The sequence below is a fragment of the Thermodesulfobacteriota bacterium genome (genome assembly GCA_034189135.1).
Taxonomy (GTDB): domain Bacteria; phylum Desulfobacterota; class Desulfobacteria; order Desulfobacterales; family JAUWMJ01; genus JAUWMJ01.
Genome location: JAXHVO010000059.1, coordinates 1 through 57,671, shown reverse-complemented (window position 1 = coordinate 57,671; position 57,671 = coordinate 1). Strand labels below are relative to the sequence as shown.

The 57,671-nt window shown below is 41.9% G+C and carries 59 protein-coding genes (1 of these 59 running past the window's edge); 6 read left to right on the top strand and 53 right to left on the bottom strand.

The genetic code is table 11. The features are described from left to right. The 6 genes from rfbC to SWH54_08145 all read left to right on the top strand — a co-directional run. Positions 1-217, top strand: the final stretch of a protein-coding gene (rfbC, locus tag SWH54_08170; protein ID MDY6791228.1) for a dTDP-4-dehydrorhamnose 3,5-epimerase. Its footprint begins 347 nt before the window's first position; only the last 217 of its 564 coding nucleotides appear in the window; the start codon falls outside the window, past its left edge; the stop codon is at positions 215-217. Then, positions 214-1,098, top strand: coding sequence for a dTDP-4-dehydrorhamnose reductase (gene rfbD, locus SWH54_08165; GenBank protein ID MDY6791227.1), 885 nt, complete (start codon positions 214-216; stop codon positions 1,096-1,098). The genes rfbC and rfbD overlap by 4 nt, the downstream gene beginning before the upstream one ends. A gap of 211 nt (positions 1,099-1,309) precedes the next feature. Beyond that, positions 1,310-2,536 carry a U32 family peptidase gene (locus tag SWH54_08160; GenBank protein MDY6791226.1) on the top strand — a complete coding sequence of 409 codons (1,227 nt, stop codon included), beginning with the start codon at positions 1,310-1,312 and terminating at the stop codon, positions 2,534-2,536. A gap of 310 nt (positions 2,537-2,846) precedes the next feature. Then, positions 2,847-3,299, top strand: coding sequence for a response regulator (locus tag SWH54_08155; protein ID MDY6791225.1), 453 nt, complete (start codon positions 2,847-2,849; stop codon positions 3,297-3,299). A gap of 3 nt (positions 3,300-3,302) precedes the next feature. After that, complete coding sequence (locus SWH54_08150) at positions 3,303-4,022, top strand: PilZ domain-containing protein (GenBank protein ID MDY6791224.1); 720 nt, start codon at positions 3,303-3,305, stop codon at positions 4,020-4,022. A 438-nt stretch (positions 4,023-4,460) separates the two neighbouring features. Next, positions 4,461-4,916, top strand: a complete 456-nt coding sequence (locus SWH54_08145; protein MDY6791223.1) for a hypothetical protein — start codon at positions 4,461-4,463, stop codon at positions 4,914-4,916. Positions 4,917-5,053: 137 nt separating this feature from the next. Here SWH54_08145 and SWH54_08140 read toward each other — a convergent pair whose 3' ends face one another. The 53 genes from SWH54_08140 to SWH54_07880 all read right to left on the bottom strand — a co-directional run bounded on the left by SWH54_08140 (position 5,054) and on the right by SWH54_07880 (position 57,346). After that, a complete protein-coding gene (locus SWH54_08140) occupies positions 5,054-5,908 on the bottom strand; it encodes an HDOD domain-containing protein (GenBank protein ID MDY6791222.1) in 855 nt (284 codons plus the stop codon). Between the two features lie 95 nt (positions 5,909-6,003). Next, entirely contained in the window at positions 6,004-7,242 is a 1,239-nt protein-coding gene (locus SWH54_08135; protein ID MDY6791221.1) for a methyl-accepting chemotaxis protein, read from the bottom strand. A 25-nt stretch (positions 7,243-7,267) separates the two neighbouring features. Further along, positions 7,268-8,086 (bottom strand): outer membrane protein transport protein, encoded by an 819-nt coding sequence (locus tag SWH54_08130; protein MDY6791220.1) that lies wholly within the window; start codon positions 8,084-8,086, stop codon positions 7,268-7,270. Between the two features lie 2 nt (positions 8,087-8,088). After that, entirely contained in the window at positions 8,089-8,526 is a 438-nt protein-coding gene (locus SWH54_08125; GenBank protein ID MDY6791219.1) for a hypothetical protein, read from the bottom strand. 128 nt (positions 8,527-8,654) lie between these two features. Beyond that, complete coding sequence (locus SWH54_08120; GenBank protein ID MDY6791218.1) at positions 8,655-9,755, bottom strand: GGDEF domain-containing protein; 1,101 nt, start codon at positions 9,753-9,755, stop codon at positions 8,655-8,657. A 14-nt stretch (positions 9,756-9,769) separates the two neighbouring features. Further along, on the bottom strand, positions 9,770-11,647 hold the full coding sequence (locus SWH54_08115) for a methyl-accepting chemotaxis protein (protein ID MDY6791217.1): 1,878 nt from the start codon (positions 11,645-11,647) through the stop codon (positions 9,770-9,772). A gap of 112 nt (positions 11,648-11,759) precedes the next feature. Further along, entirely contained in the window at positions 11,760-12,272 is a 513-nt protein-coding gene (locus SWH54_08110; GenBank protein MDY6791216.1) for a chemotaxis protein CheW, read from the bottom strand. Positions 12,273-13,156: 884 nt separating this feature from the next. After that, complete coding sequence (locus SWH54_08105) at positions 13,157-13,669, bottom strand: chemotaxis protein CheD (protein ID MDY6791215.1); 513 nt, start codon at positions 13,667-13,669, stop codon at positions 13,157-13,159. Further along, positions 13,666-14,127 (bottom strand): hypothetical protein, encoded by a 462-nt coding sequence (locus SWH54_08100; protein ID MDY6791214.1) that lies wholly within the window; start codon positions 14,125-14,127, stop codon positions 13,666-13,668. The genes SWH54_08105 and SWH54_08100 overlap by 4 nt, the downstream gene beginning before the upstream one ends. Positions 14,128-14,240: 113 nt before the next feature. Continuing rightward, on the bottom strand, positions 14,241-15,134 hold the full coding sequence (gene flgL / locus SWH54_08095; protein ID MDY6791213.1) for a flagellar hook-associated protein FlgL: 894 nt from the start codon (positions 15,132-15,134) through the stop codon (positions 14,241-14,243). A 160-nt stretch (positions 15,135-15,294) separates the two neighbouring features. Continuing rightward, positions 15,295-16,677 (bottom strand): flagellar hook-associated protein FlgK, encoded by a 1,383-nt coding sequence (flgK, locus tag SWH54_08090; protein MDY6791212.1) that lies wholly within the window; start codon positions 16,675-16,677, stop codon positions 15,295-15,297. 87 nt (positions 16,678-16,764) lie between these two features. Further along, positions 16,765-17,799 (bottom strand): chemotaxis response regulator protein-glutamate methylesterase, encoded by a 1,035-nt coding sequence (locus SWH54_08085; protein ID MDY6791211.1) that lies wholly within the window; start codon positions 17,797-17,799, stop codon positions 16,765-16,767. A 78-nt stretch (positions 17,800-17,877) separates the two neighbouring features. Next, positions 17,878-18,372, bottom strand: coding sequence for a chemotaxis protein CheX (locus SWH54_08080; protein ID MDY6791210.1), 495 nt, complete (start codon positions 18,370-18,372; stop codon positions 17,878-17,880). Beyond that, entirely contained in the window at positions 18,365-18,754 is a 390-nt protein-coding gene (locus tag SWH54_08075; protein MDY6791209.1) for a response regulator, read from the bottom strand. The genes SWH54_08080 and SWH54_08075 overlap by 8 nt, the downstream gene beginning before the upstream one ends. Positions 18,755-18,767: 13 nt before the next feature. Beyond that, positions 18,768-19,622: an HDOD domain-containing protein gene (locus SWH54_08070; protein MDY6791208.1), complete on the bottom strand. Its 855-nt coding sequence runs from the start codon at positions 19,620-19,622 to the stop codon at positions 18,768-18,770. A 5-nt stretch (positions 19,623-19,627) separates the two neighbouring features. Next, entirely contained in the window at positions 19,628-20,101 is a 474-nt protein-coding gene (locus SWH54_08065; GenBank protein MDY6791207.1) for a chemotaxis protein CheD, read from the bottom strand. A gap of 57 nt (positions 20,102-20,158) precedes the next feature. After that, on the bottom strand, positions 20,159-20,974 hold the full coding sequence (locus SWH54_08060) for a protein-glutamate O-methyltransferase (protein ID MDY6791206.1): 816 nt from the start codon (positions 20,972-20,974) through the stop codon (positions 20,159-20,161). A 176-nt stretch (positions 20,975-21,150) separates the two neighbouring features. Beyond that, the gene (locus SWH54_08055; GenBank protein ID MDY6791205.1) at positions 21,151-23,895 is read right to left on the bottom strand and encodes a chemotaxis protein CheA; all 2,745 of its coding nucleotides are present in this window, start codon (positions 23,893-23,895) and stop codon (positions 21,151-21,153) included. Between the two features lie 112 nt (positions 23,896-24,007). Then, positions 24,008-24,508, bottom strand: coding sequence for a flagellar protein FlgN (locus SWH54_08050; GenBank protein MDY6791204.1), 501 nt, complete (start codon positions 24,506-24,508; stop codon positions 24,008-24,010). 129 nt (positions 24,509-24,637) lie between these two features. After that, positions 24,638-24,946: a flagellar biosynthesis anti-sigma factor FlgM gene (flgM, locus tag SWH54_08045; GenBank protein MDY6791203.1), complete on the bottom strand. Its 309-nt coding sequence runs from the start codon at positions 24,944-24,946 to the stop codon at positions 24,638-24,640. Positions 24,947-25,113: 167 nt separating this feature from the next. After that, entirely contained in the window at positions 25,114-25,467 is a 354-nt protein-coding gene (locus SWH54_08040) for a rod-binding protein (protein ID MDY6791202.1), read from the bottom strand. Beyond that, positions 25,467-26,564, bottom strand: a complete 1,098-nt coding sequence (locus SWH54_08035; GenBank protein ID MDY6791201.1) for a flagellar basal body P-ring protein FlgI — start codon at positions 26,562-26,564, stop codon at positions 25,467-25,469. Before SWH54_08035 ends, SWH54_08040 begins: the two co-directional genes overlap by 1 nt. Positions 26,565-26,732: 168 nt before the next feature. Then, a complete protein-coding gene (locus tag SWH54_08030; protein MDY6791200.1) occupies positions 26,733-27,515 on the bottom strand; it encodes a flagellar basal body L-ring protein FlgH in 783 nt (260 codons plus the stop codon). A gap of 69 nt (positions 27,516-27,584) precedes the next feature. After that, a complete protein-coding gene (gene flgA / locus SWH54_08025; protein ID MDY6791199.1) occupies positions 27,585-28,595 on the bottom strand; it encodes a flagellar basal body P-ring formation chaperone FlgA in 1,011 nt (336 codons plus the stop codon). A 33-nt stretch (positions 28,596-28,628) separates the two neighbouring features. Further along, positions 28,629-29,417 (bottom strand): flagellar basal-body rod protein FlgG, encoded by a 789-nt coding sequence (gene flgG, locus SWH54_08020; GenBank protein MDY6791198.1) that lies wholly within the window; start codon positions 29,415-29,417, stop codon positions 28,629-28,631. A gap of 16 nt (positions 29,418-29,433) precedes the next feature. Further along, positions 29,434-30,186 carry a flagellar basal-body rod protein FlgF gene (gene flgF / locus SWH54_08015; protein ID MDY6791197.1) on the bottom strand — a complete coding sequence of 251 codons (753 nt, stop codon included), beginning with the start codon at positions 30,184-30,186 and terminating at the stop codon, positions 29,434-29,436. A 459-nt stretch (positions 30,187-30,645) separates the two neighbouring features. After that, positions 30,646-31,152: a hypothetical protein gene (locus SWH54_08010; GenBank protein MDY6791196.1), complete on the bottom strand. Its 507-nt coding sequence runs from the start codon at positions 31,150-31,152 to the stop codon at positions 30,646-30,648. A 19-nt stretch (positions 31,153-31,171) separates the two neighbouring features. After that, positions 31,172-31,447 carry a hypothetical protein gene (locus SWH54_08005; GenBank protein MDY6791195.1) on the bottom strand — a complete coding sequence of 92 codons (276 nt, stop codon included), beginning with the start codon at positions 31,445-31,447 and terminating at the stop codon, positions 31,172-31,174. Positions 31,448-31,586: 139 nt separating this feature from the next. Beyond that, positions 31,587-32,345, bottom strand: coding sequence for a FliA/WhiG family RNA polymerase sigma factor (locus SWH54_08000; protein MDY6791194.1), 759 nt, complete (start codon positions 32,343-32,345; stop codon positions 31,587-31,589). A 183-nt stretch (positions 32,346-32,528) separates the two neighbouring features. Further along, positions 32,529-33,428 carry a MinD/ParA family protein gene (locus SWH54_07995; protein ID MDY6791193.1) on the bottom strand — a complete coding sequence of 300 codons (900 nt, stop codon included), beginning with the start codon at positions 33,426-33,428 and terminating at the stop codon, positions 32,529-32,531. A gap of 128 nt (positions 33,429-33,556) precedes the next feature. Continuing rightward, complete coding sequence (locus SWH54_07990; protein ID MDY6791192.1) at positions 33,557-34,909, bottom strand: Ada metal-binding domain-containing protein; 1,353 nt, start codon at positions 34,907-34,909, stop codon at positions 33,557-33,559. Beyond that, the gene (gene flhA / locus SWH54_07985; protein ID MDY6791191.1) at positions 34,899-37,001 is read right to left on the bottom strand and encodes a flagellar biosynthesis protein FlhA; all 2,103 of its coding nucleotides are present in this window, start codon (positions 36,999-37,001) and stop codon (positions 34,899-34,901) included. Before flhA ends, SWH54_07990 begins: the two co-directional genes overlap by 11 nt. Positions 37,002-37,527: 526 nt before the next feature. Further along, entirely contained in the window at positions 37,528-38,604 is a 1,077-nt protein-coding gene (gene flhB, locus SWH54_07980) for a flagellar biosynthesis protein FlhB (protein ID MDY6791190.1), read from the bottom strand. 211 nt (positions 38,605-38,815) lie between these two features. After that, entirely contained in the window at positions 38,816-39,592 is a 777-nt protein-coding gene (gene fliR / locus SWH54_07975) for a flagellar biosynthetic protein FliR (GenBank protein MDY6791189.1), read from the bottom strand. Between the two features lie 9 nt (positions 39,593-39,601). After that, on the bottom strand, positions 39,602-39,871 hold the full coding sequence (fliQ, locus tag SWH54_07970; protein ID MDY6791188.1) for a flagellar biosynthesis protein FliQ: 270 nt from the start codon (positions 39,869-39,871) through the stop codon (positions 39,602-39,604). 241 nt (positions 39,872-40,112) lie between these two features. Beyond that, complete coding sequence (gene fliP / locus SWH54_07965) at positions 40,113-40,823, bottom strand: flagellar type III secretion system pore protein FliP (GenBank protein MDY6791187.1); 711 nt, start codon at positions 40,821-40,823, stop codon at positions 40,113-40,115. 79 nt (positions 40,824-40,902) lie between these two features. After that, entirely contained in the window at positions 40,903-41,283 is a 381-nt protein-coding gene (fliO, locus tag SWH54_07960; GenBank protein MDY6791186.1) for a flagellar biosynthetic protein FliO, read from the bottom strand. Then, positions 41,280-41,681, bottom strand: coding sequence for a flagellar motor switch protein FliN (gene fliN, locus SWH54_07955; protein MDY6791185.1), 402 nt, complete (start codon positions 41,679-41,681; stop codon positions 41,280-41,282). Before fliN ends, fliO begins: the two co-directional genes overlap by 4 nt. Before the next feature lie 2 nt (positions 41,682-41,683). Beyond that, complete coding sequence (gene fliM, locus SWH54_07950; protein ID MDY6791184.1) at positions 41,684-42,670, bottom strand: flagellar motor switch protein FliM; 987 nt, start codon at positions 42,668-42,670, stop codon at positions 41,684-41,686. A 14-nt stretch (positions 42,671-42,684) separates the two neighbouring features. After that, positions 42,685-43,143 (bottom strand): flagellar basal body-associated FliL family protein, encoded by a 459-nt coding sequence (locus SWH54_07945; protein MDY6791183.1) that lies wholly within the window; start codon positions 43,141-43,143, stop codon positions 42,685-42,687. A 443-nt stretch (positions 43,144-43,586) separates the two neighbouring features. Then, a complete protein-coding gene (locus SWH54_07940) occupies positions 43,587-44,837 on the bottom strand; it encodes a flagellar hook protein FlgE (GenBank protein MDY6791182.1) in 1,251 nt (416 codons plus the stop codon). A gap of 81 nt (positions 44,838-44,918) precedes the next feature. Further along, a complete protein-coding gene (locus SWH54_07935; protein MDY6791181.1) occupies positions 44,919-45,593 on the bottom strand; it encodes a flagellar hook capping FlgD N-terminal domain-containing protein in 675 nt (224 codons plus the stop codon). 32 nt (positions 45,594-45,625) lie between these two features. Continuing rightward, positions 45,626-47,233 carry a flagellar hook-length control protein FliK gene (locus tag SWH54_07930; GenBank protein MDY6791180.1) on the bottom strand — a complete coding sequence of 536 codons (1,608 nt, stop codon included), beginning with the start codon at positions 47,231-47,233 and terminating at the stop codon, positions 45,626-45,628. 279 nt (positions 47,234-47,512) lie between these two features. Next, a complete protein-coding gene (gene fliJ, locus SWH54_07925) occupies positions 47,513-47,962 on the bottom strand; it encodes a flagellar export protein FliJ (protein MDY6791179.1) in 450 nt (149 codons plus the stop codon). A gap of 78 nt (positions 47,963-48,040) precedes the next feature. Continuing rightward, positions 48,041-49,360 carry a flagellar protein export ATPase FliI gene (gene fliI, locus SWH54_07920; protein ID MDY6791178.1) on the bottom strand — a complete coding sequence of 440 codons (1,320 nt, stop codon included), beginning with the start codon at positions 49,358-49,360 and terminating at the stop codon, positions 48,041-48,043. A gap of 89 nt (positions 49,361-49,449) precedes the next feature. Further along, positions 49,450-50,166 carry a FliH/SctL family protein gene (locus SWH54_07915; GenBank protein ID MDY6791177.1) on the bottom strand — a complete coding sequence of 239 codons (717 nt, stop codon included), beginning with the start codon at positions 50,164-50,166 and terminating at the stop codon, positions 49,450-49,452. A 246-nt stretch (positions 50,167-50,412) separates the two neighbouring features. Further along, positions 50,413-51,393 (bottom strand): flagellar motor switch protein FliG, encoded by a 981-nt coding sequence (gene fliG / locus SWH54_07910; protein MDY6791176.1) that lies wholly within the window; start codon positions 51,391-51,393, stop codon positions 50,413-50,415. Positions 51,394-51,499: 106 nt separating this feature from the next. Next, on the bottom strand, positions 51,500-53,089 hold the full coding sequence (gene fliF, locus SWH54_07905; GenBank protein MDY6791175.1) for a flagellar basal-body MS-ring/collar protein FliF: 1,590 nt from the start codon (positions 53,087-53,089) through the stop codon (positions 51,500-51,502). A 14-nt stretch (positions 53,090-53,103) separates the two neighbouring features. Further along, positions 53,104-53,406: a flagellar hook-basal body complex protein FliE gene (fliE, locus tag SWH54_07900; protein ID MDY6791174.1), complete on the bottom strand. Its 303-nt coding sequence runs from the start codon at positions 53,404-53,406 to the stop codon at positions 53,104-53,106. A 2-nt stretch (positions 53,407-53,408) separates the two neighbouring features. Further along, positions 53,409-53,846, bottom strand: a complete 438-nt coding sequence (flgC, locus tag SWH54_07895) for a flagellar basal body rod protein FlgC (protein MDY6791173.1) — start codon at positions 53,844-53,846, stop codon at positions 53,409-53,411. A 2-nt stretch (positions 53,847-53,848) separates the two neighbouring features. Continuing rightward, positions 53,849-54,265: a flagellar basal body rod protein FlgB gene (gene flgB, locus SWH54_07890; GenBank protein MDY6791172.1), complete on the bottom strand. Its 417-nt coding sequence runs from the start codon at positions 54,263-54,265 to the stop codon at positions 53,849-53,851. A gap of 98 nt (positions 54,266-54,363) precedes the next feature. Continuing rightward, positions 54,364-55,731 (bottom strand): sigma-54 dependent transcriptional regulator, encoded by a 1,368-nt coding sequence (locus SWH54_07885; protein ID MDY6791171.1) that lies wholly within the window; start codon positions 55,729-55,731, stop codon positions 54,364-54,366. Between the two features lie 664 nt (positions 55,732-56,395). Then, positions 56,396-57,346 carry a sigma-54 dependent transcriptional regulator gene (locus SWH54_07880; protein ID MDY6791170.1) on the bottom strand — a complete coding sequence of 317 codons (951 nt, stop codon included), beginning with the start codon at positions 57,344-57,346 and terminating at the stop codon, positions 56,396-56,398. Positions 57,347-57,671 lie beyond the last annotated feature (325 nt).

Sequence of the window (57,671 nt, the reverse complement as noted above, 5' to 3'; positions counted from 1 at the left end):
CCACGGCTTCTGCGTGATCAGCAAAACCGCCCACTTTTTATATAAATGTTCTGAATTCTATGCTCCGGAAGATGAATGCGGTATTAATTGGGCGGATTCCGACATCGCTATAGCCTGGCCTGAGAAAAATCCAATTGTTTCTGATAAAGACAGACGCAACCTCAAGCTTTGCGACCTTCTCCCTAACCAGCTTCCCTCACAGGAGAACAGCAGATGAAGCTCCTCATTATCGGCTCAAACGGGCAACTCGGTTCAGAATTGGTGATCGAATGCAGAAGAAATAATTTTTTATACCTGGCTGTTGACCTTCCGGAATTTAATATCGCCGACCCGTCTTGCGTTGAAAAAATTCTTACTGAATTTAAGCCCTCAATGGTTATCAATGCGAGTGCCTACACAAATGTCGATCAGGCGGAAACCGAATCGGAAATGGCCTTTTCGGTAAACAGCATTGGACCTGCCAACCTTGCCGTATGTTGTAATAAAAAGCAAATACCGCTCATTCATGTCTCAACGGATTATGTTTTTGACGGCAGCAAAGGCCAACCTTACACCGAATCGGACCCTGTATCACCGCTTGGCATTTACGGAAAAAGTAAAGCAGAGGGTGAAAACAAACTGAGATCTATACTGAAGCAACATGTTATTCTGCGTACTTCCTGGCTGTATGGCGCTTACGGAAATAATTTTGTAAAAACAATGCTTCGGCTCGGCAATGAAAAAGGGGTCATAAAAGTTGTTTCCGATCAATACGGTTGTCCAACCTGTGCGGCGGATCTGGCTGAAGCTGCCGTGGATATTTCAAAACAAATTATACTAAACAATAAAACTGCCTGGGGAACTTACCACTATTGCGGCCTTGGCATCACCACATGGCACAAATTTGCCAAAACGATATTTGAAATTGCAGCTCAATACCAAAATTATAAAGTGCCCAGCGTAGAAGCGGTAACAACCGACCAGTACCCTGTCCGGACCAAACGACCGGCCTTTTCCGCCCTTGATTGCAGCCTGGTCAAACAACATTTTGGAATTAGTATAAAATCCTGGCAGGAAAGTCTTAAAAAAACCATCGAGCACATATTGATGGATTCGTAAAAAGTGGAACTCATCAGGCTTAATTTTTAAACAACGGCATCGCCATTTAAATATCGAATTTTGAACAAGGAATATCGAATTAACAAAGGTTATTCGTTATCATTTACTTCGACATTCGTAAATCATTGTTCGATATTCTGCGGTTCAAAATACATCAGCAAGGCTGATTTTTTCATAAACCAACAACTTTACGCGATAAAAAGCCATGTCTATGACTAAAAAAGTAGAGCTTCTATCACCTGCGGGCAACCCGGAAAAATTAGAAATCGCCATACATTATGGTGCGGATGCGGTTTATCTTGCCGGCAAGGAGTTCAGTTTGAGAAATTTTTCAGGAAATTTCAGCCACGATGAGCTTCAAAGTGCGGTAAGAGATGCCCATAAAGCGGGTGTCAGAGTTTATGTGGCTTGCAATATATATCCGAGGAATTTTGAGCAAGAAGCGGTCATCGATTTTCTGACATATATCGGCGAAATTGGTGCCGATGCGGTCATCATCTCCGATCCCGGAGTATTCATGGAGGCCGGCAACGTTATACCTGAAATTCCCATACATCTCAGCACCCAGGCCAACACCACCAGTTATAAAAGTGCAGTGTTCTGGGAAAAACTGGGCGTCAAAAGAGTAAATGTAGCACGGGAGCTTTCTTTAAAGGAGATAAATGAGATTGCCTCGCAAAGCTCGCTGGAAATAGAGGCTTTTGTTCACGGGGCCATGTGCATCTCTTATTCAGGCCGATGTCTTCTCAGCAGTTTTATGACAAATCGGGACAGCAACCGCGGGTTGTGCACGCACCCATGCAGGTGGAAATATGCCGTGGTGGAAGAATTAAGACCCGACAAATACTACCCCCTGGCTGAAGATGACCGTGGCAGTTATATCTTTAATTCAAGCGATTTATGCATGATTGAACACATCCCGCAAATTATCGAATCAGGCATAGATTCATTTAAGATAGAAGGCCGAATGAAATCAATCAACTATCTTGCATCAACTGTAAAAGTTTACCGGGAAGCCATTGACAGCTATTATGCATCACCTGAAGATTATGAAACCAAACCGAGATGGATGGATGAACTTGCCTCAATAAACAACCGTGGCTATTGCACCGGTTTTTATTTGGGAGACCCCGATCAGATATTGCCAAATTATGAAAAAAACAAACCTTTAGACAGCCACCTGTTTATTGGTAAAGTGATTAAAAAAGCAGGCCGGTCTCTGGCATATATCGAGGTTAGAAATAAAATGTTTAAAGGCACCGATGTCGAAGTCCTGGGGAGAAAAGGACCGGTGGTTAAGGACAAAATAATAGATATCATCGATATCAACGGACAATCATTGCCTTTTGCCCAGCCCGGAAGCAGGGTCACTGTCTTGTTGAATAACGAATATTTTCCCAATGATTTGATTAGAAAAATAAGCAATTTCTCTGCCTGATTTTCCAGCCAACCAAATATTTGAATCCATAAAAATACAAGATTTTATTGCAAATTAATGATAAATGGTATATAAATATGGTGGAAAAATAAACAAACAGGAGAATTAAATAAATTTTTGTCACCATTATCAACTCGTCTGCAAGGTAACTCGCGCAGGTGTTAAATGTTTGCCACTTACTTTAATTTGGGGAGGAAAATCTCATCATTATTCAACCCTCTCCGATGGATGAGCATATTACAAACAGCTTAATACTTGCAGACCCAATATCTCCATATAACCAGTAATCGTGATGCTAAACAAGGAGACAATGATGTCAGACGGCCTGGATGTGATTATAGTTGACGATGATCAAAGTGTGTGCAAAGTCATCGCCGGTATTATTGAGAAATTTTATACCTGGGGAAACATAGTCACTTTCAGCGATGTGGACAAAGCGATCCTATACTGTCTTAACAGAGAGATCGGCGTTGCTGTGTTTGTTGTTGATGTTTTCCTGGGCGGGAAAAGCGGCTTTTTATTTCTCGATTCCATAGAACAAAGATTTCCATCCGCCCACAAAGATGCCATCATTATCTCCGGAATGGCCAGCGATGATATTGTAAATATGTGTCTGGCATCTGATGTGAATTACCTTCTGGAAAAACCAATTAAACCTTATGCATTGCAACTTGCAGTCAGGGCCATCACGGGAAAATATCTCGATTTTGCCAAGAAGCTTTTACAGGATTCCACTTTTGCCGAAAGTATAGCAAGGTTATAGCTCATGGAAAAAATTGAAGGCCAACACATTGCCGATATTCTTACAACGATAAAAAAAGATAAAACACTTATCAAAATGCGGCTGACCGGCAAGAATTATGAATGTCTTACCATTATTACCAATGTATATCCCAATAAGAAAAATCGAACCTTTATGATCGACTCTCCCAAGGATTTCCAACCTGCTTCCGGCGGTTTAAACAACCTAAAAATGAATTTTAAATTTACCGGAAAAGATAATTTAAGCTATTCCTTTAAAACGTCCGGGGGAGAAATCCACCATGATGAAATAAAGGTCAATTTTCCTGATTTCATTAATCGGAAACAAAGAAGAAAAGATTTCAGGCTGGAGGTTCCTGCCGGAACCAAACTTCATGTCAGAATAAATTCAAAACTTCTTAAAATGAATGTGATTGATGTCAGTCTTGGCGGCACCCTTATTGCGCTTGTCGGTCATATGCCAGAAATTGAAGAAAAACATTTTTTAAAAGTCGGAGACTGCTTTGAAGATATCGAACTGTTATTTCCCCTGGAAGGAAAATTTTTTAAATCAAAAATTAAAAAAGCAACCATCGTAAGAGCGGTCAAAGGTTCACTTAAACCAAAAAACTGCTGTGCCCTACAGTTCGTTAGTATAGATAAAAATGAACAAAAATCCTTGACAAAATTTATATACAAATACCAGCAGCAGTTATTAAGAAAAAGAATTCGATTGAATTTGTGATGAAAGTAAAAGGCTCTGCCTTGCGAAAGCGGAAAGGGTATACCAAAAATAATTATTCAAGAATGATTGTTTTTTTTCTGATTTAATGAAAGTGGTTGGCAAATAGATGAGCCATGGGTAGGCAAATATTTCCTGCCGCTTATTACTATAAAAGCAGAAGATATAAACTTTTTAACCTGCTGCCCTTTACCTTTTGCCTGATAAATCATTTTTTTATCAATTATTACATTTTGTTATATCATTATCTCTTCCATGTAACACGGCCGATGCAAAATAAATATTTATTATCTTACCGCCTTGCATGCTTCTTGCATATTTCCAATATAGTTTTGTTTTATCCCAACATAGAGATAAAATGCGATATGTTACTGCTTTCTTCCTGTCATGTTTTCGTGACGGTTTAATTTTTTACCCTAAGAAACAAAAGGAACCCAAAAAATGAAAATCGAACACAATGAAAATATTCAAAAAAGTCTTTACGGTGGAAAAATTAGTAATAATATAAAAAATCAGGGAATTGACTTCGGGACAGTTTTGAAAAACGAGGTTGAAAAATCCGCCGAATTAAAATCAGGACCTCAACAGATGCCACCCATCAGTAGTATTACTCCAATACAATTAAATGCGTTATCTCCCGCACAAAATGCATCTATGATTGATCGGGTGGAGAATCTGCTAAATGTGCTGGAAGAGTATCAGCAAAAACTAAATGATCCGCATTTTTCTTTAAAAGAAATTGATTCCCTGGTTAAGCAAATGGAAAAAGAAAAGGAAAACCTGACGCCTGTGCTGGATTCGCTTTCCGACGATAACGGCCTGAAGAATATTTTAAACCAGGCACTGGTTACATCGTCACTTGAGACCATCAAATTCAACCGGGGTGACTATATTTAATATAGAAATGATAGCTGCGTAGAAAGTCAGGACCTTCTATAAAATGCTTAATTCCGTTTTAACAATAATTTAACGAGCGAAGCGGAATTATTATTCTGCATTGAGCGTTGGGTGTTCGTCTTTCAATAGGTTCGATGTTAATCTTCCAAAAAGAACTGGTATGCGGATTGAATATCGTCTTTAATTTCATCAAACCAGCTGTCAACGTCTCCCAGTTGCTTGTTAAGAAATTTTAAAGCCGCAGGGTGCATCACAGATAAATCAATATTGCCCTCAGAATCAGCATCATAACTGTTGACGATAATGTCCGCTAAATATATGATCAAGATCATTTTTTTGCTTTCCGAATCATTTCGCACATCATGGTGCCAGCGAATCACATCAATAAAGCTTTGGTGAAGCTCCCAGTTTGCTGCAAGGTGAGCGCCTATTCTTCCGTGGTCTATGGAAATCTCTTTCTTTTCAGCTTCATAAAAGGAAATGCTTTCTTTTTTGGCAGTATTCCACACTTTTTCAAACAGATCCTGAAAATATTGTGCCAGTATAACCTTTCCTATGTCGTGCAATAGCCCACCCACAAAACAACTGTCCGGTGATGCTATTTTTGTCTTTTCTGCAAGGCTTTTACTGACAACGGCAACCGCAAGTGAATGTTTCCAGAAGTCACTGATATCGAATCCTGCCAGAGACTTTTTCCCTGAAAACGATTTTATTACGCCCAGGGAAACAATGGCATTTCGTACCGTATTAAAACCAAGCAGCACGATCGCATTTCCTATATCATTTACTTCTTTTTGAATCCCATAGAATGCGGAATTTACCAGTTTTAATACTCTCAGGGACATGGCCTGATCTTTTTCTATAATATCGCTTATATCGGTGATGGGTGTATTCGGGTCCTGGAGCAGTTCATTGAGCTCAAAAACGATGGTGGGCAAAGTGGGAATGTCTTTGATTGAATCCAGTCTATTAAATATTTTGTTAGTTTCCATAATAAATCAGTAAATTTTTGTAACTACTTATCCTGTTTTCAAGCAAACACACAGCCCTAATCGAGTCAAAACTCGATTAGGGTCATGTTGTTTGATTAAAAATCCTGAAAATCAGCATCATCCAAAGGGATCACCTGATTCGGTTTCACTTCTTTTTTTTGAACAACAGCCATTTCCCCAGTGCCTGCTTTCATCTTTGCAGCGAAAGCGAGCCTCTGAGGTTTGGTTTTTGGTTGCATGAGCGCAGCGTCCTCGTCCTGCTCGTTATCTTTTCCATTCTCACTCTCTCCGACCAGAACTGACAGACTCCTGACAAACCCCTTCATTTCTTCAGCCTGGGCATTCATCTCTTCAGATGCGGAGGCCGTTTCTTCAGAATTGGCGGCATTTGTCTGTACAACCTTATCCATTTCAGCTACCGCTGTGTTCACCTGCTCAATACCCTGGGCCTGTTCATTAGATGCAGCGGCTATTTCACCTACCAGCTCACCTACCTTAGAAGCACTCTTTTCCACTTTGCTGAAGGTTTCGTTGGCCCTTTCCACTAATTTCGACCCATCACTTACTTTCTTGACGGTACCTTCAATAAGTTCTGCCGTGCTTTTGGCTGCATCCGCAGAACGTAGTGCAAGATTTCTTACCTCTTCCGCTACTACAGCAAAACCGGCCCCTGCTTCACCGGCACGGGCGGCCTCTACTGCTGCATTCAGTGCAAGCAGGTTTGTCTGGAAGGCTATCTCATCTATTGTCTTTACTACTTTCTGTGTCTCTTCACTTGCTTCGGAGATATTCTCCATAGAAGTGGTCAGTTTGCCCATGGCATCATTCGCTTCAACAACGACCTGATTGGCTTCCTGCATAAGCTTATCCGCCTGGCCGGCATTGTCAGCATTTTGCTTGGTCATGGACGACATCTCTTCAAGGGAAGAAGATGTTTCCTCTATGGATGCAGCCTGCTCTGAAGCACCTTCCGCCTGTGACTGGCTTGCAGACGAAATCTGTCCTGAAGCGGATGCCACCTGGTTAGATCCTTCGCTCAAGCCCTCGATAATACGTATCAGGGGAACAGACAGTTTCTTCGCAACGTAGATAAGGTTCGCAACCATAAGGCTAACACCTATGAGCGGCATAACTGCACTAATCAGCACATTATAAACGCCAAATCTTCCCCAGGTAAAAAGATCGATGCAGAGAATGATTATTCCAGGCATCAATCTTACCCAAAGCATAAAAGTTAGTGTCTTTTTATAAATCATGTACAAGACAGCCGCTACCATAAATGCACCTACTGAGATAACAGCAGAGGCTATTAAAATTTCATTTAAATTAAACATAACATTTCCTCCTCAATTTTTCATTCTAAAAATTTACAGTCAATCCCATATAGATTGCATCTATTGACACACCGGTTGAGCTTCCATCATATTCATTACCGATTAAGCTTACATCCGAATCCTGCGTATGGTCAAAGGAATGGAGATAGGCTGCATTAAAAGAAACATCTTCAGTGACATTATAACCCAGCCCGATAGTTGCCGACCATTCGATAATTGTGCATAATATAGACATTACCGTGTTATCAGGAATAGGTGATTTGCCGTATGTAACCCCACAACGAAGATCCAGGTTTTCCGTCGCTTCGTATTCGACGCCAAGTCTGAAAACATATTGATCGTCCCAGTCAAGGGGCAATTCATCGTTGAGTGCGGGAGGCAGCAATCCGCTATTACCTTGGGAAAATTCGAACTCAAGGCTTTGCATCGCTTTTTTCCAGTTTATCCATTCAACATCCGCCGCAACAAGTAATTTGGGGGTTGCCAGATAGGATATACCAACACCGGCTGATTGCGGCCATTTATAGGTTGCTTCCACATCATACTTTGCCGTACCGGCTCCCAGTGCAGATGCATCCACGTTTGCATCTCCTGACATATTTATCTTTGTCTCTGACTTGTATACGAAACCAATTTTTACGGCATCGTTAACCTTATAAAGAATACCTAAATTGCTGCAATAATCAGAACCCTCCATGCGCATGTCGGCAACCATAACATTACCTGCCAAAGCGCCCGAATGAACCTGATAAGGCATTTTCAACCTCATGCTCTGGTATCCGATGCCAAATGAAAGTCCCACAGAAAAATTTTCATTAACCTTGTATCCGACTGCAGGCAACATTTTCAAAAAAGATAAGTTTGACTCGTAACCTGATCCCCATAATTAGCATTAGTAAGCCGGTATTCTGATGCCAAACCACCCATCGGAAAAAGGCCGAAGCCCAGTTTAAATTTTTCATTTAAAGGTGTGGATAAGAAACTGACAGCAAGAAGGGGACAGAGAAGGTTTTGTCCGTCTTCATCATTAAGAGCGTTTTTAAAATCCGGATGAGGGGCAACAAGACCTATATCCAAATCGATAACACCCTCATCATGAGCAAAAATGGCTCCGGGGTTGTTGGCTATGGTATTACTGTCATCGGTAACCGCAATATTGGTTGCTCCCATACCCATAATCCTGGTACCCTGACCGTCTATCAGTGGTCCGTTAATCGCATAACCCTGTGCAGATAATCCTAAAACCAAACAGATTACAAAAATGGTCATTGATGACTTTTTCATGATTTTTCCTCTCTCTTCTCTTAGTGTTTAATCTTTGAGGCCACATCTTTTCTGTAATCTTCTTTATTCCTCTATTTTTTTATCGGTATATTTTCCTAAAACTTTAGTGTATTTTAACCTCTTTTTTATTATTTAATTTCTTTTTCAGATATGATCCGATTTTTCCCAGATTGCTTTGCAGCATAAAGGGCTTTATCTGCACGCTCTATCACAGTTTCCACTGTATCACCTTTTTTGTGAATACTGGCGCCAATGCTAAGAGTAATTGAAATGATGGTATCTTCTTTGCTCCCCTCTAAAGCATATCTGGCTTTTGCTATCTCTTTACAAATAATTTTACCCTTTTTTGCGGCATTTCTCAGTGAAGCCCCAGGCAGAACAACAACAAACTCTTCTCCACCGTAACGAGCCAAAAAGTCATCACTTCTTATAAATTCTTTGCACTTGCGGGCTGTGGCTACCAGCAAACGATCTCCGGTCTGGTGACCGAAATTATCATTAATTTTCTTAAAATCGTCTATATCTAAAAGCAGTAATGAAAAAGGTGCCTTTGTAACAGTGTTTCGCTCAACCAGCTTCCTGATATATATGTCAAAGGCTCTCCGGTTATAAATACCGGTCAGGCCGTCTTTTACAGATTCTTCCTTTGCCTTTTCAAGCTCAACATTAAGAGAATTTACCTTTTGGGACAATTTTTCCAGCTTCTCGCTATCATGTAAATCCTTTTTCCTTACAGTCCTTCTTATATTTTCAACTTGTATTATCAGCTCATTCTTTATTTTCCTTATATCGTCAAGCAAAGTTAGTTTTTCCAGCTTCTCGCTCTGCTGATAAATCTTTTCATTATAAACCTGGTTGTCGTGATCAGCCACTGCCATCGCTTTTGTCAGCAGATCAATAATTTCTTTAAACTCGTCCTCACGATCTTTCAAATATTCTTTCTGCTTTTTAATATAGGTAACTATGTTTTTTTTGTTTTTTTCAAAACCCGATTGCAGCTTTTTGGTCCTCTCATCAGATAAGAGTTTTTCGGCTAAACCATCTATCTTCCTTTTGAACTCTTCAGAGTCTATTTCCTTTAAATCCAGTGAAAAATCCTTAATAAATACCAGCAGCGCCCTTATTATAAGTAGATAAAAGTGCCGCTTTTCATCGCTGCTTTTCAGAATTTCCGACAGGTCTTCTCCGGCAGAATTACCACTCTTTTTCTTTATTAACGCCAATCCCATTTTAATCTTTAAATTTAGAAATCTTTAAATTCCGCATCATCCAAAGGAATGACCCGTTTGGGATTAACTTCCTTTGCCTGGTGATGCACAATCTTCTTTACTCCCTTGCCCGGTGTTTCAGCAGGAGCCTTTTGGGATATTTCTGGTCTTTTTCCTGCTCCATCGCCTGGAATCATTTTTCTCCACCCGAATGATCCTGCCCCATCTCCGGCTCCTTTTGCACTTCCGCCGACCATCGCTACGAGCTCATTCACCATACGCTTCATCTCTTCCGCCTGTGCATTCATCTGTTCCGAAGCTGACGCGGATTCCTCTGCTCCGGCGGCATTCGACTGGGTGACCTTGTCCATTTCGGTGACCGCTACATTGACCTGATCAATTCCCTGCGCCTGTTCGTTTGACGCTGCAGCAATCTCTCCGATCAATTCGGCAACCTTGGCGGAACTGGCAGCCACTTCAGCAAAAGCATCAGAAGTCGTATTTACCAGCTCGGATCCATTTTTTACTTTCTTAACCGTGTCTTCTATCAGTTCAGCAGTGTTCTTAGCGGCATCTGCAGAGCGCATGGCCAGATTTCGAACCTCTTCGGCCACCACAGCAAATCCGGCTCCGGCTTCACCGGCTCTGGCTGCTTCTACTGCTGCATTCAGTGCCAGAAGATTGGTCTGGAAGGCAATTTCATCAATGGTCTTTATAATGTTGGATGTCTCCCGGCTTGCGTTTGTGATATCGATCATGGAATCCTTAAGATTTGTCATCGATGTGCTGGCACGGCCTACCGTCTGGTTTGACTCCTGCATTAGAGCATCCGCCTGTTTTGAATTCTCGGCATTCTGCTTTGTCATGGAGGACATCTCTTCCAAGGATGCTGATGTTTCTTCAATGGAGGCCGCCTGCTCCGATGAGCCTTCCGCCAGAGACTGACTGGAAAATGAAACCTGCCCGGATGCGGATGCCACCTGCTCGGCGCTTTCATTCATCCCCTCTATGATTCGGCTGATCGGTTTTGTTATATTACATTTGGCAAACAAATAAGACCCGGCCAATACCACCGCCAAAGCAATCAGCGAAATTACACTTGTTAGCATAATGACCTGTCGGACATTTTTTTGAAATTCTCGTTTGGTTGAATCAACCTGTTTGTTCATATCAGCCATAACCGCTTTTATTTCGTTCTCCAATTCTCCCCTTTTGATATTCACTATTTTGTCGATATCATCGATATATACTCCGGTGCCCACCACCCAGTTCCATTCTTTAAAAAGCTTTACAAATGAAAGTTTGGGTTGCGGCTGGTCTGCACCGTACTTGGGCCAGTAATAATCCACGAATCCTTCACCCTGTTCACGACAGACTTTGACAAATTCCACAAATAGCCTTTTGCCGTTCGGGTCCTTGCTTTCAGAGAGATCTTTACCGTTCAGCTGCGGTTTATAAGGATGCATGACCATCTTCGGATGCATGTCGTTGATCCAGAAGTAATCCTTATTTTCGGGACCATAGCGAAGTGCGCCGATAAAACCCGCGATGCTCTCCTGTTGTTCAAGTATGATGGCCTTTTTAACCTGTTCAGTTAGTACACTTCCGCTGTCTAAGGATGTGGCATCTTTTAAGGCTTTCTTAAGGACACTCATAGTTGTCTGAACCTGTGACTTCAGGTATTCCTTTTCCCGCAACATGCGTTCCTCACGAAAGGCTTGTATTTGGCTTTTTCCGTCCGCCTTTATCCTTTCAATGTTATCAGTGCCTAGCCTTTCTATCTGGGCAACAGCCAGCTTCCCGTTTCGCATCAACTGCATAACTGAGACAAAACCTAAAATAACTGAAATCGAAATCAAGGCAACGGCGATAACCAAACTTGTTTTGGTACTTATTTTCATATTCTTAAACATTGTTATCACCTCTTCCTTGTTTGTTTGAGCAGATGAGTCGTTGAGCGGTTATGTCGTCTTATCCTTCAACAGTTCAGCCGCTCATTTACTCAACCGGTCAAAACGTTTTATTCTATGCTGCCTTTTCCAGAGCAGCAATTTCCTCATCGTTTAACACTTTATCAATATCAAGCAGAATCTTCACACCGCCTTCCATCTTGGCCATGCCAAGTATATATTCCGTATCAAGCTTTGCCCCGAATGACGGGGTTTCTTCTATATCATTACCACCGACATTCAATACCTCAGATACGGAATCTACCACCGCCCCTATTTGGACCGTTCCTGCCTGACTTTCGATTTCCACCACAATGATACAGGTCCTGTCATTGTATTCCATGGCTTCCATGCCGAATCGTAACCTCAGATCCATGACCGGTATCACCTTTCCCCTGAGGTTGATCACCCCTTTCACAAACTCAGGTGTTCGCGGCACCGTGGTAATCGGCATCATACCGATAATCTCTTTTATCTTAAGAATACCGATGCCATACTCCTCGTTCGCCAGGGTAAATGTCAGGTATTTACCTTCCTTGTCGGCCATTGCTCTTACCGCCTGATCCATTGTTTTTGTTGTTTCCGTCATTTTCTTATACCTCCCATATTGATGATTGATATATTTTTGCATTCATCGGTTTCAGGTTTTTGCCCTTTCATACTAGCATTGTCTTTTTATTTGTATCGGGATATTCTGTTAAAAACTTTAGTGAATAATGATAAACATCTGCAATCTTTGTGCCGTTCCAAATTCGATTATTGTATATAAAATAATTGATGGCTCGGTGAGTTTCTTATCAATGGTCTTTTTTATGAACCGTTTGAGCTTTAATGATTGTTAGTAGTTCGTCCGGAGGAGCGCCCATTTGCCCGTATCAGTCTTAACAATCATTTCGAGAAACCGGCGTTCGGCAGCTATCTCGCTTAGATTCAATTTGAACCAGCCCCAAAGGACAGAATCCCACGACAACGTTGATCGTCTCTGCCTGTATGGGTTTAACTGAGAAGATAGGGGGCGTGTACAGAGTGCCGGACTTATTTGTTAAGGCTGATACGGGCAAATGGGCGCTCCTCCGGACGAACTGAGTGGAGATTGAAATACTCTCCGATCCCACATCGATTGTTTTGTTTGTCACCCAGGTTTCCCGTTTTTAGACCTTACAACTTCCAAACTTACTTGGCACTAAAGTTGCATACTTATTAAATCAAACGGAATGAAGTTTCTCTCCTTTCCTTCATTCCCGCCTCCTTAAAACCCTGCCATCCCCCCGGCAGGGTTTTTATTTTTTTTTGCTTCAAAGTGAAAGTGCCAAATTATTGGCAAGACGTGTCAATTGATTGGCAAGTTTTATTGATATCTTTGAAAGCAAGGCGTGATTTAAGATGTCGTTGTTTGCTGCTGTCGGGTTTTGATCGAACGTAAGCAGCTTAATATGCTTTTGGGAGTGTGAGTGAATAATGCCCGATGTTAAACTATCTATTGCTCTTATAGGGATACCAGTCCGACTCTCTGAGTTTATCGACTTTAAATACGGCAACATCGTTTGTTGATGTATTAAAAACGATCTTTCTTCCTTTGCCTCCCCGAATATCTTCTGAGGTGACACGTATCCGCTCCCGGGCAAGAATTTTTTTTGCCGCCATGATATTCTCAAAACCGATGTCTTTGGCTGACACCTTACTGTTGTATGCCCCGCCCAATACCTGGGCTTCCAGATTTTTTATTTTGGAACCGCCATGGATCATCATGCGGATTAGGGTAATGGTAGCCACATTCCCGAATCTTGCAGTTGCCTGGGTTGAATCAGTTACAAAAGGAATTTGAAAATGATTCATCCCGCCGATTTTTTTTTTGCGGTCATAGAGGCACACGGAAACGCATGATCCAAGCACTGTGGATATAGAGGTGGGTTTTTCAGCCAGGAATATATATCCCGGTTCAAGGTAGTAATTTTCAGTTTCCTTGTTCTTAAAATTACGGATCACTTTTTTTCAATATGGATTTCCATGCTCTTCAACATTTCCCAGGCCTTTTCACGCTGAGAATCGTCCCTTGTCTTTCCGGTGACGGAAATAATGGCCTGTATTGTTTTTTCACTGAGCCCGGAATTTTTAAGCTTGATAATATCTTTCACTGTGGCAAATTTAATGGGTCTGATATCTTTGCCGTAAACAATGGTTTCGGCATTTTTTGTAAACGAGCCTTCTGTTATCAGCACCTGGATCGTTCCATCGCTGACTTTCGCCTTTTTTAGATTCACTATTTCTTCCACAGTAAACGCACATGTCTCTATGGTCTTTTCTTTAACCATTAATTGCACGGTTGTATCGCTGACCCCGGCTTTTTTCAGTTTTATAATATCTTCTCCGCTGATACACAGTCCCGCTTCAGCAAAAAGGGAGAAAAAAATTATAAGAAAAATCGGGTTGATTAATCTTTTCATTTTCTGTTTGCTATTTTTTTATTAAAAATAAAAAACAATCACGGAAACACGAAACTTGTTGAGCAGTTCTTCGGGCCTTAAAGAGTGCCACTGACTGACTTGAAGAGCTCCCTCTATTTAAGAAAATTAATAAGGCTCGGCTGAATCACCTCGGCTGCGGCCGCAAGGGCTGTTTCATATGCGGTTTCTTCGTTTTTTAAGGTGATAATCGCCTGAGCCATGTCTGCGTCTTCGGTGTTTGACAGCATATTCTTAACATTTAGTTTGAATACTTCCAGTTTGCTTTCGGTGAGCTCCAGACGCGTGTAATTGGCCGCACCGTCGGACCTTGCGCTTTCCACCTGAGAACTTGCATCAACAAGTGACTGGATCTGATTTGAAATATCTGCCTGGTTATAAACCGGATTCTCCAAAGCATCCTTAAGCTGCCTTAACACATCAAAAGTATCTGTTCCGTTATTAAAAACCTGCATCCCATCGGCATTTACCGCCAAATCCGTATTTTCTCCTATAATGATGCGAATCTCGCCCGCATCGCCATGGTAGGTTGCATTATATGCCGCATCACGGGTAAAGGGAACCGCCCCTGTTTCATGACCGGCAAACATATACCGGTCACCGAGTTTGGTGTTTGCCAGCTGCATGACCTGGTCATATATTGTTTTTACCTGTTCAGCAGCGATGGCTCTGTCACTCCTTGGTGAACTTCCTTCAGACTGAACAACAGCGATCTCCTTTGCTTGTCTGAGCATGTCATTTACCTCATCCAAAACAACTTCACTGTGCTCAACCCACATTTTTCCCTGAGTCAAATTCCTGTGATACTGCTCTATGGAAGAAATGGCTTTGCGATAATCCAGAATCTTTTCCATTCCTATGGGATCATCGGATGGTCTGTTAATGATTTTTTCGGTGGCCACCACTTCCTGCGCAGCTAATAGCCGATTGGCCTGCTTAAAGAGATTGGCAGACACAGTATCCGTCATCATTTTATTCGTTACTCGCATGGTATACCCCCATTGAAGCCAGGAAGCTGAGAGGCCGGCAATATAGGAAGCATTAAAGCCTCCGACCGCCTAAAATCCCAACCTTAAAACTTCTACCTGGCTTATAATATTTACTTTAGATTTTTTTTATTATTAATATCCTTTCAGCAACAAACAACTATTATACCATATTCATAACGGTATTCATCATTTCATCCACGGCAGTGATTAGCTTGGCTGCGGCATCGTAAGCGTGCTGAAATTTGACAAGGTTTACCATTTCTTCGTCAAGGCTGACACCGGAAATTGATTCTCGATAATTATCCAGATTTGCAACCATGGCTGTTTGATGATCGTAATTGGTCTGGGCGAACTGCACAGCGATTCCCACGTCACTGACCAAGGAATTATAAAAATCATCATAGGTGGCTGTCCCTCCACTCATGAGGAGACTGTTTTGCAGGTTGGCAATGGCTATGGCATTGCTGTTGTCTCCCGGTGCTCCTGTTCCTGATGCTGCGATCAGGTTGACGTTGTTGACGATATTTGTATCGATTGCAATATCCGAGGCCGATGTACCGGTAAAAAATGCCCCTCCGGCTATTCCGTTCAGATCAAATCCCAAACCATGAAGGTTGTTCACTTCGGCAATTATACTTGAAGCCACATTATCCAGCCTGGTTTTATAATCTTCAATGGCCACATCCCTGACTTCAAGCCAGCCTTTTAACTTTCCGCCGGAAATATCATTGGTGATGTCCACGTTGTTTCCGTCACGATCGACCCAGACAACATTCTGGTGACCGGAAGCATTGGTGACAGTTGATAAGCTTAAGGAGTATGGTGGTTGAACCAGGGGTTTTCCGTTACCGACTAAAACAGTAACCTGTCCATCGTTTCCTTCAAAAGTACTGATATCTATCATTGAAGAAAGTTCTTTGAGATATAAATCCCGCTTATCTCTCAGATCGTTTGCATTTTGTCCGCTTTTTTCAATATCGCTTATCTTGGCGTTAAGATCGGAAATTTGTCCGGCCATGGTGTTGATTTCGCTAACCGCTCCCTCAATGCTGCTGTCCATGTCGTTTTGCAGCTGGTTTAAATCGGACGATATTTTATTAAATGTCTCGGCCATGATCTCGCTTTTTGCCACAAGCATTTGCCTTTCTGTATGACCTTCCGGGTTATTGGTCAGGTCCTGCCAGGCATTGAAGAAATCTCCCATTGCCTGATTCAATCCGAATCCGGTGGTTTCATCAAAGACGATTTCCACTCTTTCAAGCGAGCTTGTTTGCGCTTCCCATTTTCCCAGGTTATAGCTTTCGGCATTGATTTGTGAGCCTAAAAATTGATCGTAAATCCTTTGAATATCCGAAGCCTTGACACCTGCCCCTATCTGACCGGGGCTACTGGTTAATCCCGGGTTTGTTGACAAATTCACCCGTTGGCGGGAATAGCCTGGCGTATTCACATTGGCGATATTATGCCCTGTGATACTTATCGCCTGTTGGTGGGCAAGAAGCGCTCCCCTTCCCAGATCAAGCAATCCGATGATGTTTGACATATCTGTTTACCTCTATTCACCACGGAGGGACACGGAATATCACAGATTTTTTCAGTGTATCTCCGTGAAAATCCGTGGTAGATTTCCTTATTTTTTCTTTAACGCATTAACGATGGCCTGCGGAATATTCTTAAGGGGAACGACTTCGTGGGCAGCCCCAAGTTTGATGGCCTCTTTAGGCATACCAAATACCACACAGGATGCTTCATCCTGTGCTATTGTACACCCACCGCTTTGTTTCATGGCCAGCATTCCTTTTGCTCCGTCCCCCCCCATTCCGGTAAGCATCACACCCACAGAATTTTTCCCAGCGTTCCTCGCGACTGACTGGAATAGAACTTCCACGCTGGGTCGCTGGTAATGGACCCGAGGCCCTTTTTTTAATTTTACAATGTACACCCCTCCGTTCCTGTTAAGCACCATGTGATAGTTACCCGGTGCAAGTAAAGCAACCCCGGGAACCACGTGATCGCTATCCTTTGCTTCGCGCACTTCCATCTGGCACAGTTCATTAAGCCTTTCGGAAAAGGATTTTGTAAAATTTTCCGGCATATGCTGCACAATCACGGTGCCCGGAGTTGTTGCGGGCATATTGCATAAAACAGCTTCAATGGCCTTGGTTCCTCCGGTTGAAGCTCCAATGGCAATCACTTTATGTGTTGTCTTAGTGAGCAGGCCCTTTAAACTCTCATTATTCACCGGAATTTTGGTTTTAATCTGATTGACATCAATTTTTGCAGATGCAGCCATTCGGATGGACCGAGCCAGGTTTTGTGAAACATTTTTAGTTGAATATGCTTCCCCAGGCTTGCACAGGACATCAACCGCTCCAAGATCCAGAGCCTTTAAAGCTGTTTGGCTGTTTTTTGGTGTAAGCGAGCTTAAAACTACCACCGGCTTGGGATAGTACTTCATCAGTTTTCCCAAAAACGTCAGTCCATCCATTCGCGGCATTTCCAGGTCCAGGGTGATGACGTCCGGCTTAAGCTTAACAATCTTGTCTCGTGCCACATACGGATCAACCGCCGTTCCGATTATTTCAATATCGCTATACTTTGATAACTCTTCGCTCATTACTTTACGCACGATTGCCGAGTCATCTACTATAAGAACTTTAATCATTTCTCATCTCTTCTTTCAGACTTGGATAAACAGTTAAGCAGGAATTAAAATCTTTCGTCAATTAATCCGCTCAACCATTCATCCGCTGAACGATTCACCCGCTTCAGGGATATTACCCTTTACGAATAATACGAGATCGCATCTTCCCTCATCGAGGGAAAGCTTTACATCTGACACAGGGTCTTCCCCGTCTTTGCCCGTTATATTTTCACCTGCAGGAATAATCTTCGGCACACCGATGTTGAAAACCGCCTGCTTCCCGCCAATTGCCGGCAAAATATTTCCACAAATCACATTGATGGTTTCTTTCAGGGCATCATTTTTATCATCCAGTGTAATGTCATCTTCGTCATCAGCGCCGAGCATGTTTACCGCAATTTCGCCCAGAACCTCCCCTGATACTTTCATCCCGAGTGTCCCTGAAAAAGGACCGGTAAATGAAACGCACACCCCTGTGTCAGGATCTTTTTCAATTGCTTCCTCAGGGTCATACAAAGATGCAAACATAAACGCCAGTTTTTCTAAAGTCTCTGCAGCTGTTTTTAAAATTATATCGTCTATTTTCTCATTCATCACCTTCTCCTACTCCTGTGACTTCGGATATGGTATCCCTGATTATTTCCGGTGTAAAAGGTTTTTGAATAAACCTCGCGCCTTTTTCCTTTAGACGATCAATACGGGTGCTGCTTCCTTCTGTGGAGATGACCACAACCGGAATGTCGCTTGTTTCAGCACGTTGCTGCATGGCATCCATCATTTCCTCGCCGTTCATTACCGGCATATTGATGTCCAGGATAACGATATCAATCCAGCTTTTTGTCAACTCTTCCAGTCCTTCCCTGCCGTTGCCAGCCTGCTTTATCTCTCCGATCGGAATGCCGCACATACCCATGGTTTTAATAATCATCTTTCTCATCACAGCGCTGTCATCGACAATCAGTATATTTAGAGCCATTATTACCCTCTCCTCAAGCATCAACTTCCTGGTTTATTTCATAAACATCCGTCAAATCACTGACCCAATCCAGTGTATAACTGGCAACCTTTTCAAGGTTCGCCGGCTTTATCCCCAGCCTTTGGGTCACCACCGGTGACGGTCTGTACTGGAGGCCCTCTCTGCCCACACCGATACCGATCATTAAACATAAAACATTTGCCACATGAACGATATCGATTAACGTGCTTGATTCATCGGCAGCATCAGGATCGTGGTGCCATCTTACAGCACTTACAATTTCTGCGGGCAATCCCCAGTTTTCAAGTATTTTTGCACCTATTTGGGCATGGTCGATTCCAAAGACGATATGCTCTGCTTCTTCAAATGAAACATCCTGGGATACTATTTTGTCAATTTTATTAATATCGTCCTTCATGAGCTCCCCCATAACAAGCTTGCCCACGTCATGAAGAAGTGCGGCAGTAAATATTTCATCAGCTTCAGAAGTATTCAGCTCAGCAATCAGGCCTTCTGCGGCAACAGATACTGCAATTGAATGACGCCACATTTCACCCGGCGGCAAGTCGTAACCCGGAACAAATTTACTCATCAGGGAGTTTACACAGGATGTCATCACAATTTGCATTAATCTTTTTACACCCAGCAGGACAATTGCCTTGTGTACAGACCCTATTTTAGATGGAAACCCGAAGTAAGCAGAGTTTGACAGCTTTAAGACATTGGCGGTAAGACCTGGATCCATACGTAAGATTTCTTCTATCTCGACCACGGCAGCATTGGAATCATCAAGCAGGGAAATCAGTTTTGTGGTTGCACCGGGCAGGCTGGGGAACGCCTCTACCTTTGCAATAATATTTGAATCCATTGTCTTTAGAGTTCCTCTTTTTGTCCGTTACTGCTAATTATTGTTTTACCGGTTGAAATATCAAAATTAACCGTACGGCTTTTTGTTCCGCCGACATCTTCTGCATTAAGGAGGATATTATTTTTCCATAAAAGTTTTTTCAGCACAGTGTAGTTCCGATGGCCTATTTTAAACATTTCATTCCTACCCATGGGGTTCCCACAACCGGTTGCCTTAACCACCAATCTCGATTTTTCTGCACCCATTTCGTACAGTGCTTGAAACAGGGCTGGAACTCCCGTATCAACGAACATGTAAGGATTGGCCTGGGCTTTATCCCTGTTAATTTTTGACAATGGAAGCATGGCATGTAAAAGACCGCCGATTTTTTCCTGCGGGTCATAAACCATCAATCCCAGACAGCTGCCCAAGGCGTGGGTGATCAAAAAGTCTTCTCTGTTTCCGGTCTTCATGTCGCCGACTACAATTATATGTCTCATATATGCAAACCGTGTATTTGAATCGTTTCTGGCTAAAATTAAGCTGAGCTACAATGTCTATTTCCGATAGGTTGCCGGTTTTATATAATTAAAATTATGCTGAACACCGGACAATCCTTCCGAATGACCGACAAAAAGATGCCCACCCGGCTCCAGGTAATCATAGAATCGATTTATCAATTTTTCCTGGGTGGGCCGGTCAAAATAAATCATCACATTGCGACAGAAAATCACATTAAAAGTTCCTTTCATGGGCCAATTTTCCATGAGATTTAACCAGGCCACCCGAACAATTGAACGGACATTATCTTTTACCTTATAAAACGTGCTCGGATTCTTGGAAACTTTGGTAAAATATTTATGCAAAAACGCTTTGGGAAGGTCACGGATGTTTTCCTCGCTGTAAACAGCGTCTTTGACCTTTTTAAGCATTCCAGACGATATATCGGTCGCCAGAATAAGGACATCCTTTGACTCAACTCCCCGCAGTTTTTCCATAAGCGAAATTGCGATCGAATAAGGCTCTTCTCCTGAAGAACAGGCAGCACTCCAAAACCTCATCCTGTTGTTTTTCAGCCTTGGCAATATCTCCCTTTCCATATATTTGAAATGCTCTACCTCACGGAAAAAACTGGTCTTGTTGGTTGTCATTATATCAAGCATCGCCCTCAGTTCGTTGGCCCCCTCAGTACTTTCGATGTGCGTCATATACTCTTCAACATCTGTCATTCCTAAAATACGTAGTCGTTTGGCAAGACGTGCCCTGACCAGAGCTTCCTTACCCCTTTTCAATGCAATGCCGCTGTATTGGTAAACAATCCGGCTTATTTTTTTAAACTGCCTGTCATTTAGCTCAAACGAAACCAATGCCATTTGTTCCTTTCTTCTCCTGTAGATATGCAGAGCATGTCATTTTCTTCCTTCCGCCTATCACCATTGGGCCTTAACTTTTCCTTGAACAGCACAGTTGAAAGCAATAACGGATACTTTTATCATTTTAGCTGTCTTCATCGGCCGTCAACCATCCACTATGAGCCAGTTCTCTCCCATCATGCCGCAAGCACCTGCGTTCCTGCCGCCCCTGGTCCATCCCCTTCCTCTTTTTCCTGCACCTCATTAGAAAACTTTAAAAGTCCTGCCACATCAATAATCAGTCCAACCCTTCCGCTGGGCATAATCGCACCGCCCGAAATCCCAGGTGTACTTTTCATGGTGCCACCCAGTGTTTTTATAACTACCTGCTGCCGGCCGATAAGCTCATCTATTAAAAGTCCTGCCTGTTTTTCTTCATCTTCAACAATAACAACCAGCGACATGTCTTCGTCTTTGGGTGTACTTGCAATGTCGTATAAAGCGGACATGTTTATCAAAGGGATAAGCTCCCCTTGAAGTGATAACATTTCGCCTTTTTCAAATACATTGGTGATATTTTTGGAGTCTGGTTTAATAGACCTTATGATAGAACCTGTTGGGATGACATAGGTTTCATTTCCCACCCGAACAACCATCCCGTCGATAATTGCAAGAGTCAGAGGAAGGCTCATTCTGAAAACGCTTCCCTTTCCCAGTTCAGATTTTATTTCAGCCTGCCCCCGCAAGGATTCTATATTTTTTCTGACCACATCCATACCCACACCGCGTCCTGATACATCGGTTACGGCCTCAGCAGTGGAAAATCCTGGCTCAAAAATCATATTAAACACTTCTTTGTCGGTTAAGGTATTATCATTAAAATCGGGGGAGTCGCTGATAAAACCTTTTTCTTTTGCTTTGGCAATGAGGGCCTTCCGATCAAGACCCTTACCGTCGTCTGATATTTCCACCACCACACTTCCGGCTGAATGATAAGCGGTCAGTTTAACCACACCGGTTTCATCTTTACCATTCTTTTTCCGTGCTTCCGGCGGTTCAATTCCATGATCCACTGCATTTCTTACCATATGTACCAGCGGATCATTGATGACATCCACCAGGTTCCGATCGATTTCCGTATCTTCACCTTCGGTCACAAAGTTCACCTTTTTACCGATCTTTCGTGATATATCACGCACAAGCCGGGCCATTTTATTAAAAGTCGATTTAAGGGGAACCATCCTCATAGACATGCTTATATCCTGAAGCTCTCGAACAATCTTGCTAGTTAGAGAGACTTTTTTTTGGAGTTCAATATTACTGCCGTCCACAATCAGCTCGTCCTGAGCTACCATGGAATGCGCAATTACAAGCTCTCCCACCATATCGATCAGACGGTCCAACCTTCTGGTGCCAACCCGTACCGATGATTCAACCACCCGGCCTCCGCTTTTCATTTTTTTCTGAGTTCTAAGTGCCTGGCCCACATCAGCAGCAGTGGCTGCCTTTGATTTTATTAGCTGGGTACCAATCTTTTCATCTTTACAGGTGTCGGCAATTTTTTCCAGCTCTTCTCTCTCAATTTTTCCCTGGGCAACCAGAATATCTCCCACCCTGGGTTCATCGATCACATCTTCATCAGCGGAAACACCGGCTGCTTCAGGGTCTTTGAGAACCTTCATTAATTCGTCATAACCAGCCGGTTTTAAAAGGGGCTTTCCGCCAATGGCATCCTTAACAGACCGTAGTATTCCCTTTAACATATCCAGTGCGCGAAGTGATAAATCGGCATATCCTCCGCTGTAACGTATTTCTCCGTCACGCACACGGCTTAAAAGTGACTCAGCATGGTGACCCATTTCGGCAAGCAGGGTGAGTTCTAAAAATGCTGAAGTTCCCTTTACGGTGTGAAAAGCCCGAAAAATTTTATCGACAGATTCCAAATCGTCCGGATCTGTTTCAAGTGTTAGCAGTGCCTCTTCAGCGCTTTCAAATAAATCATTTCCTTCAGCAATAAATTCGGCGATCAATTCAACGTCAGCATCTTCAGGCATGTAATCTTGCTCAGGTTCTTTTGCAGGTTGCGGATCATCCTTCTGCCCAGCAGTTTTTCCAACTCGTTCAATGTGTTCCTTATGTTCAGTTTCGCTGTCCGGCTTTTCCGTCTCCGTCCTTTCAGCCCTATGTTTCTCATCTTTGATTTGGGGCGCATCGCCCTGATCATTCCCCTGTTTTTTGGCCGAAACAGCACTTCCTGCCGGAACCGATTTCTCATTTCCTTCCCTGCCGTAATCTCCGGCTACATTCATTGCTTCTTCCAAGAGGTCGCCCACTTCTTCCATCGCTGCATCAGCATCAGTTGACCCTTCTTTCAGGATCATGGTTATTTTCTCGGCAGCATCGGTAATGTATTGGCGGGAAGATTCAGGATACGATTCATCAGCGGCCATTTTTTCCAAACACTCCCTTAAATCATTTAGTCCTCTGTCATCTCCTGCTTCAAGCTGGATTAGCGCAACCGCCGCTTCATCAAGAGATAATTTTTCACTTTTTTCTTTGTTTTCTGTTTGGGGAGAAGACCCCCTGTCATTTTTAGACTGCTCGTCTAAAATTTTTTTCAGTGCTTTCCCCGATTCACTTAACAGGGGTTTTCCTGCTTTTTTATCCTTTATATACTTTTCTGAACCAATCAATGCTTCTGATATGGCGGATACCAAAGAAAGGAAATCATCGGTGGTTTTTTGACATATTCGCTCTAACCCGCTAAGACAAAGGTTTAAAATTTCAGTTACCTTGGATTTGTTTTTGGGCAGGTCTTTTTTAACCTTTTCCAGTTCACCATGAATGTGTTTCCACTCATCGGTGTCACCAATGCTGAACGAATCTATATCCTCTCCAATTTGGTTTAAAATTTTAATAAGCTTTTGATCTTTTTTGGTCATTTCTGATATCCTTCAATTTTTTTACCCGGAATTTTACGGAATATCAAAGCTTTAATCATGCCTGAACAGAAGTCAGAAGTCTGCTTTTTAATTTGTGTCTTCTATCTGTCTTTTATACTTCACCCGACAGAACATTGCCGCCCTGATGGCCGGGTTGTACCCTGCCGGTTCGATGATAAACCTGGCCCGGAGCAATAATGTTTTGCAATAAAGTTAATGCGCCTTTTACGAAATTAAGGGAATGGGCAAACATACTCTTATTGCCGGTATTGGCGTGACTTATGTTTTGGGTTAATTTTAACAGTTGTAAGCCGCAATTTTTAAGACGGATGGAGTATGGCTCTTTGACCGATTGAGCCAATTTTGTCAAGGTAAGCTCATGTGGAAGAACTTTTAAGGATTCTGAAATCTTATTCATTACATGCGTTCTTTTTTTTTCAACGGAACGCATATTAAAAAGAAGACCTTCTTTTTCTGCCAAAGCCTTATTTAATTCGTTTAGATCTGAAGTTAAAAACGCTTCTTTTTCTTGCTTAAAAACAGGAAGCAGGGATCGAGAAATGTCTATTTCGTCTTCAAGAAGTTTAAGCAGTTCTTTTAATAATATTTCCATAGGGATCCCTAATCTTTATAGTGGTTGTCAAAAATCCATTTCGTAAACCAAACGTTCCTTTTCTGCATCCACATATACCGCAATTTCATATTGCGGAACATATTCATGGAAAGCGATATAAACATGCATTTATAACAGTTCATCAAGGATAGATTCTTTTAACATCTTGAAGGCAATTTTTTCCCCATCAATTTTGTATGTTCCCTGATCGACCTGCTCTTTCAGCTTCGCCACTTTTTCTTCCCTGATATCGGGAAGCTCTTTGATGAGCTTTGTCGCTTCCTGTACCTCTTTTGCCTTGGGTGATAGTACAACTTTATCCCCCTTCACCTGCCGAGACGCGTCCGGTTTGGCTGAACCGTCTAACTTTTTGCCATCCTGAATATTATTAACATAATTCCGGATATTTAAAGAAGAATTGTTATCGGTTATTTTCATTGATGAAACCTCCTTTTAAATCTAATGTCTGTTGCCCCCATTTTATTTTTTTCTACCACCAGGATAGCTCATTTTAGCTTTCCCATTCCCTGACGGCAAGAAAGAGAGTGTTGTATTTTTAATGAAACTTACAATTCTAATATCGGCCTAAATGACAAAACCTTTAGCTATTTTTTTACATTTTCATTTTGTTTGAGCTGTTGCATCAATATGGAAGAAATACCGATTCCACCTTTTTGGGCGAACTGTTTTGCCATATGGGTATCCAGCATGGAAGTGTAGATTTCCTCAGCTCGACCTCCTGATATAAATCCTGATTTATCAATGGTTTGTCGCATTTCCTGTAAGAGGTAATTAATAAAAAGAGACTCGAGCTCACAACATGTGTCTTTCAACTCCGCATCTCTTTGACCGGAAAATGCAGCTCCCCCGGATTTAATCGAATGTTTCACCCTTTGTATTTCATTGCTCAGACTAATGGTTTTGACCGGTATATTCGACAAATTGATCGGATCAGGCATTATATGATCTCCAACTTAGCTTGAAGCGCGCCTGCCGCTTTCAAAGCCTGAAAAATGGATATCAGATCCCTGGGGGAAACTCCCAGTGCATTCAAGCCTCTTACCAACTCTCCAATACTCACCCCGGATTTTACCAAAAAGATGGGGTTTTTCCCTTCCCGAACAAGGACATCCGACTCAGGCGTCACTTCCGTCTGTCCCTTGGAGAATGGAAGGGGCTGGGAAACATCCTCTGTTTCCCTGATCTGGACGCTCAGGTTTCCATGTGCGATGGCAATGGTCGAAATCCTGACATTCTCACCCATAATGACTGTTCCGGTTCGTTCATTGATCACCACCTTGGAAGCAATATCCGGTGTAACCCCCAGACCTTCAATTAGCGTTATCAGGCTTACCAAGTTCTCTGAATATTTTTCCGGAACTTTAATTTTTACAGTTCCGGCATCCGGAGTATAGGCCACATTTTCCAGCAAAGCTTCATTTATCGCCATTGCAATGCGGGATACTGTAGTAAAATCGGGATGGTGTAACGCCAGTGACAATGTTTCCTTTTGGTCAAAGTCGATCTGTATCTCCCTTTCTATCAAGGCACCGCCTACCAACCTTCCCACTGTGGGAAAGTTTTTTTGTACCCCGCTGCCTGAAGTACCTTCGGCTGAAAAGCCTCCGGTACTAACAGGCCCCTGGGCCACCGCATAAATTTTTCCATCAGGCGCCTTAAGGGGCGTCAACAAAAGTGTTCCGCCCTGGAGGTTTTTTGCTCCGCCGATGGAGCTGACGATAACATCAACTCTGCTTCCGACCCTTGCAAAGGGGGGAAGTTCGGCCGTAAGCATCACGGCAGCAACGTTGTCACCTTTGATATCGTTACTGTTTACCGTCACCCCCATTTTTTCAAGCATACCCCCCACTGACTGAATGGTAAATTTTGACTTTTTACCGTCACCCGTTCCGTCCAGTCCCACCACCAAACCATATCCGATGAGCTGATTGGAACGTACCCCTTTTATTTCAGTTATATCCTTAATTCTGACGGCATCTGCACTTCCCCACAGAAAGACCAATATCACTGAGATGAGTCCGATTTTTTTAATCATATTTCTTACCATATAAACCTACCCCGACCGGGCTGAAAAAAATGTGAGCTTCCCTCGATGACCGCTTTGCTCGAAGAGTGCCACTTTCGAGAAACGCTTTGCTCTGAGCGTTAAATTCGCCGTAGTCGCATGGCTCCTCAAGTCCTAAAGGGACGCTCTGCCAATCGCTTAAAACGGCCATACCGCATTAATCAGGTTTGCCAGCCAGCCCGGTCGCTGGCGGTCATTGATGACTCCTGATCCACTGTAGCTGATTTTTGCGTCAGAAATGTATGTGGACAGTACCACATTTTCAGGAGAAATATCCCTGGGCCTGATCACCCCGCTTAGGGTAATAATCAGCTTTTCGTTGTTGATCTCAACCTCACGTACACCGATAATCTGAAGGTTACCTCCCGGCATGACTTCGGTTACCCTCGCGGTTATATAAGCGTTCAAATTGCCGCTTCTTGCCGTTGTCCCCGATCCATCAAACTCACTGTCTATTGATCCCTTTATGGTTGGACCACCCGCTGATGAAAAGGGGTTAAAATATTTTCTGATATCTTTATACTTATCATCGTGGTTAAATTCGTTTTCAAAACCGAATAAGGTATCTATGCCCCCGCTCAAGGATGATCCCCTTTCCGTTTTTGTACCCGCTTGATTCGAAGCGCTGGAGGCTTCCACAATATTGACGGTGACAATATCTCCGACTTTTCTGGCTTTTTGGCTTATGAATAAATTATTCATCGGACTGTCATCCCGCCAGAGAGACCCTTCATGATGGACTTTTTTTACTTCAGGCGTTTTATCGAGTTTATAAACAATTTTCTTCTGTTGTTCTTTTTTTGTTCCAGCGGACTTCAAATTCTTCAGGCTGCCGGCACAACCTACCAGATAGGCAAAAACAAAGAATAAAATGAACAGGTGAAATAGATGGTTGATCAGTCTCTTGTATTTTAAAGCCATGTTATATTCTCCTGTGGGGGCATACCTGCAAAAATAGTTATCACCAAAACATGAAAAAAGTTTGGTTGGCTAAAATTCGACTTTGACCGTGTTTTCATCGATAATACGGGCAAATATCCTCTTGTTGGAGTTAAGGTTTACAACCTTTACTCTTTCACCCCGCCTTCCTGCTTTTCTGACTTCCCCCAGAGCTGTAATTTTCATCTTTTCTGATTCTGCAACGATCAGCACTGTATCTCCCCGTTTTACCAGAGGAGGGAATTCAATATGTTCAGCCCTTAAAACCACTTTGGCCCAGATATTTCTCCTGACTCTTTTCCCCAATGCATCTTTATAATTGGTAATAATATCGTTGGGTAGATTGGTGATGTCCATTTTTTGCATGTAGACATCTTCTTGGGTGATTGTTCGGTACCTTCCCAGTGGTTTTTTGGTAACCACCACTTCTTTAAATAGTTTAATTTTAGCGACTGCTTTTACCTTTTTATAAAATTCTCCATCCACCAGAAAAAGTATTGACAATGGGATCGTGCCCTTTCCCTGCATCGTTTTTGGCGGGACCACTTTGTAGCTTATTTTTCCCTTTGGAAGAAACGGAATGTGAGCGATTTGAATATCCGTTATTCTTGCATTATCTTCATCCCAAAACTGTTTTTCATAGATATAATCTATAACAATCCTTTGTATTTCTTCCCTGCTGATTTTAACAAAACCCCTTGATACTTTAATTTTTTCAGGAATCTTAAGTGCCAGCCTTGAAAACTCGATATCATTTTGTTTTAATCGCAGTTTGATATATTCCCTTCCAAGATAGCGAGACTTTCCCGGAAGTGGTGATCTTCCGATCACAATATTTTTAAGTCTGTCAAGCAGCACATGATCTTCACTTTCTATGTCCGCTATTTTTCCTAACAGTATTTCGTCTTTTTCTACAGTTGTCTTTTTATAAACATTTATTGATGTTATGCTTTCTGCATAAAGGCATCCTGGAATTGCCAACACTAAAAGGCCAAGGACAACAAGCGGTATGGGATGCTTAAAAATATGGTTTATTCCAGTTTTAACACTAGGGGATGTCATGATCCTTTTTTTCCTTCTGTCTTTGCTCAGACACTATCGTTTAATATTATTTGCCATTTGCAGCATATCATCAGCCGCCTGAATTGTTTTGCTGTTTATTTCATAAGCTCTCTGCGCAGTGATCATATTTACCATTTCATCTACCACACTCACATTCGACATCTCCAGATATCCCTGTGCAATGGTGCCAAACCCATCTTCGCCTGCGGTTCCCGTTACCACATCACCGGATGCTGCGGTGGGTACATACAGGTTCCTGCCGATGGTATGCATTCCGGCGGGATTAATGAACCGCGCAAGCTCAATGGTTCCTATCTCAGTTGCCTCGGTCGCCCCGGACTGCACCACTGAAACAGTACCATCTATTCCCACCGACAGGGTAACTGTGTCTGTGGGTATGGAGATTTCCGGTTCCAGGGAAAACCCGTCAGAAGTAACCATCCTTCCTTCACTATCCAGTTTAAAAGCGCCGGCACGTGTGTATGCAATTTCACCATTTGGCTGCAGGATCTGAAAAAAACCATCACCTTCCACAGCCAGATCAAGTTCGTTGTCTGTTTTCTGAAAATCCCCCTGTAAAAATATCTTATTTACTGCTGCCGACCTTGTTCCATGCCCCAATTGCACCCCCACAGGAACCTGCGTTCCTTCTGAAGAAGAGACACCCGCAGGCCTTAAAGTTTCATATAATAAATCCTGGAAATCCGATCTGCTCCTTTTAAAACCCGCTGTATTCACATTGGCCAGATTATTCGCAATCACATCAATATTTAATGTCTGGGCCTGCATTCCCGTGGCTGCCGTCCATATGCTTCTGATCATGTTACCCCCTTATTTGTCACTCTCTTCCAACATCATTAATTGCCTTTGCACTTGCCTCATCGGCCGTTTTGATCGCTTTTTGGTACGACTCATATCCCCTGAGCACTTCTATCATCTCAGTCATCATCCTTATCGCATTAACATTTGAAAGTTCGATAAAGCCCTGGCTCACCCCGGTATTTTCAGCCCTGCGCTCAACTGCTTTTTTATCCGCAATAGCAAACAGACTATTTCCTGTTTTTTTTAAAACATCCTGCTGTGGGAAGTCGACAATTTTAAGTGTATCAACCACGTTTCCATCTATCGATATATTACCTTTTACATCTACGCTTAAAGTATCCCCTTCAATATTAATCGGCCCTCCATCTCCCAGAACGGGCAATCCATCCATAGTCACCAGCATTCCATCCTGGTTTAATGAAAAATTTCCGTTTCGGGTATACTGGGTTCCCTGCTCTGTTTTGATGCAAAAAAACCCATCTCCTTCAAGCGCAAGGTCTAAAGGATTCCCGGTATGCTTCAACGATCCAGCGGAAAAATCAGTTTTTGTTTCAAATTGAAGCCATAATGGAGGCTGCGGCTTCTCTGTTGAAACTGAATCTTTTTCAAGATCTTCCTGTATCGATTCAGGGGAATCGATAATTTGAAAATGTCCTTTATCCTTTTTAAAACCTGATGTATTTATATTCGCAAGATTATTAGAAATTATCTGCATTCTTTTTTCGTAAGCCATTGCTCCGGCTGCCGACATGTATATCCCGCCGCTCATCTTCCACCTCCGGCATTTTTGTTTTTTAACCTGTTTAATTTATTATGCAAAAGATGTACCAAAGCTGATAGATATTTAATTTTAAGCATTTAGGCGCCCTTGCTTGTTTCCCGTATAAAGCCACCGGGCAATTTTTGCCTAGGCCTTTTTTATGAACCGTTTGAGCTTTAATGATTGTTAGTGGTTCGTTCGGGGAAGCGCCCATTGGCCCGTATCAGCCTTAACAAATAATCCCAGCACTCTGTACACGCCCCCTATCTTCTCAGTTAAATACACACAGGCAGAGACGATCAACGCTGCCGTGGGATTCTGTCCCTTGGGGCTGGTTCAAATCGAATCTCAGTCCGCCTAGGCGGACCGTACGCCAGTTTCTCGAAATGATTGTTAAGGCTGATACGGGCCAATGGGCGCTTCCCCGAACGAACTGAGTACAGATTGAAAAACTCCCCGATCCTCCATCTAATTAAAAGTATAATTTTTATTGAGCTTTAAATACAGTTCAACTTCTCCTGGCGGCATCCCCACTTTTTTGGATATTTTTTCCACACCCATACCGGAACCGGCCATCTTGGATATTTCGTCATAGGGATCTGCAGTAATACCCGGCTGCACTTCATCCATGGCTTTTACATTGATTACTTTTTTAAGGAGGTGGCCTTTCTCCATCATCATCATCAGATATTTTGCGTTTTCAAGTTCTTCCTTTTCCATCAGTCTTTTGAATTTCCGTTGTTCCTTATTTATAATATCGCAAATGGTATCAAAGCTTCTTTCTGTTTGTTGCTTAATCATCTTAACCGCAACTTCAGATTTAAACGTGCTCATACTTTTATTATATTTTCTGCTTAATACCAGCTGATTGTATTTTATTCTGTTATAAATAAGATAGGAAATAATCACACAGCTAAGTGTAATCCCTACCACATCCAGACTCGTCTCAAATACATGCGTTGCATTAAATCCCATTTTTAACTCCTTTTTTTGCCTAAATATGAATATCTATCCGCTTACCCTGTTTGCTTTCTACACTTTCACTATTTTCATTCTGGTTTTCTGTTAGAGATTCTTCTTTCCTTATACTTGTTTCTTTATCTGTCTTTGATTGAGCAACAGACCGCCCTTCCTTATGTTCTTTTTTTTTCTTTAATTCCTCATCAAAGGTTTTTTGCCGGTTTTTATTCTTTTCCCTGCTGGCCTTTTTTACCCTGGATGTTAACGATATGGGTGCCAATACTTTTTGAATATTTAGATTTTCAACCATAACGTGCCTATGCTGGAGCCATAAAGTCTGAAAGCATGTGGGCTTTGAGGTTGAATATCTTTTCTAAAAAGCGCCGGCCCTCTTGGCCTTTTTGCCTCCAGGCATCCCGGTATCCCAGCCTCCTCTTCTTTCAGTTTTTCTATTCTTCAACCAGCTTTTTCCTTCTGAGTTTTGCCCTTAAGCGGGTAATGGCTTTTGAATGCAGCTGAGAAACCCTTGACTCTGTTATACCTAATACCTTTCCCGTTTCCTTCATGGTAAGTTCATCCATGTAGTATAAAGAAATGACCAGTTTTTCCTTTTGCGGTAATTCATCGATTGTTTTGGCAATGGCTGCTTTTATCTCTTTAATTCCTGTCTGATTCAGGGCATCTTCCTCCCTGTTATTAATAAACATTTCCGACAGGGAATCTCTTTTCTTATCAGAGGAGTATCCCATCTCATCAAGACTTATGATGGAAATAGTCGACATTTGTTTAATTTTGTGAAACTCCTCAAAACCAATCCCCATTTCTTTTACCACTTCATGATCTTCAACCTCTTCGCCTTTTTTTTGTTCGAGCTTTAAATAAGTTTTTTCCAGCTCTCTTACTTTTCTCCTGTTTGTTCTTGAGATATAGTCTCTTGACCTAAGCTCACTTAATACAGCACCTCTGATCCTGAATGCCGCATAGGTCATAAATTTATTATCCCGGTCCGGATTATACCTCTCTATGGCCTGTATTAATCCAATAACCCCGACATTTAATAGATCTTCGATTTCTACGCTTTGAGGAAGATGGACCGCTATTCTTTGAACGATACGTTTTACATGAGGCAGATACCGCATAATTGTCTGCTCCCTGTTTAAACGATTGCACTTATTAAAACCAGTTTTTTGTTCTTCCGCCAGTTGCATGATATTTTATTCCATTTAGGAATGCCACGCTTAAAAAGCACTTTTTTGATACGCGCTTCCTATGCTGGTAACGCTGATCAGGGTCCGCCTTCGATATTGTCGTCATAACAGGCGAAGATGGATCTCTTGAATCTTTGAGTCCCGCCCAGCGCAACGATCTTAACGGCCTTTAGCGCTAAAGGACTAAGAGGCAAGATGCTTCCAGAATAAATTGGAATCTCCTTTTGTTGATTTTAAGCTCTTCATATTTTTTACTTTTTTCGCTAACATCCCAAAACATCTGCTCGCCGGACTATCCGGATATAATTCGAGTACAATTTTCTGCCGTCTTATACTCTTTGTCACCTTCTCATCCATTAAAATGCATCCGAAATATTCCACCGAAATATCCAGAAATCTCTCAGCCACTATGTTCAACTGCCTGTATATCTCTCTGCCCTCCTGATCACTTGCAGCCTGATTCACCACCAATTTACAATGCTTTTCCGCATATTTCAGAGAAAGCACTTTCATTAAAGCATAGGCATCAGTCAGGGAAGTGGGCTCCGGCGATACAACGATTAATATTTCCTGAGCAGTCGCATTGAAATCCAGCACATTGGTGGAAATTCCTGCGGCGGTGTCTATTAACAAGACATCAACGGAATCTATCAATAAATCCAGTTTTGTTAAGATTTGTATCTTCTGTTGTTCAGATAATTGGGTAAGTTCCTGGATCCCCGAGGAGGCAGGAAGTATCTCTACATCTCCGGGCCCTTTGAGGATGATTTCCCGCATACTTTTCTCACCGGAAATCACATGGGACAGGTTATACTTCGGGGCCAGGCCCAGCAACACATCCAGATTTCCCAGGCCAAGATCCGCGTCCAGAATAATCACTTTTTTCCCCAGCTTGCTCAATGCAAGTCCAAGATTTGCCACAATATTTGTTTTCCCCACTCCACCCTTACCACTTGTGATGGCAATGACTCTTGTTTCTTTTTTGCATTTTTTATCTGAATGCGTACTTTTCTTCATTCCCGAGCTCTCTCCTATTCTTTTGGAAAGACTAATCACTTTATTTTCATTATCTTTCAGCCCCATAATGCGAATAGCTCCTCAAACAACCCTATTAATTTATTGTATGAACACATCTCTCGGTTTAGCCGAACAGGCTTCATTTCCGGTCGCTCCGCAGCAAAAGACAAAAACAAGCGCCTCTTCCCTACCTATTAACCGCTTGCGATTTTTCTTTTGCTCATACCATATTGCAGGCACTCATATTCTACTTCCGGTTTAGGCCTGCAATATCTGCATGGCTTAAACCTTTTTTCTTCAGCCTCTGCCACACTTTTAAAAACAACAATATTATCCTGCTTTATCATCCTCGTCCATTTGCAGCCGGGTCGGTGAAAAACATCTGAATTTTGGTTTGCCACAAAATATTCTTTTATATCACTTTCTGTTTTCACTTCACTGTCCACGGTTTCTATTTTTTTAACAAACCCGGTCCCATATCTTTTTTCTTTTGCTTTGTTTATAATCAAACCGAGCAATCTATCCATAGACGCCTCTTCAATACTTTCAGGAATCTCTTGCCCGCAGGTAAAACATGAAACCGGTATTTTCGTTCTAATTAAGTGGCTGAGTATGTTTCCGTGGGTGCTGCTCTCATCGATTTTGGTAAATATCAACCTGTTGATTTCAAACTTATTCAATTTTTCTGCAATATTGATATAATCTTTCTCTTTGGTGGTTGCACTGAGAACAAGATGGGTTTCAATTTTTTTCATCTTCTCAAAACATTTATAAAACTTTTCAAGCTGCAGGTCATTTTGCCAGTTCAATCCAGGAGTATCTATAATCACCAGATCCTTATATCTTAATTTTTTTATGGCTTCTCTCAACTCGTTTCTACCGGAAACAATTGCCACCGGCACCCCTATAATTCTTGAATAAGTCTTCATTTGATCCACCGCACCGATCCTGTGACCATCCATGATAACCAGGGCAACATCTCTTTTCTTTTCAAATTTCCAGGCAGTCGCCAGCTTGACAGCGGTGGTTGTCTTTCCAGCGCCGGAAGGTCCGATTAATGCTATGACCTTGCGACTCCCCAAATTAACTTTTATGGGGTCAAACCTTACTCCCATACCGCTGATAATTGAATCCAACGCCTCTTGCACCATCATTTCATTCATGATACTTTTTGTGGGAAGGATCTCTTTCAGTTCTTTTGCCAGTCTATCGGCTATATCTTCATTTATATCTTGAGATATTAATTTACTCCGCAAAGATGATATTATATGTTGATCCTCCCTTTTCACCTGCATGTTAAAATTGAACTGATCGTTTTTATCCGTATAAAAGTCTCTTTTGACCAATGCACTTTTCTGTTTCGGTTGGTAAGGTAAATGGTCCGTCGCTGCGGTGACTTCAACACCGCTTTTTTTCAAAGCCCCCAATAAACGGCTTTCTTTTTTCAGACTCCGTGCCGATAAAATAACCGCTTCAGACCCCAGTTCCTTTTTAATCAACCTTAAGGCCTCTGTCATACTCTTCGCTTCAAACCTCTTAATCTGCATCTGATAACTCCACAATTCCCAAGGACTCTATTTCAATATTACTTGACAGTTCGTCATATGAAATAACAGCCAGATTTGAAATAAAACGATCAATCAGCTTCTTGAAATGCAGCCTGATCTGGGCAGAACATAAAATAACCGGTTGATAATTTAATGATGATATTCTTTCCATATAACCGGTAAGGGCATTAACGATTTTTTGTACAAGATCCGGTTCCATGGCAACAAAGCTTCCCTGATCAGTTCTCTGAATCGCTTCTGATACGGACTCTTCTATACTGTGTCCCAATGTAATCGCCGGTATTTTGCCTTTATCGGTTTGATGAAGGTTGGTAATGGTTCTGGCCAGGGAATGCCGCACATATTCCGTCAGCATATCTATATCCTTTACCATTGGCGCCCAATCAGCCAGCGTCTCCAGTATAGCGAGAAAATCTCTAACAGGCACCTGTTCCTTCAGCAAGTTCTGCAGAACCTTCACCACGCCCCCGAGTGAGAGCATATTCGGAATCAGTTCTTCCACAACTTTTGGATGGGAGTTTTTCAGCATGTCCAGCATCTGCTGCACCTCCTGTCTCCCCAGCAACTCATGTGAAAAACGCCTGACCACATCAGAGATATGGGTAGTTAAAACCGTAGCTGGATCAACGACTGTGTACCCTTTGGCTATGGCGTCTTCTTTTTTGCTTTCCTTGATCCAGATTGCAGGCAGTCCATAAGTCGGTTCTTTTGTTTGTACCCCGTCCAGCTTTCCCTGAACAGTTCCAGGATCCATGGCAAGACAATAATTGGTCATCAGCTCGCCGGTTCCGACTACATTTCCCTTCAATAATATTGAATATTCTCCCGGCTTTAACTGCATGTTATCCTGGATATGAATGGGTGGAACAATAATGCCGATTTCCTGTGCGACCTGACGTCTAATAGATTTAATTCGATCCAGAAGCTGGCCGTCCTGTTCCATATCTACCAGGTGAATAATCCCATAGCCGACTTCGAGACCAAGTACGTCAAGGAGCGGAAGAGATACCGGCTTTTCTTCCGGCCCGGCTTTTTCTTGCAGCATCTTATCGGCTTCTTCTTTTGCAAGGCTTTTCTTACCCGCCTTGAACACCATAAAGGCAAGACCTGCTGCTCCCATTGCTAAAAGCAGGAAAGGAATTCCTGGCAGTCCCGGGACAAGCGCAAATCCAAAAAGGACTGCTGAAGCAACGGCAACGGCTCGATACTGAAATAATATCTGCATGGTCATTTCTTTTCCCAGACTTTTTTCTGATCCTGCCCTGCTTACAATAACTCCGGCTGCAGTCGATACGATAAGAGCGGGGACCTGTGTCACCAGTCCGTCCCCTATGGTGAGCAAGGTATAATTCTGCGCCGCGTGGGCGAAACTCATTGAATTTTGAAATACGCCGATTGCCAGTCCGCCAATTATATTTATCAGGGTAATAATTATTCCAGCGATGGCATCTCCGCGAACAAATTTGTTGGCTCCGTCCATCGCACCGTAATATTCCGCCTCCTGGGTGATCTGCTCCCTTCTCTTCCTGGCTTCTTCTTCACTGATTAAACCGGCGTTGAGATCCGCATCGATGCTCATCTGTTTGCCCGGCATTCCATCCAAAGTAAACCTGGCCGCAACCTCTGCTATTCTTCCGGCTCCTTTTGTTATAACTACAAAATTAATGATTACCAGAATCAAAAAAACGATAATTCCTACCAGGTAGTTTCCTCCGACCACAAAGCCTCCAAATGCTTTGATCACCTTTCCGGCAGCCATTGTTCCTTCGTTCCCATGAAGAAGAATGATTCTGGTTGAAGCCACATTGAGCGATAGCCTGAACAATGTGACAATGAGGAGCACACTGGGGAATGCGGAAAATTCAAGGGGCTTTATGATGTACATACCAACAAGAAGAATGGTCAGGGAAAAGGTAATATTAAACGAAAGGAGCAAGTCGAGCAGTACCGGAGGCAAAGGTATCACCATAAATGCCAGAATACTAACGACAACAAACGCAATTATTATATCGCTGTTTTTCGATATAATTGGAATTTGCGCCGCTAACCTTGATTGACTGACCACTTCCATATGTTCATGCCTTTCTTTCTCTGAATAAATTACTCCGTAATTTATCGGCTCACAGCTTACAGCTGATAGCTCACCATCTGAAGAGTTTAATCCTTTTGCTATGAGTTATCTGCAATGAGTTTTTTCCCTTTTGACTCTGTATGTGTCCCTGCCTCGCTGCAGCCAGAGGCAAAGATGGGTGCCGTGTTGCTATTTTCCGGCAAACACTACATAGCATTATGCATGTTTCGTGCCTACATTGAAGGAACTTAATAATTTCAATAACGCCTTATTTTGATTGATAATAATCTGAGGTTAATAATATTTTTCAAACGGGGATGATCCAAGGCGTTAATTGTTTGACGGTAGGTGATAATTTATTGACGAAAAACCTTTAGGCACCTGGCCACATCACATCGACAATTGGCTGCCGATGTTAACATGCATGACGTATTTCTGTTTGGAAATGTGGTGCGGGTTGGGAGGTCAATCAATGTCACCCCTGTGGTGGATGGCATCTATTCCGGGTTGGTCATCTTTCTGTAGGTCATGCGCCGGTTGCCATTCCTTTCAACCGGTACACATAAGCCAGAACCTCTGCAACGGCCTGATAAAGTTCTGCAGGAATATAATCGCCTATCTCAGCGATTTTAAAAAGCGTCCGGGCCAGAGGTTTATTTTCCACTATCGGCACATGATTTTCATCGGCAATTTCTCTGATCCGCTCAGCTATTTTCCCAGCGCCTTTGGCCATTATCTTTGGAGCAATCATTTTTTCAGCATCAAACTTAAGTGCAATGGCCAGATGAGTGGGGTTGGTAATCACCACGTCTGCTTCAGGAACGGACTCCATCATTCGACGCCTGGATATTTCTAACTGAATACTTCTAATTCTGGCTTTTACTTTAGGATCTCCTTCTGTCTGCTTATTTTCATCTTTAACTTCCTGTTTGGTCATTTTTAAACCCTTAATATGCTCATACTTCTGATAAATATAATCCAAAACAGCCATAATTATCAGAGCCATGGATACATACAGGCAAATTTTAAAAGAAGTAATACCGACAAATGATACAATATCCTTAATGCCCATTTGCATTAAGATCGGAATGGTCTTTATTTCCATCTTTATGGTTAAATAAGCAATCCCACCCACAAAAGTTATCTTGATTAAGGATTTAATAAGCTCAACAAACGATTTTAAGGAAAAGAGTTTTTTTATACCCTTTAAAGGATTGAATTTGGACAGTTTGGGAGAAAACGCTTCCGGGCTAAACAAAAAGCCGATCTGTAGGATATTTGCCATTATGCCGGCAACCACCACTGCCAGCATAAAAGGAAGTATAATTGATAATACATTCTTTAAGATTATAGTCGATAGTGTGCTTGCAGTGGTAATATCATAAATTTTAAATGTACCGATATTTCGAAATATCCCCCCCATAAAATCCGACAGGCTTGAAAACATCCAGCTTCCAGAGAAAAAGAAAATTCCGAGAGAAGTCAGCAATATGATTGCCGATGGAATTTCTCTGCTTTGGGCAACCGTCCCCTTCTTCCTCGCATCTGCGATTTTTTTAGGTGTCGGTTGCTCAGTTTTTTCCTGAAAACTTTCTTCAGCCATAAGAATTAGTTAATAACCAAACAAGATAAAAATGACAGATTATAGTTAACAATAAATTTTTAAGCTTTTATTAAACGAAGAAATTAGAAAATAGAAATTGGAAATTTGGCTTTCAATTCGCAAACTCGTTTCATCTCTCCCTAATTTCTACTTTCTATTTTCAAGTTTCAAACCGTAAACGACTACTGAATTTCGTTGCGAGGTTATGCACCTACATCGCTTTCATTATAAAAATAATACTGCTCCCGAAATGGTGGAATATCTGCCTGAGAAAAACAACCAAATAGGGAATACTTAAAATTAAAAATAAAAGTCCAACTGCAATTTTTAAAGGCATGGCCACGATAAAAACATTCATTTGGGGCACGGTACGTGCGATAAGCCCGAATGCCACGCTGGTTAACAGCAGCACCACTATGATTGGAGCCCCTACTTTAACGGCAATCACGAAAATATTACCGGAAAGACTGACCAATTGATCTATAAGGGAGTTGCTGAATTGAAATCCCAGGGGAGGAACCAGCGTAAAGCTTTCTTTCAGCGCGTTTAAAAACCAGTAATGTGCATTTATGGTTATAAAAATCAGCATTGCGATCAGGTTATATATCTGTGAAATAATCGGGAACTGCCCGCTTGTGGTAGGATCAAGAACATTTGCAATAGCAAGCCCCATCTGATATCCTGCCAGCTGACCTGCCAATTGAATTCCGGCAAATATCATCCTCACGAACATCCCGATAATTAACCCAAACAAAATTTCGCCGGCTGCACCTATGGCGAAGGTGATTATATGGGAAAAATTCGGTATTTCATCCATTTTTATTAAGGGGAACAGCATTATACTGATAGAAAAAACCAGCCCGGCTTTAAATATAACCGGAATGGCTTTACTGTCAAAAACAGGAATGCTCATCAATATTGCACTTACGCGTAAAAAGATAAGAAAAAACATCTGAAGTTTTATAAGGGGGAAAGTAAAAGTTGCCATTGCAATGTCTCATCCAACATATGAAGGAAGGCCGGTTATCATATTCTTCATAAAATCGATCATGACCTGAAGCATCCAAGGAAAAGAAATGATCAGTGCAACAGCCACCGCCAGCATTTTGGGAATAAAAGTCATGGTCATTTCATTTATCTGCGTTGCTGCCTGAAAGATACTCACCATAAGTCCGATAATTAGACCGGACAGCAACATCGGTGCTGACAGTAAAATAGCCATTTTTATTGCTTCAATAAAATAACCGGTGATTAATTCGGGTGTCATGTTCTTTAACCTTTCATTATAATCATCCTTCAACTTGTCCGCTGTATTTAGAACAACAGCTTCTTTTTGTGTCATGCGATATTGTTGCGGGTTACGGGTTGCGGGATATGGGTTATAAAAAAGGATTATTTCCCATTAATAACTCACAACACACCACTCGTAACCCGAAACACCTACGTGACAGGCAAACAAACAAGTTAAAAAAGACAGTTTATGGTTATCGACAAATGTCGGGGGGTATCTATCCAAAACTCTTTACCAAGGACCCCACAATCAAATACCAGCCATCTGCAAGAACAAACAGCATCAGCTTAAAAGGCAAAGAAATCATAATGGGCGGCAGCATCATCATTCCCATTGAAAGAAGGACACTTGCCACCACCATATCGATCACTAAAAAAGGCACATAGAGCATAAAAGCCATCTGAAATGCTGTTTTTAATTCGCTTAAGATGAATGAAGGAATCAAAACACTGGTGGGAACGTCATCCATATTTTTCGGCCTTGCCGTGTTTGAAATTTTAACCAGCATGGCAAGATCCTTTTCCCTTGTTTGCTTGAACATAAAAGATCTTATTGGTTTAAATGCATTCTCCAGCGCCTGTTTTTGGGTGATTTCCTTTTTCAAATATGGTTGAATTGCCTCGGTGTTTACTTTGTCCCAGACAGGAGCCATTATGAAAAAAGTCAGAAAAAGTGCCAAGCCGAGTACAATCTGGTTCGGAGGCATTGAATGGGTACCGATTGCCTGTCGAAGTACGGAAAGTACGATGGCAATCCTGGTAAAGGAAGTCATCATGATTAAAAGTGCCGGAGCGATAGAAAGGACCGTAAGTAATAAAAATATCTGAAGAACAACCGAAACCTGCCCCGGATCTTCTTGTTGCTCCACATTGATACTGAAAAAAGGCGAACCGGCACTTGGTGTTTGCGCAAAGCAGTGAGTCGGCATCAGAAAAAAAAAGCCCGCAAATATCACCAGACTCAGGACAAGCAGTTTTGTCGTAGCAGAAATCCTTTTTTTTGTCGGGTTACCTGACACTTTTCATCCCTTTTAACTTTGAAGAAAAATGATGTAAGCGATCGGAAAATGAAAGCATTTCTTTTTCTTGGTCAACTTCTTTACAACCATTTATTACTTCTTGATTTTCTATTTTTGAAAGAAGGGATATGTGATCGTTGGTAATTCCCAAAACAAGAATTGCCCCCGGAATCTCTACAAGAGAGATATTTTTTTTTACGCCAATATAACTGCTTTCCAGAACTTTGATCATTCTTCCTTTTGAATGTCCCGCCTGCCTCTTCAATATCCGCTTTGAAAAATAATATACAACCAGCATTCCCCCCAGAACCATTCCCAGTGCGGTCAGCATTTTTATTGCTGTTGGAATAATTTCAGGATAAATACTCATCCAAGCCTCGCTACCCGTTCCATTGGGCTTACGATTTCAGTCAAACGGATACCATATTTTTCATTAACAACAACGACTTCGCCTTTGGCAATGACCTTTTGATTTGCCAGTATTTCGAGTGTCTCACCGGCATATTTTGAAAGTTCAATCACAGATCCCTGACTGAGTTTTAACAGCTGATCTATCAACATTCGGGTTCTGCCGAGTTCAATTGAAATCTCTAATGGAATATCAAGAAGAAACTCCATATTGCTTTCAGATACCGCTTCCTTTGAGTGATCAATGCCTGAAAATTCATATGGCGCTTGTTGCTCAACATTTAGCTGATTTTCAGTCTCACCGGCGGATGCTTCGCTGCTTGGGCTCCCCGTTTGGCTTTTTTCATCTTCTGCAGTCATTCCTATTTTTCTCCTCTAATTTGTTGAATCAACCCTGTGATTTCAACTGCATTATTTCCTTTTACAGTTCCGGGAAAACCTTGATATTTTGGAACACCTTCGACATTCACTCTTATCAAATCCTGAGTGCCTGTGGAGAGATTAATCACATCGTCAAGTTTTAGAGCCAGCAAATCGCCAACCGTCTTGTTGGTTTTCCCCAGTTCTGCGATTAGGGTCACATTGGTATTTTTCAGCAAATTCTTTATCTGAGAGCTCCATGTGTTTTCCATATCCTTTTCAGTCATATATCTTGAAGACAGATATTCTTTAATCGGCTCCAACATAAGAGAAGAAATGCCCAGATGAATATTCCCGCTAAAGACTTCTCCCTTAATGGAAAACAGAATGATAAGCATCAGTTCGTTTGGGTTAACCAGGTGTACAAATTCAGGTTTTGATTCGATTTTTTTTAGAGAGAATTTAAGTGAATACACCACTTTCCAAGCTTCCTCTAGTTTTTTCAGAGCTTCATTTATGATTCTTTTAATCATTCTCTGCTCTATCATGGTAAATTCTTTTATTTGTTCTGTGGGTTTTCCATTTCCACCGAACATACAATCTATCAGAGAAAATACCAGCTTAGGCTCTATGGCAAGTATGGCTGAACCGATCAGAGGTTCCATGTTAAAAATCCCAAAGGCGGTTGGGTTTGTAAAAGCACTTATAAATTCTCCATATTTAATCATTTCCGTTGAAACAAACTCTATTTCAACAGGCTGTTGAAGCGTGGTGGTCAATGATGAGTCCATTAATGTACAAAATTTGTCATATACCTCCTCGAGCGCATTAAACTGATCGTGCAGCATTCGATTCTGTGAAGTTAGACTGTAAGGTTTGACTTCAGCTTCGGCAGCGCCTTTTTTCCCCTCATTGATATCGACTTCCCCTTTATCCATTGCGGAAAGAAGTGCATCGATTTCTTCCTGTGATAATATCTGATCAGCCATGCTTGGTTAGCCTTTTACTGAACAACGAATTCAGTGAAATAGATATTTTTAATTGCTTCCGGCTCCATTAATTCGTTTAGTTTTGTAAGTATTTCATTTCTTAGAGCACTTTTCCCCTGAACCGTACCGATATCTTCATATTTTTTGGTGGGTAATATCATTAAAACCGCATCTCTCAATTTCGGAAGCCTTTTATCCACGACTTTAGCTGACTCCCCATTTTCCAGCTCTAAATCCATTGAGACTCGCAAATAGCGTTTTCCGCCTTTATCCCCCAAGTTTACTATGAATGTTTCCAGCTTTTTAGTCGGCCCCATTGTTTCAACCACTTCTTCTATTTCGTTATCCGCTTCTTCACTGTTGACGACATTCATAGAAGACATCTTACTCCACATCATAAAAAAACCCCCGCCCATCGCAATCACGATCAGCAAAATAACACCAATGAGTATGAGCAATATTTTATTGGACATTATCCTTTATCCTCCATTGTTGGGATAATCATTTAGTTGGATGAATATTCTCGTTTGCATCTAATTTAGCAAGTATTGTGCCATATGAAATGGTATCATGGTTTGAATATGGTAAGACTATGACCAGTGGTCCATAACAGTTTGAACTTATAGGAAAGTATTTGCCTATAATTATCAAAGACCAAGGGAATTGCATCAAACCGAAGGTGGGAATAAATGATATTTAGCGGTGATTGGCTGGGAAAAGAATAAAAACCAGTGATACGAGTGTCAATTTTTATTTAAAATTGTCAACTCTTTGACGTCTGATGATCGCTTATAGCTGAAAGGACTCATAACTGGCAGCTCATCGCCCCGTCACAAAAAAGGATTTCAGTCTTTCAATCGCTTTTGTGAAGGGACGATGAGCTGCCAACCATTACCCATGAGCTGAACCTATTCTCTTATCGCTTAATATTAATCAATTCATTGAGTACTTCGTCACTGGTGGTAATGACCCTGGAATTTGCCTGAAAGGCCCTTTGAGTGGTAATCATTTTAACAAACTCCTGGGCAAGATCAACATTTGACATTTCCACTGCACTTGGGCTGATACTTCCCAGCCTGCCACTTTGTGCCACGCCAGGCAGGGCTTGCCCCGATGCAAGCGATTCTGCATACAGGTTGTTCCCCATCTTGTTTAGTCCATAATAACTGGGAAAATCTGCCAGGGCAACCTGGTAAAGAGGGGTCATCTGCCCGTTGGAATAGGCCCCGGTGACCACACCCAATTCATCCACTGAAACACCCCTGAGTGATCCTGCGGGGAATCCGTTCTGAGTCTGAAATGTAGTGACGGAAGTAGATGAATATCCTGTAATATCACCTAAGCTTGGACCGGCTGGATCGTAAAGCATCCAGTTTATCGCCTGCGGACTTGCAGCGCCATTTGTTAAAGTTAAGGTGACTGTCGCATCAGCTGCAGGTACTATCATATTTCCGTTTGCATCGAATCCGATTGATGGAACACTAACCGCAGCACCTGTTCCTGCTGATGCTGGAATCGCAGCTGCAACATTCCAGGTTGCGGTGGCAGGAGCTACCGCTGCAGCTCTCGTAAATGTAAAAGTCACCGGAACCGCATTGCCCAGAGAATCGTAAAACACCTGTGATGTGGAGTAGGTATCGGTCACTGCAGCGCCAGCATCGAGGTTGATATCCATGGTGAACTCGTCCGTAGCAACAGGAGGTGAGGTACTCTCGCTGGGAACACCAATGTTCATGATTGCACCCAGGGTTAATGTTCCATCCGGAGCTACGGCGGTGACTTCGTATCCTTGAACCGCGAGACCATCCGGATTTCGTAAATCACCGTTCCTGTCAAAAGCAAATTCTCCGGCCCTGGTAAATAAAGTTTGGCCGCTTTCGTCATTTACCATAAAAAAACCACGCCCGTTTATGGCCATGTCCGTTGCGTTGGCTGTATTTTCAACCGATCCCTGGCTCCATGACGGGGTTGAACCCCAGAATGCGACCCCTCTGCCAATATCGCTTCCACCCGAACCTTGCAAGGACGTGCTCAACACATTGGCAAACGACGCCCTGTTCGACTTAAAACCGGTGGTGTTTACATTTGCTATGTTGTCTCCGATTACAGTCATGGCTGTGGCATTTGCATTCAGCCCGGATATTCCTGCAAATAATGAACCTATCATGTTTCCCTCCTCATGTATTTAAATTAATTTTTTAAAATTTTGTATTTATCACCATTTTTATTTCATTGGCTGTGGCTCATTTTAGTCATTTTCGTTCATTTCCGCCACTTGTATCACGTCACCGATGGGAATTTCCATTCCCCCTGCCAGCAGATAAGTCACTCCATTCTTAAAGGTGACGCCTGTCACTCTCTCACTGATATAGGTGGTTGTCTGTACTTTATTACCGTTGGCGTCCGCAGCCATTACTTCAAACTCGTAAATTCCTGCGGGAAGAGTATTTCCACCGTTATCCGTACCATCCCACTCAACGCTTTGCCTCCCTTCTCCCATGGGTCCGTGTTCTATAACTTTGACAAGATCGCCTGTCGCGTTATAAATATTTATATACACGGAACTCGAATCCTGACTTAGTTCAAAATGAATCTCTTCATCTTCTGAGCTTTCCAGTTGAATGGAGTTTCCCAATGCATCTATATTCTTTCCGATGAATGAAACCGCCTGTGCATTATTTATGGATGACTGGTACATCTGGAGATATTCAAGGTTTTCATTTACATTGCTAAGCTGTTCCAGAGAACTGAATTCAGCCAGTTGACTGGTAAATGCCGTACTGTCCATGGGATTCAGCGGGTCCTGATTTTGCAATTGGGCAACAAGCAGGTTCATAAAATCGTCCTTGTCCAGTGCATCATCCTTTGAAGTAGTCACCGCACTGGTGTTTGAATTTGATGCATCTACAGGGTAAACTGACATTTTCTAAATTTCCTTTCTTGATTTATCTTTTTTTAAGCAAAAAAATCGAGACCATTTACTGCTGTGCTTTCCTTTAGCAGACTTGCTGTCCCTGTTTCATCAGCTAAAACAGTATGATGATTCTCATTATCACTGTTTTCTTTTTCTGATAAAAAATCCGCTTTTTCAAAGCCTTTTCTATGTTGCTGTGAATCACTGGCTACCGAAACATCAAGTCTATCAATTTCCATGCCGTGGCTTTGCAGATCCGATTTTAACTGGCCTAGATTACTTTCAATCATTTCCTTAACAACCGGAAGCTCAGTTAATATCCTTACCGTTACCATCTGGTTCTCGGTGGCTATCTTCATACGCACTGAACCGAGAAATTCCGGCTTGAGATCTATCCTGACCTGAGATTTTCCATTTTTTAGATTTAAGGCCGCTTTTTGTACGATCTGCTTCAAAGTGCCGGTACGTGAAATGGTTGAAGCCAGCCTGTTTTCTCTTCCCGGCGTCATTTCTTCCAGACTCTTATCTCCCGATATATTTTCAGAGGGTATGATTCCACTATCTTTGCTCTCGGATTCCAGGTGAATCATTTTTCCAGCAGAAGACTCAGTGACGGATGCTTTTATTTTCAACCCGATTTCCTTAAGACGAATAAATTCCTTATCCTGTGGTGACGATTTTTCGCCCGATGTATTATCCCTTTGGAAGGAGTCTGCTTCCTGTTCTTCTTCCTTAGCAGCTGAGACTATTTTTAATACCAGATCTTTTTTACTTGCTTCACTGCTTTTCAGTTCGTCATTAAAATGATCCTGGCGGTGAACTATTTTTGCTTCTTCCACACCTGTATGGACAGTTTTGCCCTCTATCACTATCCTGTCTGAAACGGCTGTCTTTTCCGCATCCCCTTTATCTGCAGTATGTTTAATGTCTTTACCCATATTTGGGCTTTTGGTGTTTGAATTCTTAATTGTTTTAGCAATATCAGCTCCCAAATCCTTTAATAATTGAGCCCCTGTTTCTTTACCAACAGTTCCTTCTACTCCCTTGGAGATTTGAGCCGCTGACTCTTTGCCAGCACTTTCCTCTGATCTCTTTAATATTTGAACCTCTGCACTATTTTTTTCTAATTCCCCCTGCCCTGCTTTTGCTTCATTTTCCTCTACCTTAACAGAAATATTTATCATTTCGCTCAGCGCTGAGTTCTTCGTGCCTGAGTTGCTTTCGGTTTTCGCTGCGACAACCATATTATTTTTTTCTACGGAGCTATTTTCATGGTTGGTATTCCCACAATATCCCCATAGCCTGATATTCTCTTCATTTCCTGTTTCATTTTTATCAGATCCCAGCAACAATTCCGCCGGTCTTTGTTCTGTTAGGGTCAAATCGTTTGTCAGAGAAGCGGTCTCCTGCTCGATTTTTACTGCCATACCCAGCATATTATCTTCTGTTTGACTCATTTCATGTAGCTTTGCTAAATTAATGGTATTTTTTTCCGATATTCTTTCTATCCGATTTAGCATTCCAATAAAACATTCATTCTCGCTTATAATCCCAATATTTTCTTTTGAAGAATTGCCTTTGGGACCTATACCCGTGTTTCCCTGCTGATTATTGATAAGTTGAAACTCTGTTTGAAGATTTGGCTGCATGCTGTATTTTCCTTAATTTTTCTTTGGCAGTGGTGTTACCAGGTAACTTTGCAGGTATTGTGCCACAATACTAATTATGAGAAATTATCAGGCAAGATGGTTTTATTTATTTTTAGAAACATTCTAACTTGTTGTTTTTGCAGATATATGGCGGGTTTTGTTTTTTGCTGAAATTCGATCGGTGGTAACCCCATTCGGGTTTTTTCTCATGGCCACTTGATTGGTCGGCAATATTTTCCATCATTGGCGGAAAGATTTTCCGGTTTTGTTAAAACCTCTCTATCCCGGTTTGGAAGTTTTTCTGATAAATCGATTTGCCGCCATCTCGTTCATCATGTCCTGTTCGACTTTCATGTTCGAGTAGTTAAATGCTTTCATCTCTTTTTCTTTCAACCTCTCTAAGGTTTTTCTGTTCTTCATCGCTTCAATTAACTCACCGCGCTTTATATTGTATTTTTTTTCCACACCCTTAAGGCGCTTTTTTTGTTCATCAATGTCTTTTGCCAATTTACCAAGATAATTAAAGCAAAGTATGACTTCATTGACCTTGTTAGCCTCACCCTGCTTTTTCTCCAGCTCTGCTTTACATTTTGTCTTTGCTGTTATGATATTTTTCAGCCTTCTCTTTTCATAAATTACTTCTCGCTTAATTCTTCCCAACTCTTTGTCCAGGGTTTCCTCTAAATGCTTCCTATGATCCAGAAGTGATTGAAGGCTGAATTTGTACATGATTGGATGGGGGTTGGTTGATTTTTCGTTTTTGATAGTGCTAATTTCTACGCCAAATTAAAAGATTGGTTTCCAATGTCATTTAAACAATTCTTCAAGCTGTTTTGCGCTTTCATCATATGCAACGCAATCTTCGATTCCCTGCATTAAATATCCGTTTACCCGGTCATTCATTTCTATGGCATAATCTATCTTTGGGTTGCTGCCGGCAACATATGCGCCGATATTTATCAAATCTTCTGACTTTTGGTAAGTAGCCATTACTGCTTTTAACCTGTTTGCATTTTCTTTCTGCGAGGAAGAAATGATATCGTCCATCACGCGGCTTACGCTGCTTAAGATATCTATGGCAGGATAATGATTTTGCATGGCAAGTTCTCTTTTTAAGACGATATGCCCATCCAGTATGGACCTCAATGCATCTGCAATCGGTTCATTTGTATCATCACCCTCTACCAGAACCGTGTACAGGCCGGTTATTGTTCCTCTGGCTGAAGAAGTACCTGCCCTTTCCAGCAATTTGGGAAGCATGGTAAAAACCGACGGTGTATAGCCTTTCATCGTCGGCGGCTCTCCAAGCGCAAGACCGATTTCTCTTTGCGCCATGGCAAACCGGGTTACAGAATCCATCATAAGATTAACGTGCTTCCCCTGATCCCGAAAATACTCTGCTATTGCAGTGGCGATAAACGCGCCCCTCATCCTTATCAAAGGCAAGTGGTCCGAAGTTGCCACGACAATGACCGACCTTTCAAGCCCCTCTTCGCCCAGCTCTTTTTCGATGAATTCGTTGACTTCCCTTCCTCTCTCCCCAATCAGCGCAATCACATTCACATCCGCCTTTGTATTTCTTGCGATCATGCCCAGCAATACGCTTTTCCCCACACCGGATCCGGAAAAAATACCCATTCGCTGACCACAACCCACGGTCAACAATCCGTTCACTGCTCTTATCCCAATGTCGAGAAACCGTGTGATTCTCTTTCTTGACAGCGGGTTAACCGGATCCGCGTATATGGGGTACTCCTTTTCTTTTTGGATTTTTCCTTTATTATCAATCGGATTACCGACTCCATCTATCACTCGTCCAAGAAGCCCTTGCCCCACCGCAACAGACGACTTTTCCGGTCTTGCAACCACACGGCTTCCAGGACCTATTCCCCTTATTTCTTCAAACGGCATCAGCTTAACTTTGCTGTCCTTAAACCCCAAGACTTCCGCCCCCACCTTCTTTTGATCCCCTTTGGTAAAAATATCGCAAACAGTACCAATCTTTGCCACGGGGCCCATGGCTTCAACAACCAAACCGGTTACATTGGTCACACTTCCAACAGATAAAATGGTAGATGTATTTTTTAATTTCCTATGATATTTTTCCAGGTCAATTGATAAGTTCATCGCTGCTCATGGTTCATCGGTTCAAGTTGGCGGTTTCGGCCTGAGTTCTTCAGTTATTTTTCGCTTCTGCCTTTATACTGTTTTTGTTTTCAGTGCTGTTTATTTATACTTTTAAATGCCTCTTCGACAGCTTGAAACTGCTTTTCAACCCTTGAATCAATATCTCCTGATTCCGTTTCTATCAAGCACCCCCCGTCGGATATCGATTCATCCATTTCAAAAACAACATTTTCAATATTGGTTATTTTATCCAGTATGACGGGTTTTTTATTGGTTATGAACTGAAAATCTTTGATGCTGAGTTTAACCTTCACTGTTTCATTGCCTTCAACCTTGTTCATCGCCTCTTTAACCACATTTGCCACAGTGGCTTTATTTACTCTTATCTCATGACATACAATTTTTCGGGCGATGGCCATGGTAAGTTTTACTATTTCCTGTTCCGTCTCCAGACAAATATGCTGCCTTATTTTTATTAGCTCGTATAAGCCCTTATTTATGCTGTTTATGACGGATTCGAATTTCTTTTCTCCCGATGCGATACCAGCCTTTTCGCCTCTGGCAAAACCCTTTGCATATGCTTTTTCTTCTATTTCCCTGACAGTTTCATCGATGGATCCCTTTTTAATTCCATCAGCTGTATTGTCTTTTGAAATATTTTTCTGAACTACTTCAGATCCCTTCTTATGATGACTGCGTTCAAATTTATTTCCTTTATTAAAAATTCTTGTATTTTCAGTTGAATAATTGACAGGAATGGTGGGAAAGTAGTGAAGCTTAAAAGCATTTTCCTGATTTGAAGACATTATATTAATAATCCTGTGTCCTTTAATACGTCAATCTTCTAAATTGAAGACCAGAATGAGGTTTTGTAAGCGTTTGGAAAACGTTGAAATTATAAGGACCAGCTTTGGCCTTTTCCCGGTAAACTCAGTTTGTCTTTTCCCTATTCCTACTCTCTAATTTCAAGGGTCGAACCTTGGCCGATCGTCCATTTTTCTTGCTTTCAAGGTGCGTTATGCCTATGTCTACAACTTCTTTTTCCTCAGCGGCTAGGTTACCATATCGTCCCCTCGCCTGCCACTGATGATGAGCTCTCCCTTAACTTCCATATCCTGTATCATCGCAGTAATTCTCTGCTGGACATCTGAAACTTCCTTCATTCTTACCGGACCTAAGTCATCCATCTCTTCCTTCAACATTTCACCTGCCCGCGATGACATATTCTTAAAGACCTTTTCTTTGACATCCTCAGTTGCCGCCTTCAAGGCGATTGCCAATTCTGATGTTTCCACCTTCCTAAGCAATTTCTGGAATCCCCTGTCGTCAACCAGAGGGAGATCTTCAAAAACGAACATCTTCTGTTTAATCTCCGCAGCCATCTCAGGATCATTTTCTTCTATTTCGTTAAGGATATACTCGCTGGACATTTCATCAGTCTGGTTGAGTATTTCAGCCACACGATCCGTTCCACCCTTTGCATTACTGATTGAAGAATCCATCGTATCTATAATATCCTCGAAAGCTGAATTTACCTCTTCAATCATTTCCGCCATTACCTTGTCTAAATTAGCGACTCTAAATGCAACTTCTTTTTTTGTTTCATCCGGCAATCTTGAAAGAACATCGCTTGCAATCCTTGTTTTGACATGAACCATAATTATGGCTATTGTCTGCGGATGTTCATCCTTTACCAATTCATACAGCTTATCTGAATCTAGCGACAAAAGAGCGCCAAGAGACGCCGACCTGGTGTTGATTCTCTTTATGTATTCTTCTCCATTTTCTTTATTGTCCTTTTCAGGAATTCCCAAGCGCTTTCTGTTCTTTGCATGTCTTGTACTCTCGGTAAATTCATCCACCACCTTTTCCACCAAATCGGGAGGAATAGACCCCATTTGGGCCATATGATTACTCACAACTTCTCTTTCTTTTTCATCCAGGCTGTTTATTATTACCTGTGATGCTTCCTCGCTCATTGACTGAATCAGGATTGCAATTTTAAGCGAACCTGGAAGTTTATTGGGATCCATATTTATTCACTTTTTAATTAAATTTTAAAGGCACCTGCTTTAGAAGCGCGACCATCATTCTTTTCGGTCGTTTGCCTGATGCCCTTGTGTTTTATCTTTTTTTAAATTACTTTTCCTTCATCCAATTCTTGATGACTCCAACCGAGACATCTTTATCCGTCTCCAGCAATTGGGTGACCCTATCCGTATTTTCAACCCTGCCCGTGGAACCGCTATATTCTCTTTCCAGCTCACCCACGGTTTTCGGCAGTTCTTTGAGTATATCCATCTCGGTTAAAGCATTTGCGGTCAACCACCTGGTCAACGGCCTGACAATAAATAAAAATGAAAACAACAGAAAAATGCCTAAAAAGGTGTATTTAAAAACAGGCTTAAACTTTTGGATTTTTGCGTTCCAGGTTTCCTGCTTAATTTCTTCTACATTTCCCATAAGTTTATCCGTTTCAAATGGAATATTGGCGACTTCCACCTCATCCCCTCTATCCGGATCAAAATTCACTGCTCTTTTTACGATATTTTCCAGCGTTTTCATCTCCTCGGGTGCGCGGGGAATATATTTCCACGATTGCCTGCCACCTCTTGCTTTAATTTTCGCATAGGTGCCATCAACGACCACTGCAACGGAAATTCTTTTAACCTCACCTGTCGGTTCTGATATCACCGAAGTCATTTTACCTATTTCATAATTAACGGTTTTATCCTCTTTCTGATATTCAAGCGTATCTTTTGTCCCTTCCTCCTTGCGTTTTGATACGTTTGATCTTAGCCCCGGTACACCGCGCGGATTGAGGCTCGAGCCTCCTGACGCCTCAGATAAAACCTGCTCGCTGCGAACCACTTTGTTATCAGGAAAATACCTCTCTTCGGTCATCTCCCGTCTCTTGAAATCAAGCAGGCAAGACACCCGTACGATGGCATTGTCTATTCCCAATACCTTTTCCAGCATGGTTCTTATTCTGTTATCCATGCTTTTTTCCATTTTTTCCTGAAACTCCAATTGACTGGAACTGATTCTCTCTGCCGTACTTTTGGTTTTAAATCCTGCCAGGATTTTTCCCGAATTGTCCACGACAGTGACGTCCTCCGGTTTCAATCGAGGCACACTCGACGATACCAGATGGACGATCCCCTGTATCTGGTTATCATTAAGCCATCCACCATGACGAAGTTTTAAAACCACGGAAGCGGTTGCCGGCTCTTCTTTGTCAACAAAAAGTGATTTCGGTGACATCACAATATGAACTCTGGAGCTTTCTATCTCTTTAAATTTATTGATTGTCCGCGACAACTCCCCTTGCAATGCCCGTTGGTAATTCACATTCTGGACAAACTCCGTCATTCCGATCTTGGTGTTGTTAAAAACTTCAAACCCGACACTTCCGCCCTGGGGCAAACCCTGTGAGGCCATTTCCAGCCTTATTTCATGCAATTTTTCTTCCGGAACTAAAATCGCTTTTCCGTTTGAAGCAATTTGATACTTAATTTTTTGTTCTTTTAGTTTTTCAATGATTGCGGATGCATCTTCCATGTCCAGATTGGAATAAAGGTACCTGAAATCTGGCTTTTCCGTCCATGTCATTAAAAAAATAAATCCTATTATGGTTCCGCTAATAAGGCTTAAAAAAGCCACCCGTTTTCCCGGGCTAAGACTTTTTAGCAGTGCTTTTAGCTGTATGGAAAAATCATTAAAGGACATCAATTCTCTCCGATTTAAATCTGCATACGCATGATTGTTTCATATGCGGCTATTATTTTATTTCGCACAGCCATCATCAACTGGAATGATATTTCAGCCTTTTCCATGGTAATCATTGTCTTATGTATATCATTTTCCTCCCCGCTTGCCAGTTTTCGGACGGCATTGTCAGAGGCTTTCTGAGCTTTATCCACATTGGCAATAGAGCTCTTTATTATTTCTCCAAAGGATTTTTGTTTTACCCTTTGGGGTTGCTTGTTTCCAGGCAGAAGGTCGGGATATGCTTTTGAAATATTTTGAGTTGAAATTTTATCCATAATTATTTACCTATATCCAACGCTTTTAACGCCATACTCTTGCTGGCCTTAACCGCGGCAACGTTTGCCTCGTAACTCCGCGCGGCAGTAATCATGTTTACCATCTCCTCCATTAAATTGATATTCGGCGTAGCCACATAGCCTTTTTCATCAGCGTCAGGGTGGTTTGGATCGTATTTCATTATCGGCGGAGCAGGGTCTTCGATGATCTCCGCAACCTTGACTTCTGATACCCCTTTGGCTCCACGGGATTTCAGCACTTTTTCAAAGGATTCGGTAACCGGCTTGGTTTCAAATATCGCATCTTTTCTTTTGTAGGGGCCTCCCTGGGGAGTTTTGGTGGTGTGAATATTGGCCAAATTACTTGAAATCAAGTTCATTCGAAGCCTTTGTGCAGTCAAACCTGAAGAACTCGTGCGTAATGCATCCAGAAAATCCATTTTTATTTACCTCCCTGAATTGCCGATTTAAGCCCTTGAAATTTTTTATGTATCATCTGGGCAGCTGCTTTAAACATCAGAGTATTTTCTGCCATATTTCCCATCTGTTTATCTAGGTCCACCGTATTCCCGTCACCTCTTAAGGACAATCCCGGGGAATCGTCAATCTGGACACAGACACCATCTGCTTTGCTCCTCCGTAATGGCAAATGAGCCTTATGGGTCTTATTAAGTAAAATACTGTTTCCTTTACCGGCAACTTTCTGAAGTTCCTTTTCAATAACAAGATCAAAGGCCTTATAGCCCGGCGTATCCATATTGGCTATATTCGAAGCAATGACATTATGTTTTTTTGCTCTCAAGTCCATTGCCTTTTCCAAGATCGATACCGTTTGACTGAAAATTTTCTGTGATTCCATTAAAAGTTCCTCCCGCTGCATTTTTTTGATAATTATACAGCAAAATTCGTACCAAAAAAGTATCTGCCGATGGAATTATTTTAGCCGGAAAAGCAAACTTAACCCTCCTCCCTGTATTCCCTTAATTTATTTCTCAGTGTACGGATGCTGATGCCTAATAATTCGGCCGCATGTGTTCGGTTGTCATTGAGATCTTCCAGCGTCTTGACAATCAGCTTTTTTTCCATATCCCTTACCGTTATACCTGCTTTTAAAGGAATGTTTATTTTTGAATCATCAGAAAATTCATCAAAACCTGATTCTTCCAGACATAGGTTTGCCGGTGTAATGACTTCATCTTCTCCAAGCAGTATGGCTCTTTCCATTGTATTTTCCAGTTCCCTTATATTCCCTCTCCAGTCATGATTTTGGAGAATTGACATTGCCTTATCAGACAACTGTGGCTTTTTTTTATTATTATTCCTGCTGTGTTTTTCCAGGAAATGCTCAGCCAGCAGTGAGATATCTCCTCTTCGCTGTCGCAGGGGTGGAATAGTCAAAGCCACCACATTCACCCTGTAAAACAAATCTTCTCTGAATTTTCCTTCTTTAACCGCTTTTTTCAGATTAATATTGCTTATGGCGATCACTCTTGCATGAATAGGAACTGTTTTTTTCCCTCCCACTCGATCTATTTCCCTTTCCTGAAGCACCCGCAATATCTTTGCCTGAAGCGGCAGCGTCATTTCGCTGATTTCATCAAGCACAATGGTCCCCCTGCCTGCCATTTCAAACTTTCCCGTCTTCCTTACCACCGCTCCGGTAAATGATCCTTTTTCGTGTCCGAACAGTTCACTTTCTGCCAGCGAATCGGGTAAAGCCGCACAGTTCACAGCCACATAGGGCGCTTTGCCCCCTCTCCCGTGCCGATGAATAAAGGAAGCCAGAAGCTCTTTCCCTGTTCCGCTTTCCCCCTGGATAAGAACCGTTGCATTACTTGAAGAAACATTTTTAGCTGTTTCCAAGATATTAAGAAGGGTTTCGTCCCTGGTAATGATTTCTTTGGCTTTACTACCCGGGCCTGACTGATTTATTTCAAGCCTATCTTTAGTGGTGCCATCGGATAAAAGCCCTGCGCGTTTGACTGCCGTTTCGATCGCTTTAGAGGAGAAAGGTTTGAGAATGTAATCAAACGCTCCCTTTTGCATCGCCTCTACCGCGTTATCAATGGTTCCGTGACCGGTAACCATGATAATCGGAACATCGGGAGATTTTTTTTTTACTTGGCCTAATAACTCCATGCCTGACATTTCCGGCATCACGACATCGGTAATCACCAGGCCGTAGTCATTTTCTGCAAATTTATTCAACGCTTCTATGCCGCCCGATGCACTATCCACATCATATCCGCTGCGACTCAACATGCTTGAAAGCATCATTCGTACTTGATCTTCATCATCCACAACTAGTATCGGCTTGTTTTCCATACTGACGATATTTAACTTATTTTTATAATTTAACTAACCGGTATATCTCGAATTCAGCAGGTTTCAGCTATTAAGTAAGCCTGCAGGAAACTTGCAAAATAGAAACCATAAATTGAACATTTGGTCTGAATGTGTTGTTGATGTTTCACGCCGCAAACGGTTACCCAATTTATTGGCTTTGCCGGCTTCGAAATATAGAATATTACAAATATCATGCCACCTCAGCCATATTCAGGTGTAATATTATGCAATTTCCACCTTTTGTATGATACGCATTAAGCCATTTGAATTTAAGACCTTTTCAAGCGGTACGTATCGCCCGATTTCACCGTCAAGTGTAAACTTTGGGACTTGAGTAAAGCTTTAGCGATAGCTCCCAAATATTCAATATATTCCTTTGGTTGAAATTATTGCCTGCTTTAAACTTGAAGCAAAATTACCTGTTTTCAAAGGTTTCAATTTAAGGAAGCCTTGGGTTAAATTGATGCACTCGGACAAGAAGCTGTAAAAACAATAGGGGCTATATGGTTGGTTGGGTTTTGGTCCGTTGCATAAAATATGAAATGATACGGCGGTAGTGATGTCAAATTTAATGTGCCAAGCGTCATCTATTTGACACATTTATGGGTGCACTAAAAATAACCTCACACTTTTTTGAGCCATTCTAAGCTGTCATTTGTCGGAGTTGATGCCTTTTTATTTTTTCCACCAGCGTGGTTCTGTTCAAATGGAGCAGTTTTGCCGCCTTGTTTTTGACCCATTCGGTCTTTTCAAGAGATTGGAGGATAAGGGCTTTTTCAAATTCTGTAACTGCACTGCTCAAACACACTCCTTTTTCTGCGATTTCAGTTTGTTGTGTTTTATTGGTTTTCCCTGTTTTCAACCTTCCCGGCAAATCTTCCGCTAAAATCGTTCCTTTTCCCTTTAGCACCACCAGTCTTTCCACCATGTTTTTTAATTCTCTTACGTTTCCCGGCCATAAATAGCGCATCATTAAGGTTTTAGCTTCATTTGATATGCCTTCAACCTCCCGTTTGTTTTTCAAGTTCGCTTGTTTAAGAAAATACGAAATAAGAAGCGGTATGTCCGCTTTCCGTTCTCTTAACGAAGGAATTGTCACCGGTATAACAAAAAGCCGAAAAAACAGGTCTTCCCTAAATTTTCCTTTTTGGACTTCTTCCTCCAGATCTCTGTGGGTTGCTGAAATTACCCTTACATCGGCCTTTATGGTTTGGGTTCCACCTACCTGTTCAAATTCACCTTCTTCCAGCACTCTTAATACTTTTACCTGAAGGTCATGGCTCATATCACCGATTTCATCTAAAAATACAGTCCCGCCGCTGGCCTGCTGAAATTTACCCGACCTGGAGGCCAAAGCTCCGGTAAATGCACCTTTTTCATGTCCGAACAATTCACTTTCAAGCAAATTTTCAGGAATCGCGCCACAATTTATTGAAATAAACGGTTTATTTTTCCTGCTGGAATTTCTGTGGATTGCTTTTGCCACCAGGCCTTTTCCAACTCCTGTCTCCCCATTAATTAATATGGTGCTATCGCAGTCAGCAACTTTTTTCACGATAGTGAAAATCTCCTGCATTTGATCGCTGCGTCCGATTATCTCTTTAAACTGTGAGCATTTACTTGTTCTTTCCGAACTGCCTGAGCCCTGTTGGGAAATACGTTTTTTGCACGGTAAATCTTTCTTTTTCGGTAGGTCGTTTTTCGAAACAGATTTTAGCAATTGAGCCCTCTCTTTTTAAAAGAAGAATTATGATAATTTTAGGCCATTAAGGGGAAAAATAGCTGCAAAAAATATGCCATAATTAGTGTCTGAACGACAATTGAAAACTGTTTGAATTTACGATGTAAAATCGCATAGAAGTAAAACGAAGATTTTCCAGAAAATGCATAATTTACTTGCATTGGCAACTCGTTAAAGG

Excerpts from the sequence above, each read along its gene's own strand:
- rfbD (MDY6791227.1), top strand. The coding sequence starts at position 214 with ATGAAGCTCCTCATTATCGGCTCAAACGGGCAACTCGGTTCAGAATTG.
- SWH54_08160 (MDY6791226.1), top strand. The coding sequence starts at position 1,310 with ATGACTAAAAAAGTAGAGCTTCTATCACCTGCGGGCAACCCGGAAAAA.
- SWH54_08155 (MDY6791225.1), top strand. The coding sequence starts at position 2,847 with ATGATGTCAGACGGCCTGGATGTGATTATAGTTGACGATGATCAAAGT.
- SWH54_08150 (MDY6791224.1), top strand. The coding sequence starts at position 3,303 with ATGGAAAAAATTGAAGGCCAACACATTGCCGATATTCTTACAACGATA.
- SWH54_08145 (MDY6791223.1), top strand. The coding sequence starts at position 4,461 with ATGAAAATCGAACACAATGAAAATATTCAAAAAAGTCTTTACGGTGGA.
- SWH54_08140 (MDY6791222.1), bottom strand. The coding sequence starts at position 5,908 with ATGGAAACTAACAAAATATTTAATAGACTGGATTCAATCAAAGACATT.
- SWH54_08135 (MDY6791221.1), bottom strand. The coding sequence starts at position 7,242 with ATGTTTAATTTAAATGAAATTTTAATAGCCTCTGCTGTTATCTCAGTA.
- SWH54_08130 (MDY6791220.1), bottom strand. The coding sequence starts at position 8,086 with ATGTTGCCTGCAGTCGGATACAAGGTTAATGAAAATTTTTCTGTGGGA.
- SWH54_08125 (MDY6791219.1), bottom strand. The coding sequence starts at position 8,526 with ATGAAAAAGTCATCAATGACCATTTTTGTAATCTGTTTGGTTTTAGGA.
- SWH54_08120 (MDY6791218.1), bottom strand. The coding sequence starts at position 9,755 with ATGGGATTGGCGTTAATAAAGAAAAAGAGTGGTAATTCTGCCGGAGAA.
- SWH54_08115 (MDY6791217.1), bottom strand. The coding sequence starts at position 11,647 with ATGTTTAAGAATATGAAAATAAGTACCAAAACAAGTTTGGTTATCGCC.
- SWH54_08110 (MDY6791216.1), bottom strand. The coding sequence starts at position 12,272 with ATGACGGAAACAACAAAAACAATGGATCAGGCGGTAAGAGCAATGGCC.
- SWH54_08100 (MDY6791214.1), bottom strand. The coding sequence starts at position 14,127 with ATGAAAAGATTAATCAACCCGATTTTTCTTATAATTTTTTTCTCCCTT.
- flgL (MDY6791213.1), bottom strand. The coding sequence starts at position 15,134 with ATGCGAGTAACGAATAAAATGATGACGGATACTGTGTCTGCCAATCTC.
- flgK (MDY6791212.1), bottom strand. The coding sequence starts at position 16,677 with ATGTCAAACATCATCGGATTGCTTGATCTGGGAAGGGGAGCGCTTCTT.
- SWH54_08085 (MDY6791211.1), bottom strand. The coding sequence starts at position 17,799 with ATGATTAAAGTTCTTATAGTAGATGACTCGGCAATCGTGCGTAAAGTA.
- SWH54_08080 (MDY6791210.1), bottom strand. The coding sequence starts at position 18,372 with ATGAATGAGAAAATAGACGATATAATTTTAAAAACAGCTGCAGAGACT.
- SWH54_08075 (MDY6791209.1), bottom strand. The coding sequence starts at position 18,754 with ATGGCTCTAAATATACTGATTGTCGATGACAGCGCTGTGATGAGAAAG.
- SWH54_08070 (MDY6791208.1), bottom strand. The coding sequence starts at position 19,622 with ATGGATTCAAATATTATTGCAAAGGTAGAGGCGTTCCCCAGCCTGCCC.
- SWH54_08065 (MDY6791207.1), bottom strand. The coding sequence starts at position 20,101 with ATGAGACATATAATTGTAGTCGGCGACATGAAGACCGGAAACAGAGAA.
- SWH54_08060 (MDY6791206.1), bottom strand. The coding sequence starts at position 20,974 with ATGGCATTGGTTTCGTTTGAGCTAAATGACAGGCAGTTTAAAAAAATA.
- SWH54_08055 (MDY6791205.1), bottom strand. The coding sequence starts at position 23,895 with ATGACCAAAAAAGATCAAAAGCTTATTAAAATTTTAAACCAAATTGGA.
- SWH54_08050 (MDY6791204.1), bottom strand. The coding sequence starts at position 24,508 with ATGGAAATATTATTAAAAGAACTGCTTAAACTTCTTGAAGACGAAATA.
- flgM (MDY6791203.1), bottom strand. The coding sequence starts at position 24,946 with ATGAAAATAACCGATAACAATTCTTCTTTAAATATCCGGAATTATGTT.
- SWH54_08040 (MDY6791202.1), bottom strand. The coding sequence starts at position 25,467 with ATGCCTGATCCGATCAATTTGTCGAATATACCGGTCAAAACCATTAGT.
- SWH54_08035 (MDY6791201.1), bottom strand. The coding sequence starts at position 26,564 with ATGATTAAAAAAATCGGACTCATCTCAGTGATATTGGTCTTTCTGTGG.
- SWH54_08030 (MDY6791200.1), bottom strand. The coding sequence starts at position 27,515 with ATGGCTTTAAAATACAAGAGACTGATCAACCATCTATTTCACCTGTTC.
- flgA (MDY6791199.1), bottom strand. The coding sequence starts at position 28,595 with ATGACATCCCCTAGTGTTAAAACTGGAATAAACCATATTTTTAAGCAT.
- flgG (MDY6791198.1), bottom strand. The coding sequence starts at position 29,417 with ATGATCAGAAGCATATGGACGGCAGCCACGGGAATGCAGGCCCAGACA.
- flgF (MDY6791197.1), bottom strand. The coding sequence starts at position 30,186 with ATGAGCGGCGGGATATACATGTCGGCAGCCGGAGCAATGGCTTACGAA.
- SWH54_08010 (MDY6791196.1), bottom strand. The coding sequence starts at position 31,152 with ATGGGATTTAATGCAACGCATGTATTTGAGACGAGTCTGGATGTGGTA.
- SWH54_08005 (MDY6791195.1), bottom strand. The coding sequence starts at position 31,447 with ATGGTTGAAAATCTAAATATTCAAAAAGTATTGGCACCCATATCGTTA.
- SWH54_08000 (MDY6791194.1), bottom strand. The coding sequence starts at position 32,345 with ATGCAACTGGCGGAAGAACAAAAAACTGGTTTTAATAAGTGCAATCGT.
- SWH54_07995 (MDY6791193.1), bottom strand. The coding sequence starts at position 33,428 with ATGGGGCTGAAAGATAATGAAAATAAAGTGATTAGTCTTTCCAAAAGA.
- SWH54_07990 (MDY6791192.1), bottom strand. The coding sequence starts at position 34,909 with ATGCAGATTAAGAGGTTTGAAGCGAAGAGTATGACAGAGGCCTTAAGG.
- flhA (MDY6791191.1), bottom strand. The coding sequence starts at position 37,001 with ATGGAAGTGGTCAGTCAATCAAGGTTAGCGGCGCAAATTCCAATTATA.
- flhB (MDY6791190.1), bottom strand. The coding sequence starts at position 38,604 with ATGGCTGAAGAAAGTTTTCAGGAAAAAACTGAGCAACCGACACCTAAA.
- fliR (MDY6791189.1), bottom strand. The coding sequence starts at position 39,592 with ATGGCAACTTTTACTTTCCCCCTTATAAAACTTCAGATGTTTTTTCTT.
- fliQ (MDY6791188.1), bottom strand. The coding sequence starts at position 39,871 with ATGACACCCGAATTAATCACCGGTTATTTTATTGAAGCAATAAAAATG.
- fliP (MDY6791187.1), bottom strand. The coding sequence starts at position 40,823 with ATGCCGACTCACTGCTTTGCGCAAACACCAAGTGCCGGTTCGCCTTTT.
- fliO (MDY6791186.1), bottom strand. The coding sequence starts at position 41,283 with ATGAGTATTTATCCTGAAATTATTCCAACAGCAATAAAAATGCTGACC.
- fliN (MDY6791185.1), bottom strand. The coding sequence starts at position 41,681 with ATGACTGCAGAAGATGAAAAAAGCCAAACGGGGAGCCCAAGCAGCGAA.
- fliM (MDY6791184.1), bottom strand. The coding sequence starts at position 42,670 with ATGGCTGATCAGATATTATCACAGGAAGAAATCGATGCACTTCTTTCC.
- SWH54_07945 (MDY6791183.1), bottom strand. The coding sequence starts at position 43,143 with ATGTCCAATAAAATATTGCTCATACTCATTGGTGTTATTTTGCTGATC.
- SWH54_07940 (MDY6791182.1), bottom strand. The coding sequence starts at position 44,837 with ATGATAGGTTCATTATTTGCAGGAATATCCGGGCTGAATGCAAATGCC.
- SWH54_07935 (MDY6791181.1), bottom strand. The coding sequence starts at position 45,593 with ATGTCAGTTTACCCTGTAGATGCATCAAATTCAAACACCAGTGCGGTG.
- SWH54_07930 (MDY6791180.1), bottom strand. The coding sequence starts at position 47,233 with ATGCAGCCAAATCTTCAAACAGAGTTTCAACTTATCAATAATCAGCAG.
- fliJ (MDY6791179.1), bottom strand. The coding sequence starts at position 47,962 with ATGTACAAATTCAGCCTTCAATCACTTCTGGATCATAGGAAGCATTTA.
- fliI (MDY6791178.1), bottom strand. The coding sequence starts at position 49,360 with ATGAACTTATCAATTGACCTGGAAAAATATCATAGGAAATTAAAAAAT.
- SWH54_07915 (MDY6791177.1), bottom strand. The coding sequence starts at position 50,166 with ATGTCTTCAAATCAGGAAAATGCTTTTAAGCTTCACTACTTTCCCACC.
- fliG (MDY6791176.1), bottom strand. The coding sequence starts at position 51,393 with ATGGATCCCAATAAACTTCCAGGTTCGCTTAAAATTGCAATCCTGATT.
- fliF (MDY6791175.1), bottom strand. The coding sequence starts at position 53,089 with ATGTCCTTTAATGATTTTTCCATACAGCTAAAAGCACTGCTAAAAAGT.
- fliE (MDY6791174.1), bottom strand. The coding sequence starts at position 53,406 with ATGGATAAAATTTCAACTCAAAATATTTCAAAAGCATATCCCGACCTT.
- flgC (MDY6791173.1), bottom strand. The coding sequence starts at position 53,846 with ATGGATTTTCTGGATGCATTACGCACGAGTTCTTCAGGTTTGACTGCA.
- flgB (MDY6791172.1), bottom strand. The coding sequence starts at position 54,265 with ATGGAATCACAGAAAATTTTCAGTCAAACGGTATCGATCTTGGAAAAG.
- SWH54_07885 (MDY6791171.1), bottom strand. The coding sequence starts at position 55,731 with ATGGAAAACAAGCCGATACTAGTTGTGGATGATGAAGATCAAGTACGA.